We start from the raw sequence: 56754 nt of genomic DNA on the forward strand, positions 1-56754 counted from the left end.
GGCCTATTCCGCACCGGCCGCCGCCGCGCCGCCACCACCGATGCCCGCACCCCAGCAAGGAGCGCTGCCGATGCAGAGCGAACTGTTCGCCCCCAGCCACGCCGAGGTCACCGGCGCGGGCATCCAGAAGCAGGGCGGCAAGATGATCAAGGTGGCCGTGAACGGTGAGGTCATGGCCCGCGCCGGATCGATGGTCGCCTATCAGGGCGAGCTGCATTTCCAGGCGCTCGGTGCGGGCGGGATCGGCCGGGCCATCCAGCAGCGGCTGACCGGTGAGGGCGTTCCGCTGATGAAGGTGTCCGGGCGCGGCGACCTCTTCGTCGCCAGCGGCGCCGCCGACGTGCACACCATCGACCTGGACGGCACCGACGGCCTGACCATCAACGGCGCCAACGTGCTCGCCTTCGACTCCTCGCTGCGCTACGACATCCGAATGGTGCAGGGCGCCGCCGGATTCGCCAGCAACGCCGGTTTGTTCAACTGCGTCTTCACCGGCCGCGGCCGCATCGCCATCACCACGCACGGCACGCCGGTGGTGCTCAATGTCGACCAGCCGACCTACGCCGACCCGCAGGCCGCGGTGGCCTGGTCGTCGAGCCTGCAAACCGGCATCAAACGCAACGATTCCTTCGGGCTCGGCCGGCTGATGGGCCGCAGCACCGGCGAGGGGATGACGCTGTCGTTCTCCGGACGCGGATTCGTCATCGTGCAGCCGTCGGAGCTGCCGCCGGGCGGCTTCCTCGGGGGCACCGGCGGCGGACAGGAAGCCGGCCAGAGCGGTGGCGTGCTGGGCGGGCTGTTCGGATAACGCGCGGATGCGCGCCTCCCGGCCTCGCACGAGGTGATGCCGGGCCGGGAGGCGCGGTCAAGCCTGTAGCGAGGCGAGTTCTACGACGGTGATGTCCGACGGTGCGCCCACCCGCACCGGCGGACCCCACGCCCCGGCTCCCCTGGACACGTACAGCTGGGTGTCGCCGTACCGCTCCAGCCCGGCGACGGTCGGATTCGCCAGGGCGGCAAGGTAATTGCCCGGCCAGATCTGGCCGCCGTGGGTGTGGCCGGACAGCTGGAGATCCACGCCGTGGGCCACCGCGTCCTCGATCAGCACCGGCTGGTGCGCCAGCAGCACGGCCGTGCGGGACCGGTCGCGGTCACCGAGCGCCTTGCCGAAGTCCGGGCCGTGGCCGGTTCGTTCGCCCTGCACGTCGTTCACGCCCGCCAGATCGAATCCCGGCAGTTCGGTGCGGGCATTGGCGAGCAGGTGCATGCCGAGCTCCTGGACGTGCTCGACCCACTGCTCGGCCCCGGAGAAGTACTCGTGATTGCCGGTCACGAAGAACGTGCCGTGCCGCGCGCGCAGCCGGGCCAGCGGCTCGACGGCCGAGCGGAGGTGCTCGACGCTGCCGTCCACCAGGTCGCCGACGACCGCGATCAGGTCGGGCTGGGTGTCGTTCACCGTCCGGACCACCCGCTCGGCGAAACCGCGCCCCAGGATCGGGCCCAGGTGGACGTCGCTGACCACCGCGATGCGGAAGCCGTCGGCCCCGCGCGGCAATTTCGCCAGCGGCACGGTGACGTGTTTGACGGTGGGCCCGTTGAGGACGCCGTAGGCGCCGAGGCCGACCGTGGTCGCCGCGGCGGCGACGGCGGCCCCGCCCACCACGCGGGAAACGAAGACGCGGCGCGGCAGCGGAGTGGTCTCGACCTGCGCCTGCTCGACCGTCTCGTCCTTCTCCGGCACGGGTTCCGCCGCAGCAGAACCCGCGGCCGCGGGTTCAAGCACGGGGCGGGCGCGATCGATGCGGCGCAGTACCAGGCGCCGGATCGGTTCGCCGACCAGCAGCGCCAGCAGCAGGTACACGAACAACGCGCCCCACAGATAACCGGGCCAGGCGATGATCCGCACCACCGCGAACGGAGCGGACAGCAGTTCGGCCACCGTCGCGCCGAGCAGCAGCACCGGCCCGGTCACCACGACAGCGGTGCCGATTCGACGCGCGCGGGACCCCGCGACGGTCGTGTCCCGCACCAGCCGCCGCCATACGTACCAGTGGGCGCCGACCAGCGTGAGGACGACCAGCGCGACGACAACGAGCACGACGATTCCGACGAGAACACTCTCAACGACCACGGCGGCACTCTCTGTGAACATTTCGGATGCGCCGGATCAACTTACGTCACGACGCGGACCCGGCCCACGTTTCGGCTTCCCGGTGCCGGTCATCTCGTCCGCTCGACCACCCCGCGCAAGAACGCGGCTTGCCCGGCGTGCTGCAGATCGTCGGAGATCACGCTGACCAGTCGCACACCCAGCGTCACCGGCGGGTCCCACCGGGTGTCGACGACGCGGTCCAGATCGCCGTCCCGGAGGGTCCGGAGCAACCGCAGCGTCCGCTCGTGCACCGCGTCGAAATAGCCGGTGAGCAACTCGGCGGGCGCGCGGATCAGCGCCACGTCGGCGGCGCCGTCGCCGTAGCCGGTCGCCGTCTTGTCGATGGGCAGGCCGAACCGGTCGTACCACCCCTGTTCGGTCCAGACCTGCTCGGTACCGGCCGCGTCCGCGATGTGATCGTCCTGCACCCGGGTCAGGTGCCAGATCAGCCACGCGATCGAGTTGGCGTCCGGATCGACGCGGTGGACGAGGGCGTCGTCCGGCAATCCGTCGACGGCTTCGTGCACCACTTCCTTGATCCGCTGGTAAGCGTCGGTCAGCACATCGGCACTGGTAGCCATGAGTCGACGGTACCGGGGACGAGCGGTGCCGGGCCTGGGCGATTTCTCGCACTATCGCACCACATTGAACGTACCGTTATTCAACGGTACAATATGTGATGGTGAACTTAGGTCGATGGCCTCGGAATCGGTCACCGACCGGACGCAGACGTACCCGAAGTGAGGAAGTACCGATGATCCACGATGTCGAGACCGGCCGCGCCCGGCGAGCCGTTGTCCGCGTGGCGATGGTCGCCGCGCTCGCACTGACACCAGTCGCCGCCGTCGCGGCGCCCGCGATGGCGCAGCAGCCGACCGGCGCGCAGACGAGTCAGGCCGAGGAGATCCACGGCGGCTGGCACCGCCACGGCGGCTGGGGCCGGCACGGCTACGGCGGCTGGGGTGGTTACGGCGGCTACGGCCTCTGGGGCAATCCGTACGGCTTCTGGGGCAGCCCGTTCGGCATGTGGCCCGGCATCGTCTGGCTGCGGCCCGGCACCGGAAGCGCGTTCTGAGGACGAGCGCTCCCGCACAGGTGATTTCCGGCTCCGCGCCACGGCGCGCGTCGTCGCACGAGCGCGGATCCGGATTCACCTGCCACCGCCCCGAGCCGCCACCGGCGAGAACGGACAACTCACCCGCCGACCGCGACTCCGCAACATCCTGGCGGCCGCGAATTGCGCTGCCACACCACGAGCGGAACACCTCCGCCCCTTTCGCCCCGCCGAGCTGCGAAAAATCGCAGCGCCTTCGCAGCACTCCGTCGACGCACTCGCCGCTCCTCGATTTCACGCGCGGGCGTTTCGGAGTATTTGTCGGTTCACACGGCCGAATTCCGCAGCGCCGCTGACCGAATCAGCACACCTACTGCAAACTGATCACAGCTGCGGCGAATCAGACTTTCCCCGAGCATATTTCGCCTGCGGCCGAGTCGCGAACCGGCCACCGATTTTCCGTGAAATTCGCAGAACGATTGCTTCGGGAAAGCCCTGCGGCCAGAATGGGTGGGGCCGAGAACCGGCATCTTGGGGATTCGTCGGCACTCGTGGCCGACACGACTATGTGGGGAAATACGATGAGAGTCAACAGATTCGCCGCCACCGCCCTCCTCGCGGTCGGAGCCACCGGAATCGCGACGGGCGTCGCGCACGCCCAGCCGGCCACGCCCGCGCAGGTCAGCGTGCACGGCGTCGAGCAGGGCATCGGCTTCACCTCGGCGCCCGCCGCCGACGGCACCGGGGTGGTCACCACCCTCGACGCGGGCACCTTCGCGTTGACCGCCGACGCCGGCGCGGTCGAGATGCGCAACGGCGCGGGACAGGTCGTCGCGACCCTCCCCCTGAGGTTCCAGGCCGCCGGCGCGACACACGGGCTGGCGCCCGCGATCACCGACGCCGGGCGCACCCTCACGGTGACGCCGGTGAACGCGCCCGCCGCGACCGAGCGCCTCACCCAGTTCGTCGCCGAGGACGAGACGCTCGCGCGCAAGCAGTACAACGCGGGCATCGGCGCGCTCATCGGCGCGGGGATCGGCGCCGTGATCGGCTTCTTCCTCGGTGGGGTCGGTGCGCTGGTCACCATCCCGATCGGAGCGGGCATCGGTGCGCTGATCGGTTTCTCCACGCCGTAATCGGCCGGTCCGGTGTGCGGCCGTCGACGGACGACCGCACACCGATCGCCGGTCGCGTCGCCGGGATCCCCTGGGCGCGCATACGCGGCCGAGGGGGACGCGGCGATCCGACCGTCGGCTCCATCCAGAGTCGTCCAGCCCCGTGGACAGCAGGCCGAAACGGACTGCCCGGCCGTGCGCTGGGGCATGATGGGGAGGCACGAAGACGATCGGAGCGAAGACACAGGATCCGCGAGATGGCACAGCGCAGTTCCCTCTCGCAGCAACGCGCTGCGCTGGAACAAGAGTGGTCCCGGTGGATACCCGCCGGAGCGCCGCAGGGTGACTCCACGCTGCGCAGCGAGGTCGCGCAATCGTGGCTGCGGTCGCTGCGCACCGTCGATCCGGCGCGCGAGCACGCGCCGCTGGCCGAAGCCGATGTCGCCGCCCGCTGGGCCGAATCCCCCTTGCGCACACCGGTATCCGAGCTGACCGATCAGTTGCGCGATATCACCGAGGGCGCGGGCTACGTCGCGGCGATCACCGACGAGACCGGAACCATTCTGTGGTCCCACGGTGGTCCGGTGATGCGTCGGCGTGCCGAACAGGTGAACTTCGCGCCCGGCGGACGCTGGGACGAGGCCCACATGGGCACGAACGCGCTGTCGCTGGCGCTGCGCACCGAACGGCCGCACACCGTCTTCTCGGCCGAACACCTGGTCGCCGCCTTGCACGGCTGGGTCTGCTACTGCGCGCCGATCCGCGCGGCGGACGGCCGTCAACTCGGCGTGCTGGACCTGTCCACCACCTGGGATCGCGCCCACCCGCTGGCCATGTCCACCGCCCGCACCCTGGTCACCGCCATCGAAGCCAAACTGCACCACCGCATGGCAACGCCGGGCGTCCGGCTCACCTGTCTCGGCGCTGCCCGCCTGATCCGCGACGGCGCACCCGTGCGCTTGCGCCCCAGGCAGCTGGAGATACTGGCCCTGTTGGCGCTCGAGCCAGCGGGTTTCACCCATGAACGCCTGCACTTCGCGGTGTACGGTGACCGGCCGGTCGGCGCCAGCACGCTCAAATCGGAGATGTCCCACCTGCGCCGCGCCACCGGCGGCGATATCACCAGCCGGGTCTACCAGCTGGTGAGCCCACTGTCCTGCGACGCCGTGGACGTGCTCGCCGCGCTCGAGGCGGGCGACACCGCCACGGCGGTCGAGCTGTATCGCGGGCCGCTGCTACCGGACTCGGACACGCCGGGCATCGTGCAGTGGCGCGAATATCTGGCAGTCGGTGTGCGTACCGCCGTGCTCACCAGCGGAAACGTCGAGCACGCGCTGCGCTACGGCGAGCGCGCCCCGCACGACGTCGAGATCCACGAACACGCGCTGCGCCTGCTCCCCGCGGGCGACGCTCGTCGTGCGCTGGCCGCTGCCCGGCTGCACGGCGCGCTGCGCGACTGAGTTCCGCCTCGGGGCGCCGGGCGGGCGCCGCGCGCCTCAACGTTTCCTCAACCCTCGCGCGGCATAGTGACCCGCGTCACGGCCGACCCGCCGTGCGCATCACGTCCGCAACCAGCGAGGAGTTACCCGCCATGAGCTACGCGAAGCCGGGAACCGAGGGCAGCGTCGTCGAATACGCCGCGCGCTACGACAATTTCATCGGCGGTGAGTGGACCGCCCCGGTCGAGGGCCGCTATTTCGAGAATCCCTCCCCGGTGGACGGGCAGACCTTCTGCGAGGTGGCGCGCTCGTCGGCCGCCGACATCGAACTCGCCTTGGACGCCGCGCACCGAGCCGCCGACGCGTGGGGCGCCACCTCGGCGGCCGAGCGGGCGAACATCCTCAACAAGATCGCCGATCGGATCGAGGACAACCTCGAGGCGCTGGCCGTGGCCGAAACCTGGGAGAACGGTAAACCGGTCCGGGAAACGCTGGCCGCCGACCTGCCGCTGGCGGTGGATCACTTCCGCTACTTCGCCGGCGCGGTCCGCGCCCAGGAGGGCGGCATCAGCGAAATCGACGCCGACACCATCGCCTACCACTTCCACGAACCGCTCGGCGTCGTCGGGCAGATCATCCCCTGGAACTTCCCGATCCTGATGGCCACCTGGAAACTCGCGCCCGCGCTGGCCGCCGGAAACGCGGTGGTGCTCAAGCCCGCCGAGCAGACCCCGGCGTCGATCCTGAAGGTCGTCGAGCTGATCGCCGACCTGCTGCCGCCCGGAGTGGTGAACGTGGTCAACGGCTTCGGCGTCGAGGCGGGCAAGCCACTGGCCGCGAGCCCGCGCGTGGCCAAAGTCGCCTTCACCGGCGAGACGACCACCGGCAGGCTGATCATGCAGTACGCCAGCGAGAACATCATCCCGGTCACCCTGGAACTGGGCGGCAAGAGCCCGAACATCTTCCTGCCCGACATCATGGCCGCCGACGACGCCTTCCTCGACAAGGCCGTGGAGGGCTTCGTGATGTTCGCGCTCAACCAGGGCGAGGTCTGCACCTGTCCGTCCCGCGCGCTGATCCACTCCTCGATCTACGACGAGTTCATCGCCCGGTGCATCGAACGCACCAAAGCCATCCGCGGCGGTAACCCGCTCGACGACGCCACCATGATCGGCGCGCAGGCCAGCAACGACCAGTACGAGAAGATCCTGTCCTACCTCGACATCGGCCGCCAGGAAGGCGCCGAGGTGCTCACCGGCGGCGGTCCGCGCAAGGTCGAGGAGTTCCCCGACGGCTTCTACGTCGAGCCGACGATCTTCTCCGGCCGCAACGACATGCGCATCTTCCAAGAGGAGATCTTCGGGCCGGTCGTGTCGGTGACCACTTTCGACTCGATCGACGAAGCGCTGAAAATCGCCAACGACACCCTCTACGGGCTCGGTGCCGGAGTGTGGACCCGCGACATCAACGCCGCCTACCGATTGGGCCGCCGGATCAAGGCGGGCCGGGTCTGGACCAACTGCTACCACGCCTACCCCGCGCACGCGGCGTTCGGCGGCTACAAGAAGTCCGGCATCGGGCGCGAGAACCACCGCATGATGCTCGACCACTACCAGCAGACCAAGAACTTGCTGGTCAGCTACTCGCCGGACAAGCTCGGGTTCTTCTGATGGGCGATCCGGTCCATCGTGTCGAGCTCACCGCGGCAGCGCGGACACTGCTGCGGCAGCTGATCGCCCAGCATGGCCCGGTCATGTTCCACCAGTCCGGCGGCTGCTGCGACGGCAGCTCACCGATGTGCTATCCGCGCGGCGAATTCCGGGTCGGCGGGTCGGACGTGCTGCTCGGGCACCTGGCGGCGGACACGCCGTTCTGGATGAGCGCCGACCAGTACGACTACTGGCGCCACACCCACCTCACCGTCGACGTGGTGCCCGGTCGAGGCAGTGGATTCTCCCTGGAAGCACCCGAAGGCGTGCGCTTCCTCATCCGCTCCCGGCTGCTCACCGACGAGGAACTCGCCGTTCTCGAGGCACAGCCGCCACCCACCGGGGCGGATCCGCCCCACTGACCCGGGGCACCGGCGACTGCGGGATACGGCAGCGCCGGTGCGCCGCCGGGGCCGCTCACCCGACCGCGCCTCGGGTGAGCGGCCCCCTCTTGCCCGGATCGCGCTGGGAAATCACGGTGCGGGAATAGTCGCGGAGCGGATACCGTCGTTCGAGGTGGTTAGACAAGCGAACGAGAGGGGCCGCGGTGGCGACGGAGACTGCGACGGCGGCGATCGGGCTGCGCTCCGAGCGCGGCGCCGTGCTCGGAGCGCTGATGCTGGCCACCGGGCTGGTCGCGCTCGATTCCACGGTCATCGCCACGGCGGTGCTCACCATCACCCACAGTCTCGGCGGCTTCGCGCAATTCCCTTGGTTGTTCTCCATCTATCTGCTGGCGCAAGCGGTGACGGTGCCGATCTACGGCAAGCTCGCCGACACCGTGGGCCGCAAACCGGTGCTCCTGTTCGGGATCGCGACGTTCGCGCTGGGTTCGCTGCTGTGCGGCGCGGCGACCAGCATGCTCGGACTGATCGTCTTCCGCGCCGTGCAGGGCATCGGCGCCGGAGCGATCCAGCCGATGACGATGACCATCGCGGGCGATTTGTACACGCTGTCGGAGCGCGCTCGGGTGCAGGGCTATCTGGCCAGTGTGTGGGCCATGTCGAGTGTGGCGGGCCCGCTGCTGGGCGGCCTGTTCGCCGACTACGTGGGCTGGCGCTGGATCTTCCTGATCAACCTTCCGCTCTGCGCGCTCGCCGGATGGATGCTGGTCCGCAATTTCGCCGAGAGCGCCCCCCGGCGGCGACAGAGTGTCGACTACCTGGGTGCGGCGCTGCTGGCGGTCGGGGCGGGCGCGTTGATCCTCGGGCTGCTCGAGGGCGGCCAGGCGTGGGCTTGGTCCTCGCCCCTCAGCATCGGGATCTTCACCGGCGGCGCGGTCCTGCTCGCGCTGTTCGGGCTGGTCGAGCGCAGGGCGCGGAATCCGATCCTGCCGCTGTGGGTGTTCACTCGCCGTGTGGTGATCGCCAGCAGCCTGGTGTCGGTGCTGATCGGCGCGATCCTGGTGGGAGCGACCTCCTATGTGCCGACCTTCACCCAGGGTGTGCTCGGCACCGGCGCGCTGGTCGCCGGCCTGACGGTCGGCGCGCTCACGCTGGGCTGGCCGCTGGCCGCGTCCCAAGCGGGGAAACTGTATCTGCGCTTCGGTTTCCGGACGACCGCTCTGCTCGGCAGCGGTTCGGCGGCGCTCGGCGCCGCGAGCACGCTGCTGATCACCCAGCACTCGGCGTTGTGGCAGGTCGCCATGTCGTGCTTCGTGATAGGCATCGGCATGGGCTGGGTCGCGACCCCGACCCTGATCGCGGCGCAGACCAGCGCCGAATGGACCGAGCGGGGCGTGGTCACCTCCGCCAACATGTTCGCGCGCTCGATCGGCAGCGCGGTGGGCATCGCGGTGTTCGGGGCGGTCGTGAACGCGCGGGTCGGTCACTCCGATCACCCGCCGCCGGAGACGCTGGCCGCGGCGATACACCTGGTCTTCGTCGCGATCGCGGCGATGGCCGCGGTCATGGTCGTCGCCGCGGCCATGATGCCCCCGCGTGCGGCGACCGACTGACCTGCGTCCACCCGAACCGGCCCGAAACCGGCGCATTCACGCTGGTCGGAGATGGAATTCCCGCCGGACCGCCGTGGCAAGGCCGCGGGGCCGCGCGGATGCCGATCCGACGACACGACCCGACGCAGCGGGTTTTCGGAAGCGTTCGCTGCCGGGCCTGGCGCAAGCTGGGCTTTCCAACCGAACCGGAACTCGGAGGTCGTAGTGGCACAGGCGGTATGCGGAATCGTCGGCGTGTTCTTCCTGGGCATGGGTGTTTACGCGCTCGCGTCGCCGGTCGCGCTGATCAGGCCCTTCGGCATCCGGCTCGCGGAGCCGAGCGCCCGATACGAAGTGCGCGCCGTCTACGGCGGTTTCGGTCTGGCGATGGCCGCCGTGCTCGCGGTGGCCGCTCTCGACCTCGGATCCCTGCGCGGCGGGATCATGGTCGCCATCGGCGCCGCGCTGGCGGGCATGGCCCTCGGCCGGGTGGTGTCCGCCGTGCTCGACGAGCGAACGGCTTTCTACCCCACCTGGTTCTACGGCGTGGTGGAGGCGATCGGCGCGGCCGCGCTCTTCCTCGCGGCCTAGCGGAAAATCGCGCGTCAGCTGGTGTGCACGGACTCGGTCGGCGTAGCGGGCCTGCCGAGTTTGCGCAGCGTGAAGTATCCGGCCGACACCAGCACCGCCCACACCGCACCGACCGCGATGGCCGTGCGCCCGCTGTCGGTGAACAACAGCAGCACGACCACCAGGCCGAGGAATGCCAGCGCGAGCACGGTGGTGTACGGCGCGGCGGGCAGCCGGTAGTCGCTGGCGGGCAGCTCACCACGGGCGACCTTGGCGCGGTAGAGCAGGTGGCACACCAGGATGACGCCCCAGACGAAGATGATGCCGATGGTCGACACCGAGGTGATGTAGGCGAAGGCCTTGTCCGGGGAGATGACGTTGACGACCACGCCGATCACCATCGCCGCCGCCGACGCGCTGATCCCGACCCAGGGCACCGCGTTCGCGCTCAGCTGGTTCAGCCGGGCGGGCGCCTCGCCGCGCAGCGACAGGGTGCGCAGCATCCGGCCGGTCGAGTAGATACCGGAGTTGCACGACGACAGCGCCGCGGTGAGCAGCACGAAATTCACGATGCCGGCCGCACCGGGGATGCCGATCTGCTGGAAGACCTCCACGAACGGGCTCTTGCCCGCGTGGAAGTCGCGCCAACTGGACACCGACATGATCACCACGAGCGCGCCGACGTAGAACAGGCCGATCCGGAACGGCAGCGTGTTGATCGCCTTGCGCAAGGTGGTGCGCGGCTCACGCGCCTCCCCGGCGGTGACGCCCACCAATTCCACGCCCACGTAGGCGAACAGCACGATCTGCAGCACGAGCAGCGATTGGCCGAGACCGTTGGGGAACACGCCGCCGTCGGCCCACAGGTTGGTGACGGTGGGATTCGGGGCGTTTCCGAAGCCGATCAGCAGCACGCCGATGCCGAGCAGGATCATGCCGACGATCGCGGTCACCTTGATGGCGGAGAACCAGAACTCGCCCTCGCCGAACAGCCGCACCGAGATCAGGTTGGCGCCGAACATCACCGCCAGCACGACCAGCGCGGTGATCCACGGCGGGATGTCGAACCAGTACTGCACGTACTTGCCCGCCACGGTGATCTCGGCCATGCAGGTGGTCACCCACACCGCCCAGTACGACCAGCCGGTCACGAAACCGGCGAAGCGGCCGAGGAATTCGTGGGCGTACTCGGCGAAACTCCCCGAGATCGGCCGGTAGGTCAGCAGTTCGCCGAGCGCCCGCATGATCACGAAGATGGCCAGGCCCGCCGCCAGGTAGGCCAGGATGAGGCCGGGACCCGCTTGCTCGATCGCACCGCCCGCGCCGTAGAACAGGCCGGTGCCGATCGCGCCGCCGATGGCGATCATCTGAATGGTGCGCGGGCTCAGGCTCCTGGCATAGCCTTCCGAGTCGCCGCTGTCCGCCGGAGCCGACGGTCCGGCGTCCTGAACGTGACGGTCGGAGGCTGTCATACTGCGGTCCTTCCCCTCGCTGGGCGGCGACGCCGGTCACCGGCCGGTGCGCCGAGCACACGACGTCGGATCATCGCATGGTCGGCCTCGATCGAGTCGTCACGCTACCGCCCCGCCCGTGCGCGTCGTTTCCGGGCCGACCGCCGAAGCCGTCCGGCCCTACCGGACCGGCGCCGGACATGCCATCATCGGGTCCCCTACCGATCGGCTCCCGTCATGACCGAACCGCCGCACCGGCGCGCCCGACCCGGCCGCTACGCGCTGCGTGCCGTCCTCGTCCTGCTCGCCGCCGTCGCCGTCCTGGTCGGCGCGGCGTTCGTCACCACGCCGGTGCTGCGCATACCGTCGCCGCCGACGCTGGTGCGGCTGATGACCGACCCGCCCTCCGCCCAAGGCGCACTGTTCGAGAGCCGGACGGTGTCCGCCTCGCTCACTGCGCGTCCCCTGCCGAACGCACCGCGGCCGCTGCCCGAGCGGGTGCCGTGGCGCGGATCGCACCGCTCGATCACCGATTTCCTCGACACCACGCACACCAATTCGTTCCTCGTCCTGCGCGGCGGCGCCGTCACCCACGAGTGGTACCGCGACGGCGTCACGGCGACCACCCGTCAGTCGTCGTGGTCGGTGGTGAAATCCATCGTGTCGCTGCTGACCGGCCGGGCCGTCGCCGCGGGGAAGCTCGCCGAGGACGACCGCCTGGTGCGGATCCTGCCCGAGCTGACCACGGGCGGCGCCTACGACACCGTCACCATCCGCGACCTGCTGGACATGGCCTCCGGCGTGGACGTCTCGGAGAACTACAACAAGTACATGCCGCTGACCGGCACCGCCCGGATGTACCTCACCGAGGACCTCGCCGGATTCGTCCGCGATCACCGCGGCCTGCGGTTCCCGGCGGGCAGCGCGGGCGAGTACCGCAGTGTGGACACCCAACTGCTCGGCATGGCGCTGGCGCGGGTCGAGGGCCTGCCGCTGGCGGACCTGCTGGAGCGCGACATCTGGGCTCCGATCGGCGCCCAGGACGACGCGCTGTGGAACCTCGATCGCGCGGGCGGCCAGGAGAAGGCGTTCTGCTGTCTCAACGCGACGGCCCGCGACTTCGCCAAGATCGGGCAGCTGGTGCTGGACGGCGGGCGCGTGGGCGACGCGCAGATCGTGCCGCCCCAATGGATCGACCGCATCCGCACCCCGGCCCCGCACCGGGTGGGCGACTGGCCCTACGGCGCGCAGTGGTGGCACCCGACCGGCGGGGACGGGGCCGATCTCACCGCGGTCGGCGTCTACGGCCAGTACGTCTACGTCGACCCGCCCAGCGGCACCGTCATCGTCAAACTCAGCGACCACGGGACCACCCAGGACGAGCAGGAGACCATCGAGGTGTTCCGCGCGATAGCGCGCGGCTGAGGCGGCCGGCGAAATACACCGGGAGCGCCGCGCGTTGGGATGGAGATCGCACCCTGGAGGAGACAGATGATCGACGTCCCGCTGTCCGTACTGGATCTGGCGCCGGTGCAGTCCGGCCGCACCGTCGGCGAGGGGCTCGACGCGACCACCGAATTGGCCCGGCGCACCGAGGCTTTGGGCTATCACCGCTTCTGGGTGGCCGAACACCACAACATGCCGGGCATCGCGAGTTCGGCGCCGAGCGTGCTGCTGGCCCACCTGGCCGCCGCCACCTCCACCATCCGGGTCGGCTCCGGCGGGGTGATGCTGCCCAACCACGCTCCGCTCGTGGTCGCCGAGCAATTCGGCACCCTGCACGCGCTGCATCCCGGACGGATCGACCTGGGCATCGGACGCGCGCCCGGCACCGACCAGGCGACCGCCCGCGCCCTGCGGCGTACCGCGGACGGCCTGTCGGCGGAGTCGTTCCCCCAGGAGCTGGCCGCGCTGCTCGGCTACTTCCGCGGGTCCGATCCCGGCGGCATCGCCGCGACGCCGGGCCGCGGCGAGGAGCCGGAGATCTGGCTGCTGGGTTCCAGCGGCTACAGCGCCCAGGTCGCCGCGGTGCTCGGGCTGCCGTTCGCCTTCGCCCATCACATCAGCCCGGACAACACCGAGCCCGCGCTGGCGCTCTACCGCGAGCACTTCCGGCCCTCCGAGCTCCTGTCGCGCCCGCACGCGATGGTCGCGGTCGCGGCGATCTGCGCGGACACCGACGAGCGCGCCGAGACGCTCGCAGGCCCGCGCGACCTGGCCTTCCTCAATCTGGTGCGCGGCACGCCGCGGGCGCTGGCCACGCCGGAGGAAGCGGCCGCGTTCCGCCCGTCCGAACACGAGCGCGCCTTCATCCGGCAGCGCAGGGCCGGGCAGTTGCTCGGCTCGCCGGAAACGGTGCGCGGTCAGCTCGCCGACCTGCTGCACCGCACCCAGGCCGACGAGCTGATGATCAACACCCTGGTCTACGACATCGACGACCGCGCCCGATCGTTCGAACTGCTCACCGAGAAGGTCGCGGCCTGAGGCGGCGGGTCAGTGCAATCGGAAGCCGTGGTTGGTGAGCGACTCGCGCAGTCGGTGCCTGCCGCTCAGCGCCGCCGCCGAAGCCAGCCGGGCCAGCACCCGCTCGGTCCAGGAATGCGCGAGCTGCTGCTCGGCATAGAATTCCGCGATCCGGGTCTCGTACTCGGCCACGTGTCCCCGCTGCGCGTCCAGATCGTAGGTCTCGTGGTGCAGGACGGCTTCCTGCGGCAGGCGCGGCTTCACCCGCGCGTCCTCGGCGGGGTCGGGGTGGCCGACCACCAAGCCGAAGACGGCGAACACCTGCGGCGGCAGGCCGAGTTCGGCGGCGACGTCTTCCGGCTTGTTGCGCAGCGCCCCGATGTAGACGGTGCCGAGCCCGAGCGATTCGGCGGCCACGACCGCGTTCTGCGCCGCGAGCGCGGCGTCGATGAATCCGACGTAGCTCGACTCGAGATAGTCCGCGCCCTCCAGCGGCGCGCTCCGGTCCGCGGCGAGTTGGCGCAGGCGGGCGAAATCGGCCGTCCAGACCAGCAGCACCGGCGCCTGGACGATGTGCGCCTGGTCACCCGCCAGCGCGGCCAGCCGCGCCTTGCGCCGCGGGTCACGGACCGCGATAACGCTCCAGACCTGCAAATTAGACGACGTCGGCGCGGACTGCGCCGCGGAGATCAGCAGACGCAGTGTGGCGTCGGGCACCGGGTCCGGCAGGTAGCGGCGCACCGAGCGGTGTTCGTGCAGCACCTGCAGGACTTGGTTCCACTGCGCGGGTTCGACCGGTTGCGGGTGGCGGTAGCGCTGCTGCACGGCGTGGGCCGGTGTCGGCACGGACTGCGTCATGGTGATCATCTTCACGCCTCGGCGGCGCGCCGTCAGCGGTTGCCCGCAGCTCGAGCCGAACGCGGGTAGGGTAAGTAAGGTAAGCCTAATTATTCTCATCGGAGGTTCTCTTGGCACGTCCTCGCACCACCCTCACGGTGCAGCGCACCGAATGGCTGACCCCGCATCTGATCCGGGTGCACCTGGGCGGCCCCGGCTTCGCCGCGTTCCGGCCCAGCGAGTTCACCGACTCGTATGTGAAGTTCATTTTCCCGCAGGACGGCAACGAGGTGCTGCGCACCTACACCGTCCGGTCGGTGGACCCGGTCGCCGGTGAGATCGCGGTGGACTTCGTCTTCCACGGTGCCGAAGGCATCGCGGGACCGTGGGCGGCGGAGGTCCGGCCGGGTGCGACCATCGACCTGTACGGCCCCGGCGGCGCCTACACCCCGCGCCCCGACGCCGACTGGCATCTGCTGGCCGGTGACGAGGCGGCGCTGCCCGCTATCGCCGCCGCGCTCGAGGCGATGCCCGCCGAAGCGACCGGGCTGGCGTTCGTCGAAGTCGCCGGTCCGGACGACGAGCTGCCGCTCAAGCAGCCGGACGGCATCGAGCTGACCTGGCTGCACCGCGGCGTCCGGCCCCCGGGCGAGTTGCTCGCCGCAACCGTCCGCGCGGCGCCGTGGGCGCCCGGTCAGGTCCAAGTGTTCATCCACGGCGAAGCCGAGGCGGTCATGAAGGATCTGCGCCGCTATGTCCGCAAGGACCGGGGCGTCACCGCCGAGTGGGCGGCCTCGATCTCCGGGTATTGGCGTCGCGGCCGCACCGAGGAAGGCTTCCGGGAATGGAAAGCCGATCTGCGGGCCGCCGAGGAAGCCGGCGGCTGAGCCGTCAGTCGCCCCAGGCGCTCATCGCCAGGATCCCGTCCCAGGTGAGCGTCGGCAGTTCGGGATGGCGATCGCGCAGGAGCACGTCGGCCATGCTCCCCGGCGGCGCCTTCCGGGGGTTCGCCAGGGCTTGGGCTTCGATCGCCGCGCCCAGCGCGCGGCTGCCGCCCAATCGCGGGTACGCGGCGTGCACCAGATCGGCGTACCCGGGCGGCAGGTCGGTCGGGGCGCCGCCCACGTCGAGGCCGATTCCGTCTACCGCGATCCACGTCTCCGGCGGCCTGCGGCGGCGCCAGACCGGCGAGTCGGTGAAACCGGAGGTGTGCGCGGCGATGGCGTCCCAGATCGTGTCCACCCTGGCGTCGGTGACGCCGTTGTCCTCGAGGAATCGCGCGGCGCGATCGGCGCCGTCGATCTCGAATCTCTGGTCGTCGCCCGCGCCATCGGCCAGGCCGAGGTCGTGCAGTACGCAGATGAGATACATGGTCTCCTCGTCGTAGTCCGCGCCGGGCCGCAAGCCTTGCCGCTCGGCGATCGCACGCCCGAAGAAGAAGCCCCGCACGCTGTGGTTGCGCAGCGCCGGGGGGAGTTGGGCGGTGACGAGTTCGTTCGCTCTGCCGGCCAACGAGGTCGGCGGGTGTTGCAACGTGAAGTGCTGTGCGGCGGCGGTTTTCGCAGCGACAGCGAACGCACTTGCGGCGATGCCCGCGCCCAGCGCGGCACGACGAGACAAGGACATGGTCGAACTCCTGGTGAGTGAAGGGTGCGATCAGCGCGCGGGCGCGCGAAAGCGCCTGCGGTAGTCGCTCGGCGCGGTGCCGAGCAGGTCGAGAAAGGTGCGGCGCATCGTCTCCTCGGAGCCGAACCCGCTGCGCCGGGCGACCGCCGTCATCGGCTCGTCGCCGGATTCGAGCAGCGCCTGGGCGGCTTCCAAGCGGGCCTGCTTGACGTAACGCCCTGGCGTCATGCCGATCTCCTGCCGGAACAGGCGGCTGAGATGGCGTTCGCTCAGCGCGGCGCGGGCGGCCATGGCCGCCAGGCTGTGGTCGGCGCACAGGTCGGCGATCACCGCGTCGACCACCTGGCGCAGACCGTCGGTGCGCGGCGTCGGAATGCTCGTGCGCACGCTGAACTGCGACTGGCCGCCGGGCCGGTGCAGGAACACCACGAGATGTTTCGCCAGCGAGCGCGCGAGTTCGGCGCCGTGCTCCTCCTCCACCAGCGCCAGTGCCATATCGATGCCCGCGGTGACGCCCGCGGACGTGACGATCGGCCCGTCGCGCAGATAGATGGCGTCGGCGTCGACCCGCACGCGCGGAAACCGCTGCGCCAGTGCGGCACAGGCCAGCCAATGCGTGGTGGCGCGCCGCCCGTCCAGCAATCCGGCCTCGGCCAGCACGAACGCGCCGGTGCACACCGAGGCCACCCGCCGCGCCGCGCCGCCGACCGCGCGCACCGCGTCCACCAGCGCCGCCGGAACGTCGTCCTGCGGCGGGTATCCCGGCACCAGCAGCAGGTCCACCGGTGCGCTCAGCTCGCCCAGCACACCGTCGACGCCGAGCGGTACACCGACATCGGTGCGCACCGGAGCGCCGTCGGGCGAGGCGAAGCGAATCCGGCGCCCGGCCCAGTGCAGCACCTGCACCGGTCCGGCGACGTCGAGCATCAGCACCCCGTCCGATACCGCGACCACGACGTCACCGCTTGCCTCCATGAGCCCAGTCTCGAGCCGCCGAGCCGAGTCCGCAAGGACACGCAACCCACAGATACGGACAGACGGACGCGATCTGAGCGCCGCGCTCTAGCTCAGGAGGCCGACGATGGTGGCGGACAGGAAGCTGACCAAGGTCGCGCCGTAGAGCAGGCGTAGTCCGTTGCGGGCGATGACGGTGCCCTGTTGCGCGCTGAGACTGCGGACGGCGCCGGTGACGATGGCGATGGTGGCGAAGTTCGCGAACGACACCAGGTAGGTGGACACGATCGCGACGGTGCGCTCGGACAGTCCGGCCTTGTCGCTGTTCAGTTCGTGCATGGCGACCACCTCGTTGGAGACCAGCTTGGTGCCCATGAATCGGCCCGCGGCCGCCGCCTCGTCCCAGGGGATGCCGGTCAGCCAGGCGAAAGGCGCGAAAACGTGCCCCATCACGTCCTGGAACGTGGTGCCGTGGAACACGGCGGCGAAGACGCCGTTGACCATGGCCAGCAGGGCGATGAAGCCGATCAGCATGGCCGCCACGGTGAAGGCGACCTTGAAGCCGACGAGGATGTAGTCGGTGAGCATCTCGAAGAACGACTGCCGCTTGCGACTGTCGGCGATCTCCTTCCCGAGCAGCTCGTCGTCGTCGGCGGCCGTGACCGGGTAGGGGTTGATCAGCGCGCACACCACGAACGCGCCGAGCATGTTCAGCATGATCGCCGCGATCACGAACTTCGGGTCGATGAGCTGCATGTAGGCGCCGAGGATGGCCGCCGAGACCGTCGACATCGCCGAGGCGGCCAGGGTGTACATCCGCTGCGGCGGGATGTCGTCGAGCATGGCCCGCAGCGAGATGAACACCTCGGACTGACCGAGGATGACGGCGGCGACGGCGTTGAACGATTCGACCTTGCCGAAGCCGCTCACCCACGACAGCAGCAACCCGAGGTACTTGATGATCAGCGGCAGTACCCGCACGTGTTGCAGGATGCCGATCAGCGCGGAGACGAGCACGATCGGCATCAGGACCGCGAAGAGGAACGCGGGCCCGCCGCTGCCCACGGTCGGAAGGTCGCCGAACACGAACGCCGTGCCCTGTGCCGCGTAGCCGAGTATGCGGTCGAAAGTGTCGCTGATCGCGCGGATAACGCTGCCCCCGATGCCGGTTTTCAGCAGCAGGAAACCGAGTGCGATCTGCAGGATCAGCAGGACCGCTATCCGCGGCAGCCGACGGCCCGCGGCGCGGCGGTCGGAACTGGGTAGCCATGCCAGCAGCAGGAAGCACACCAGCCCGCCGACCCCGATCAGATGATGCACGCGCACCTCGGTTGCGATGGCGTACAGCAGCTATTGGGAGCACCTCTCATGTCGGTCTATGGTGCGGTGTCTCCACACCTGAGAAGCCCTATGTAAACCCCTCCCGACGAGCGTGCCTTCGCGTCGAGCCCCACAGCAGGTGCACGCGCGATGACCCGGCCGGGCCGCGCACCGACTGCCACCCGGCCACGAGCCGCCCGGACCATCAGATTTCCGGGCGGCTCGGGCATCATCGCGACGGCTCGGGCGCTACTGTCGCGGCGCGCGCGACGGACCGCAGGGCCGGGCGAAGTTCGTGGCGTCGGTGACCTCGGCCGGGACGCGCTCGGTTACCGAGTTCGTACCGTGCGGCTGCTGGTCGACAAGGACGACCCCGGTGATCCCTGGTGTAGTCGCCCCGCGGCGGTAGCGTCGGGGCATGAGCATCCTCGAAGTCGCCGTGCTCGGCTACGGCTTGGCCGGAGCGGTTTTCCACGCTCCGCTGATCGCCGCGCAGCCTCGGATGCGGGTGGCGGTGGTGGTGACATCCTCGGCGGAACGCGCCGAGCGCGCTCGCGCCGAACATCGGGGCGTGCGCGTGGTGTCGGATGCCGATGAGCTGTTCGCCGCACCGGCCGGGATAGACCTGGCGGTGATCGCGACACCGAACCACACGCACGCGCCGCTGGCCCGGCAGGCGCTCGCGGCCGGTCTGCCGGTGGTGGTCGACAAGCCGTTCGCGGTCTCAGTGGACGACGCCGAGGACCTCATGGCCCGCGCGGAGCGCTCGGGCCTCGCGCTGTCGGTCTTCCAGAACCGGCGCTGGGACGGCGACTTCCGGACCGTGCGGGAGCTGGTCGAGGCCGGGAAGCTGGGCCGGGTACGGCGTTTCGAGTCCCGGTTCGAGCGCTGGCGTCCGGTGCCGAAAGGCGGCTGGCGGGAGGTCGGCACGGAGGCGGAGGGCGCGGGCATTCTGCTCGACCTCGGCAGTCACCTGGTGGACCAAGCCGTGACCCTGTTCGGCCCGGTGGCTTCGGTGTATTGCGAGCTGGACCGGCGGCGCGAGGGGATCACAACCGACGACGACGCGTTCGTCGCGCTCACGCACTCCGGCGGTGTGCGCTCCCACCTCTGGATGAGCGCCGTCGCCCCGCAGCTCGGACCACGTTTCCGGGTACTCGGATCGGAAGCCGCGTATGTCACCTACGGGTTGGACCCGCAGGAGGAAGCGTTACGGGCCGGTCGCCGCCCGGACGACCAATTGCCCTGGGGCACAGTTGATGCCGAGCGCTGGGGCGTGCTCGGCGCGGAACCCGACTTCGCCCCCGTGCCCACCGCGCCCGGCGCGTACCCCGCGTTCTACTCCGCGATGGCCGCCGCGCTACTCGACGGGACGCCCGTTCCCGTCGACCCTCGCGACGCCGTCACCACCCTGCGCCTGCTGGCGAAAGCGCGGGAGTCGGCGGCACGGGGTGTGACCGTCACCGTCTGACCTGGGCTGGCCACCTGCGCCGCGAGTCGATAACGTCGGTCCCCGGGATCGGCCGGTCCGGCCGCTCGGCGGAGAGGAGACCCCATGGGCGCAACGGTTTTCGCGGTACTGCTGCCGCTGGCGCTGGCCTTGGTGATGTTCGGGCTCGGGCTGACCTTGACCACAGCGGATTTCGCCCGCGTGCTGCGGTACCCGAAAGCGGCGGTGATCGCGCTGGCGTGCCAGATGCTTCTGCTTCCCGCGCTGTGCCTGGGCATGATCTACCTGTTCGGACTCGAAGGCGCGCTGGCCGCGGGCATGCTGCTGCTCGCGGCGTCGCCGGGCGGAGCGTCGGCGAACCTGTTCAGTCACATCGCCGGAGGCAATGTGGCGCTGAACATCACGCTCACCGCGATCAATTCGGTGCTGGCGGTGTTCACGATGCCGGTGGTGGTGGCGCTGTCCTACGCCTTGTTCCTGGAGGACGAAGCTTCGGTGGGCCTGCGGCCGGAGAAGTTCGCGCAGGTGTTCGCCATAGTGCTGGTGCCGGTGGCGCTCGGCATGGTGGTGCACCGGCGGTTCCCGGAGTGGTCGCTCCGGATGCGCGGCGCGGTGAAGATCCTCTCCGTCGTGGTCCTCGCGCTGGTGATCGCGGCCGGGGTGGGCGCGAATCTGGACACGCTGACCGAGCACATCGGGAAGCTGGCCTCGATCTGCCTGTCGTTCGCCGTGCTCAGTCTGGCCATCGGCTACTTCCTGCCCAGGCTGTTGCGGGTGGAGACCGGTCAGGCGATCGCATCGGCCATGGAGATCGGCGTGCACAACGCGGCGCTGGCGATCGCCGTGGCCGCGTCGGTGCTGCACAACGAGACCATGGCCGTTCCCGGGGCGGTGTACGGCGTACTGATGAACATCCCCGCGGCAGCCGCGGCGTATCTGCTGGCCAGGCGGGCGCGGCGGGAGCAACCGGCTCCCGCGCCGAGCATGGCGCGGTAGCGGGCAACAGGCTGCCCGGACAAGGGCGTCCGCGATGAGTAGCCTCTCGGAAGATCGACGCCCATTCGAAGGGAGCCAGCTGCGCCATGCAACCGCTCGGCACGAACGATCCGGCGCGGATCGGTGACTACCGTCTGCTCGGCGTGCTCGGCGCGGGCGGCATGGGCCGGGTCTATCTCGGACGGAACGCGGGCGGGCGCACCGTCGCGGTCAAGGTCATCCGCCCGGACATGATCGACGCGGAATTCCGCCAGCGTTTCCGGCGCGAGGTGGCCGCCGCGCGCCGGGTCGGCGGACAATTCACCGCACCGGTGCTCGACGCCGACGTGGACGCCGATCCGCCGTGGCTGGCCACCGGTTACGTGGCCGGATTCTCGCTGGCCGACGCCGTCGACCGGTACGGGCCGTTCACGGAGAACGCGCTGCTCGTGCTGGCGCACGGGCTGATCGAGGCATTGGTGGCGGTGCACGGAGCCGGGGTGGTGCATCGCGACCTCAAGCCGTCCAATGTCCTGCTGGCCCTCGACGGTCCCAAAGTGATCGATTTCGGCATCGCCCGCGCTGTCGACGACAGCAAGCTCACCACGACCGGAAAGGTCATCGGCTCACCGGGATTCATGTGCCCGGAGCAGGTGACCGGCGATCCGGCCGGCCCGCCCGTGGACGTCTTCGCCTTGGGCGGCGTGCTCGTGTTCGCCTCGACCGGCCACGGACCGTTCGGCGTCGGCGACGCGGTGCAGATGCTGTGGCGGGTGGTGTACGAGGAGCCGCGACTCGACGACGTACCCGAACGACTGCGCCCACTGGTGGCGGCCTGCCTGACCAAGGACGCCGCGGCCCGCCCCACTCCGGACCAGCTGCTCGCCCAGCTCACCGCGCTCGGCATCCCCGATCGCGGCGGCTGGTTGCCCGCGCCGGTAATCGAGGAGGTCAGCCGCCGCGCGGTCGAGTTGCTGAATTTGGACTCCGGCCCGTTCCACCGTCAAGAGGTTCCGGCGCTCCCTGATCCGGTGCGCACCGCCGACACGATGGTCCGTCCTCCCGCACCGCCGGATCCGCACAGCGACCACGGCCGATCGGCGCCCACGCAGCTACGGCTACCAGGCTCGCCACAGCTGTCTCCCGCGTTCCTCGCACACCAGACCCATCCGTCCGCGCACCACGGTTCGCCCCGGCTCGGTTCGATTCCCGCCGCCGCACCCGCACCGCGCCGCCCCGGACGCGCCCTGCTCATCGCGGGCACGCTCGTCGTCTGCGTCGCCGTCGCCGTAGCGGCGTTCGTGGTGGGTGCCCAGCTACGAAAGGACAATTCGAACGATTCGATCGCCCAGAGCGGCACCCGTACTTCTGCGGCTACCGCCACCCAAGCTGTCGACACGAAGCCGACCAGCAGCAGCCCTTCCGACACGAGTATTCCGGATGCTTTCGTCGGCGAGTGGAAAGGCGTCGCGAAAGACCTTCTCGGCAGTTATGACATCGTACTGACAATCAATCCAGGACACATCGGCGAACAAATCGGAGAATCGACCAACACCGGCCGGATCGTGGGCTTGCAATGCGGGCGCGCCGAAACCCTGAATTCTGCCGCCGCGAACACCGTGACACTCACCGCAAAACTTATCCGAGACCCCGGTGGATGCAACGACGACGGCGCGACCTCCCGTTTGGAGTTGCGTCCGGACGGGAGGATTTCTTACCGAACTCAGGGCGTGGCCGGCGATATGACCGGAATACTCGATCGAATCGCGTAATTCGTCACATCTGGGGTTCTGCCCACAACCTCGAGATCGATGAGTCGTCTTACGGTCGGCAGATTGCGCCCCAGCGCCTTACCACATCCGGACTTCGCCCCAGCTGTCCCGTGACATACAGCTCGCAGCAGTAGTTTGCATATTCCGGTATGTTGATATCGACCGGTGACATGCAATACTCCGCTGGCGTTTCCGCCGACGCAGGACCGATTTTACCGCCGGCTCCGAATGTGGACGTTGCTACGGCCAACCCGAGGACAACCACAGTTATCACTCGCTTCATGAGTCTTTCCTCCCCTTGAACCACAGTGGCCGAATTGTGCATCCCGAGCGCGACCTCAGGGAACACCGGAAAAATGACCACCATTCGTCAACTTACACGTGAGCTCGTATCCGGTGCAACGCTTTCAACGTTGCGCGTGGTCAGGCTCATGGTTGAGCAGAGCGTGTGCACTGAGGACATGCCGCTCGGAGTGCCGGGAGCGGGAACGCATGCCCCGAGCGCGGGCGGCGGCGGGCGGTTAAGGTGCGGCGGTGGACAGAGCGGAATTCTTCGAGCGGGGCGCTTCCATCGCCGACCGTCTGACGACGACTCAGGCGCAACCGCCGTGGTGGCTGGTGGCGGCGGCCGCGGTGGCGGCGCTCGTGCTGGTGGGTTACACCCCCATCTGGCGGTTCACCCGGAATATCGTCACCATCGCGCACGAAGGCGGCCACGCCGGGGTCGCGCTGCTCACCGGCCGCAAGCTCAACAGCATCCGATTGCATTCGGACACTTCGGGACTCACCGTGTCGAGCGGGAAACCCTACGGGCTCGGGATGATCCTCACCACCATGGCGGGTTACCCCGCACCGGCGCTGCTCGGGCTCGGGTTCGCCGCCCTGCTCGGCGCGAGCCGGATCACCCTCATGCTCTGGACCGCCATCGCCCTGCTCGCCGCGCTGATGATCAAGATCAGGAATATCTACGGCGCCATCACCGTGCTCGGTCTCGGCGCGGTCGTCTTCGTCGTCTCCTGGTTCGGGACCGACACGCTGCAAGCCGGATTCGCGTATCTGGGCGCGTGGTTCCTGCTGTTCGCCGGGACGCGTCCGGTGATCGAGCTGCAAAGGGGTCGTTCCCGCCAGCAGCGCGCCCGCTATCACGACGTCGACTCCGACGCCGATCAGCTCGCTCGGCTCACCCGCCTGCCCGGCCTGCTGTGGGTGCTGGTGTTCGGCACGATCGCCGTGGGTTCGCTGGCGGTCGGGGCGTGGCTGCTGGTCTCCGCCATCGCCGAGGTGTGCCTGCCCGGCGCGCCGTCCGGCTCCTGCTTCGCCACCCGCTGACCGCCAGGGCCGCGCTGCGGCGGGCGATCGGCTCGGTTACGCTCGAATCCCACTGTGTGCGAATGCCTTACCCACGGCAGTGGCACATCGCCGGACGCATCCACGTCGGCCACAGCGGTAACGCGATCCCACGACCTCCGGAGCCAGCATGGCAGTCATCCTCGCGCGGACCACGCCTGCGCGGCCTCTCCTCTCGGCGCTGACGCTGGTCGTCGCGATTTTCCTCGCCGTTATCCCCGCCGGGGCGGCGACCGCTTCCGCCACGCCCTGCGGCACAGCGTTGACCCCGGCCGAGGAAGCCACGATCACGCAGCTGTCCGACACCGGTTCGCTGACCGGTTCGTCGCTGCGTCGGCTGGAGCAGGCCGTCGACCGGCACCGGCGGATCACCGAGATCCTGGTCCGCCACCGCGACCTGCGCGGCGTGTTCGGCCTGGGGCTGGACGCGGTCGAACGAGCCGCCGTGCTGCCGCTCCAGCGCGACCCCGCGGCGTTCGACGACCCGGAATGGGCGCATCGGATCAGTCTCGAACTGCTGTCGCGATTCCTGCGCACGATGCACGCCGAATTCACCGGCGCACCCACCGAGCCGCACTGGGCGCACTACTTCGGCCTGAGCCGCCGCTGCGAACTGTCCCCCGCGCGGATCGCGATGGCCGGATACAACGCGCATCTGACCGTCGACCTGGCGTATTCCGTCGCGGCGGTCGGCAGCACCGCCGCCAACGCGGCCGACTATTTCCGCATCGTCGACGCGATCGCCCAGCAGGGCGCGCTGATCGTCGAGCGGACCAAGGCGGTCTACGGCGGCGACCTCGGGCCGCTGTGGCGGTTCTACTTCCTCGGCGAGGGCTTGGACGCGGCCCTCGGCCCTGGCGCCGCGACCGGTCCACTGCTGCGCCTGGCCGACGCAGGCGCCAACGTCGTCATCTTCGGCAACGGCTTGGCCCTGCAAGATCCGGCCCAGGCGCCCGCGGTCACCGCCGAGATCGACACGCTGTGGCGCGGTATCGATCTCGCCTTCGAAGCCCTGTCCGGCCTCGGCGGCCTCTAGCCCTACCCGCGGCGCTTGCGACTCAGTGCCGGAACTCGCCTGACAACTCACCTCTCCAGCGCCGCCACGGCTTCCCGGACCAGGTCGTCGGGGGATCGTGTCCCGTCGACGGTGCTGCCGTTCTCGTCGGGCTCGAGCGGCTCCAGGGTGGCCAGTTGCGAATCGAGCAGGCTCGGCGGCATGAAGTGCCCGCGCCGGGCGGCCAGGCGGCGCTCCAGTTCGCCGCGCGGCAGGTCAAGGTGCAGGAAGAACGCGTCGGGAGCGGACGCGCGCAGCCGATCGCGATAGATCCGCTTCAGGGCGGAGCAGGTGAGCACGGCTCCCCGACCCGAACGCTCGGCCAGCCATCCGGCCAGGGCGTCGAGCCAGGGCTCGCGATCGACGTCCTCCAGCGGCGTCCCCGCCGTCATCTTCGTGACGTTAGCGGCCGGATGGAAGTCGTCGCCTTCGGCGTAGTCGACGCCGAGCACGTCGGCCAGACGGGTGCCCACCGTCGTCTTCCCCGACCCTGATACCCCCATCACGACGATCGGTACCTGGTGCACTCGAACCTTCTTCCCATTCGGCCGCCTCACCGGCTCGGACACCGCCCTTCCGTCCGTGTTCCACCGACTGCGCGCGGCGCTCATCGCTCGCACCTACGACGAGGCGCGATCCGCACCCGCCGAACGGCTAGGGTCGGAAGACATGGAACTACGCATCTTCACCGAGCCGCAGCAGGGCGCGAGCTACGACACCCTGCTCACCGTTGCCAAGGCCGCCGAGGACTTGGGATTCGACGCGTTCTTCCGCAGCGACCACTATTTGAGCATGGGCGGCGCCGACGGGCTGCCCGGCCCGACCGACGCCTGGATCACCCTCGCCGGACTGGCCAGGGAGACGAAGCGGATCCGCCTGGGCACCCTGGTCACCGCCGCCACCTTCCGGCTGCCCGGCCCGCTGGCGATCCAGGTCGCGCAGGTGGACCAGATGTCCGGGGGCCGAGTGGAATTCGGATTGGGCAGCGGTTGGTTCGCCGAGGAGCACGCCGCGTACGGCATCCCGTTCCCCGCCGACAAGTTCGCCCGGCTGGAAGAGCAGCTGGCCGTCATCACCGGGCTCTGGGCCACCAAGCCCGGCGACACCTTCAGCTACGACGGCGAGCACTACCAGCTCACCGACTCCCCAGCCCTGCCCAAACCGGTGCAGGACCCGATACCGGTGCTGATCGGCGGGCAGGGCGCCACCCGCACCCCGCGGCTGGCCGCGCGGTACGCGAGCGAGTTCAACATGCCGTTTTCCTCGATCGAGGACAGCGCGCGGCAGTTCGGCCGGGTGCGCGCCGCCGCGGAGGCCTACGGCCGCCCGGCCGACGACCTGGTCTACTCCAACGCGCTGGTGGTCTGCGTCGGCGCGAACGACGCCGAGGTGGCGCGCCGAGCCGCGGCCATCGGACGCGAGGTGGACGAGCTGAAGGCCAACGGCCTGGCCGGTTCGCCCGCCGAGGTGGTGGACAAGATCGGCCGATACACCGAGATCGGCACCGGGCGCATCTACCTGCAAGTGCTCGACCTCAGCGATCTCGCCCACCTCGAGCTGATCTCCGCGCAGGTGCAGTCGCAGTTGTGAGGGCCGGGTTCAGCCCAGCGGACGGTTCGTCGGCACGATGGCGAAGCTCGGCGCCGACGGATCCAGTTCGAGGTGCTGCGGCCGCAATGCGGTGTTGTTGAGCATGGGCCGGAAGGCCAGCGCCTTCGGCGAGTTACCGGCGAAGACGTCGATCCGCAGCCGATGACCCGGCCGCAGCACCGCCTGCGTCGGAATGACCGCGATGTCCAACGCCACCGGCTCCCCGGGGACGACCGGCTGCACACTGTCCAGCGTGATCGGATTGAACGGTTCGGTCAGGTCGCCGGTCGGAGTGCGGCTGCTCTTCTGCTCGTCGACGGCGCGCAGCGAGGCGGTCAGCTGTCCGGTGGTCAGCACCTTCGAGGTTCCGTCGGGCCCCACGTCGTTGACCGTGACGTTCCAGTACCCGTCCGTGGCCTCGTGCACGGTGTTCAGATGCACGTTGATCGGGCCGGAGATGACCGTCGGCTCGGTCATCGGCGCACTGGTGAAGGTCAGCGCGTTGCGCTCGGCGATGCGCGAGTCTTTCGCGCACACGTCCACCACGGCGGCCATGCCGGCCGAACCCTGCGCGGTGTCGCGGGAACACGCCACGGCGAGGCCGGGTGACACCGTCAAGGTCTGCCGCTCGTCGGGCACGGTCATCGTCAGCGATCCGTCGTGCACCGCCTTCCCTGCGGTGCCGCTCGGCGCGGCCGACAGATACACGCGACGATGGTTGAGGTCCTTCTGCGGGAACTGCCCGAGGGTGATCCAGCCGCCGCCCTGTTCCCACACGGTGATCGGCCCGAAGTCGCCCAAGCCGTGGTCCACGTCCTTCAACCACTTGTCGAACCACACCCGTTGCAGCACGTCGAGCCGTGGCGGTGCACCGGGAACGCCCGTTCCCGCACCGGGATTCGCGTGATAGGTGTCGCCGACGACCAGTTGCTTGTGCCCCGCGGGCAGCGGAATCGCGTTGTACAGCTTGGTCGCGCTGTTGGCGAAGATGTCGTGCCAGCCGCCGTAGACGAAGGTGGGCACCGTGACGCGCTCGGGATGCCCCTGGATGCCGCGGCGGAAGTAACTGTCCTCGTCCAGCGCGTCGGCCAGCGCGGGCGGCACGTGGTCGAGCGAGGGGGTGAGCAGCGCCTGGGCCAGCAGATCGACGTTGCTGGCCGGATCGGACATCCGCTCGTGCAGCCACGCCCAATCGAAGGTGCCGTTCAGCATCGACCGCACGTCGGGAATCAGTTTCAACTGGTTGACCGTGTTGAGCCACATCGGAAGGAACGTCGTCCCCACGCCTCCGCCCGGCGCGACGACATCGCGCATGAGATCGCTGCCCGGCTCCACGGGGAAGATCGCGCGCAGCGGGGCAGGGGCGTTCTCGGCGGCGCGCAGCTGGTTGATACCCGAGTACGAGCCGCCGCTCATCCCGACACGGCCGTTCGACCACGGCTGCGCGGCCGCCCACTCGATCACCTCGCGGGTGTCGAGCTGTTCGCGTTCACCGAGCGTGTCCCACGACCCCTGGGAGAAACCTGTCCCGCGTACGTCCGCGATGACCTGGGTGTATCCGGCACGGATCAGGTTGCGGTCCAGACCGAGCACCGTCTGCACGGTGCCGCCGTCGACCGCGTGCAGCAGATCGCCGAAACCACTGATCGGCGTGCGGGCGAGATTCACGCGGTTCACCAGCCGCACCGTCAGCGGTTGCAATCCGGGAGCCGCCAGCGCCGAGTCGATCAGATTGGTCATGAGCTTGGTGTAGGGCGTGAGGTTCACGATGGTGGGCAGCGGCTGCTGCTCCACCTCGCCGCCTCGCTTCACCGGCCGGTAGACGTTGGCCTTCAGCACCACGCCGTCGCTCATCCGGATCGGGACATCCCAGTCGATGTGCACGTCGGCATACGGCTGCGGACCGTCGTGCAACGCGGTCCACCGCACGCTGTGCGCGTCGGGGGACGGCTCCGCCGCGGCGGGCGCCGACCCGAACCCCACGGTCGCCAGTACCGCGGCCGCGGCCGCCACCCGGATCGCCCTGATCATCGCTAGTCCCACCACACGCCCCGATCCATTTCGCTCCCTCGGCCGGTAGCCGGACCGACCATCGATCGCCCGATCGAGCGCCAACGTAGCAACCATCCGGCGAATCTCACGGGAGGTCCGGTCGGGTCGGTTTGTCGCGTGCCAACAGCCGGTGAACGCCGCGCGCGGGGGGACGATCCGGCTTATCGTTGGGCTCATGACGCCGCTGCAGCGCTATATCGCGGAGGAGATCGCCACCGATCACGCCGACGGCATCCTCACCCGGCGAGAGGCACTGCGCAGGCTGGGTCTGCTCGGGCTCGGCGCCACCGCCGCGGCCGCCCTGCTGGCCGCCTGTGCCGACACCGGCACCGACACCGGGAGCACCGATTCGGCGCCATCCCCGGCCACTCCCTCGACGCCACCGGGTTCGGCCGCCGCGCTTCCGACGACCGCCGTCGCCTTCGCCGGACCGGGCGCGACGCCGTTGCAGGCCGCGTGGGCGGCGGCGCCGCAGCCACGGGGCGGGGTGCTGGTCGTCCATGAGAACAAAGGACTCACCGACCACATCCGTTCGGTGGCAGGACGATTCGCCGGCGCCGGATACTCCGCGCTCGCGGTCGACCTGCTCTCCGCGCACGGCGGCACCGGCGCGTTCACCGATCCGGCCGCGGCGACCGCGGAGCTGAGCCGTATTCCGCAGGAACAGCTCGTCGCCGACTTGCGCGCCGGGCTCGACGAACTGCGGCGCCGGGTGGAGGGAAAGAAGCTCGGCGCCACCGGCTTCTGCTTCGGTGGCGGCCTGACCTGGTTACTGCTCACCGCGGGCCCGGCACCGCTGGCCGCCGCGACCCCCTTCTACGGACCGTTCCCGGACAACGGCGATCTGGCCGCGTCGAAAGCCGCGGTGCTCGGCGTCTACGCGGCGAACGACGCCCGCGTGAACGCTTCCCGGCCCGCCGCGGAGGCGGCACTGGCCCGCTCGGGCAACCCGCACCAGATCTTCACCGCACCCGACTCCGAGCACGCCTTCTTCAACGACACCGGTCAGCGGTACAGCGCCACGGCGGCCACCGAAGCCTGGCGTCGCGTATTGGACTGGTACGGAACGTATCTCGGCTGATGCCTGGCGAACCCGGCCCCTCCCGCGCTGCGCGAGCGCCCCGCCGGGGCGCAGCTGACGAGCGGCGACCACGAGGCCGGGTCGCGAAGGTGATCGGGCGGTCGCCGCTCTCGCGCGCGGCACTGGCCTCGCTCCTCCTCGCGGCGGCACTGGCGGCATGCGGCGAGGACCCGGCTGGACCGACGAGCTCTCCGCCTACGGTGCCGGGCACCCTCGCGCCAAGCGATCCCACCGGGCGGCCCGACCTCGCTGCCGCCGAAGAGATCGCCGGGGACATCGACGTGCCGTGGGGCCTGGCCTTCCTGCCCGACGGCGCCGCGCTGGTCGCCGAACGGGACTCCGGACGGATATTGCGCGTCGCCGCGGGCCGCGCGCCCGAGCAGGTGTACCAGCTGCCCGGCGTCACCGCCCGGGGAGAAGGCGGGCTGCTCGGGCTCGCCGTCGCGCCGGACTACGCCGAAAGCCGTTATGTCTACGCCTATTTCACCGCGACGACGGACAACCGGATCGTCCGGTTCCGGCTCGACGGGCAACCGGAGGTGCTGGTCGCCGGAATCGCGAAGGCCGGTAACCACAACGGCGGGCGGATCGCGTTCGGGCCGGACGGCATGTTGTACGCCGGGACCGGCGATGCCGGGGAAGCCGAGCGGTCCCGGGATCCGGCCGATCTCAACGGGAAGATCCTCCGGTTGACTCCCGAAGGCCGCCCCGCGCCGGGCAATCCGTTCCCCGGCTCACCGGTCTACAGTCTCGGGCACCGCAACGTGCAGGGTCTGGCCTGGGACCGGGCCGGGCGATTGTTCGCGGCGGAGTTCGGGCAGAACCGATTCGACGAGATCAACCTGATCGAGCCCGGCCGCGATTACGGCTGGCCCGAGGTCGAGGGCGCGGGCGGCACCGACCGCGGTTTCACCGATCCGCTGCTGACCTGGACCACCGCCGAAGCCTCGCCCTCGGGCATCGCCATCGCCGGGGAGACCCTCTACGTCGCCGCGCTGCGCGGCGAGCGGCTCTGGACGGTGCCGCTCGAGAACGGCCGCGCGGGGGAGCCCCGCGCCGAGTTGCGCGACCGGTACGGCCGATTGCGCACCGTCGAGGTCGCGCCGGACGGAGCGTTGTGGCTCACCACTTCCAACACCGACGGCCGGGGTGACCCCGAGAGCGGCGACGACCGCGTACTCCGTTTCCCGGGGCGCTGAGCCGAGGCCGGTTCCCGCACTGCCCGCAACTGTGACGAGCACAACTCGGTAATTGGTTGTGCACAACCAAATTGACCACTACATTATTGCTCATGACCGATCACCTCTCCCTGGACGAGCAGCTGTGCTTCCCGCTCTACGCGGCGTCCCGGGCGATGACCGCGGTCTACCGCCCGAAGCTGGAACGGCTCGGGCTCACCTACCCGCAGTACCTGGTGATGCTGGCGCTGTGGGAACGCGACGAACGCAGCGTCGGCGATGTCTGCCATGCGCTCGATCTGGATTCCGGGACGCTTTCCCCGCTGCTCAAGCGGTTGGAGGCGGCGGGCTTGATCGAGCGGCGGCGTTCGTCGGCCGACGAACGCCGCGTCGACATCCGGCTCACCGAGCGGGGGCGCGCACTGCGCGCCGAGGCAGGCGACATCCCGGCCCAGATGGCCGAGGCCAGTGGCCTGTCCATGGACGATGTCGTCGCGTTGCGCGGCATCCTGCACCGCCTGACCGACGCGCTGAAGTCTCAGCTGAACGAAGGAGAATAGACATGCGGATCCTCTACACCGCCGAGGCACTGGCCAGCGGCGACGGACGCAACGGCCACGCGCGCAGCACCGACGGCAAGATCGACGTCGACCTGTCGGCGCCCAAGGAAATGGGCGGCGACGGCGCGGGGACCAACCCCGAGCAGCTGTTCGCCGCGGGCTACGCGGCGTGCTTCCATTCGGCGCTGCGCCTGGTCGGCAAGCAGGCCCAGGCGAACATCGATGACTCCGCCGTCGGCGCGAAGGTCGGCATCGGCCCGAACGACGCCGGCGGCTTCGGTCTCGCGGTTACCCTGGAGGTCTCGCTCCCCCATCTGTCCCGGGAGGACGCGCAGGCGCTCGCTGACAAAGCACACCAGGTGTGCCCGTATTCCAACGCGACCCGCGGCAACATCGACGTCCAGGTCCTTGTCGCAGACGACTGATCGTTGAGGAGCGATTATGCGTGCGGTAGTCATCGAACGATTCGGCGAACCGAAGGACGTGCTGGCCACCGCCGAACGGCCGGTGCCGGAACCCGGCCCCGGCCAGGTGCGGCTCGCGCTCATCCTCTCGCCGATCCACAATCACGATCTGGCGATCGTGCGCGGCGTGTACGGCTACCGCCCCGACCTGCCCGCCATCCCGGGCAGCGAGGCGGTCGCGCGGGTCGACGCGGTGGGTCCCGGGGTCACCGACATGTCGGTCGGACGGCGGGTGACGGTGTCCGGCGCGCAGAACGTCTGGGCCGAGTATTTCGTGGTCCCGGCTCGCCAGGTCATCCCGCTGCCCGACACGATCTCCGACGAGACCGCGGCCCAGCTGCTTGCCATGCCGCTGAGCGCGCTGATGCTGATCGAAGACCTCGAGCTGCGCTCCGGTGAGTGGCTGGCGATCAACGCGGCCAACGGTGCGGTCGGCAGGCTCGTCAACGTCTTCGCCCGGCAGCGCGGCCTGAACGTGCTGAATCTGGTGCGCGGCCCGGCCTCGGTCACGGCGCTGCGCGAACTCGGCTACGAGCCGGTACTCGACACCTCCAGCGAGGGCTGGCGCGACCAGGTCGAAGCGGCGACATCGGGCGCTCCGATCGTCCGGGCCGTCGATCAGATCGGTGGACGCGCGGCGGCCGACGAGCTGGCTTTGCTCGCGCCGGGCGGTCAGCTGATCTCCTTCGGCGCGCTCTCGGGTCAGCCGCTGGCGCTCGATCCGGGCCGTCTCATCTTCGGGCAGACCGTGGTGAAAGGATTCTGGGGCGCCAAGCGGATCGAGGAGATCGAGGCCGAGCACCGCGGACAGCTCATCAGCGAATTGATCGACCTCGCGGCCCGCGGCGTGCTGCGACTGGACATCGAGGCCGCCTATCCGCTGGAAGCGGCCGCCGAAGCCGCGGTCGCCACCGAGACGCCGGGCCGCGCCGCCAAGATCGCGCTGCGCGCTCAGCCCGCCTGACCGGCGTCGAGCACGGCCATCGCGGCGTTGTGCCCGGGGATGCCGCTCACCCCACCGCCCCGGATCGCGCCCGCACCGCACAGGTACACGTTGCGGTGGCCGGTCGCCACGCCCCACCGGACGGCGGGGTCGGCCCGGTCGGCGTCCTCGGGGAGATAAGGGAAGGCGAGGTCCCGGTGGAAGATGTGTCCGCCGGGTAGACCGATCTCGCGTTCGAGTTCGAGGGGCGTCTTCGCTTCCAGGCAAGGCGCGTCGTTCTCGTCTGTCGCCAGGCAGTCCGCGATCGGTTCGGCCAGCACCGAATCCAGTTGCGCCAGTGTGGCTCGCACGATCTCGTCCTTTGCCGCCTGGGGGTCGGCGGCGAAGAGTCGGGCACGAGCGTGCAGGCCGAACAGCGTGAGGGTGTGTGTCCCCCGCGCGGCCAGTTCCGGTGCCAGGATCGTCGGATCGGTCAAGGTATGGCAATAGATTTCGGCAGGCGGCGCGGACGGGATACGACCGATCGCGGCCTCGCCGTAGGCTCGGTCGAGTTGGGCGTACGACTCGCCGACGTGGAAAGTACCGGCGAATGCCGCGCGCGGATCGACTTCGGCGTCGCGCAATCGCGGCAGACGGCGCAGCAGCATGTTCATCTTCAGCTGTGCGCCTTCGGGTTTCGGCGGCGGGGGCTCGCCGAGCAGCCCGGCGAGGGTATACGGGGCGACGTTCGCGAGGACGTGGCGGGCGCCGACTTTTCCGTCCGGGTAGTGGACTTCCGCCGCGTCGCCATCGGTGTCGATGCCCGTCACCGCACAGCCGGTGCGGATCTCCGCTCCCGCCGAGCGCGCGGCCTCGGCCAGCGCGTCGGTGAGCGCGCCCATGCCGCCGATCGGCACGTCCCAGTCGCCGGTGCCCCCGCCGATCACGTGATAGAGGAAGCAGCGATTCTGCCGCAGCGACGGATCGTGCGCGTGGGTGAAAGTGCCGATCAGCGCGTCGGTGAGCACCACGCCGCGCACGACGTCGTCGTCGAAGGTCGACTCGATCGTCTCGCCGAGCGGCCGCTCGAACAGCGCCTCCCAGGTGGCCGCGTCGTCCACGATGTGCCGCAGCGCCTCTTCGGACGGCAGCGGCATGGTCAGCGTGGGAAAAATACGTCGCGCCAATTGGTTCGTGGTCGCGTAGAACCGCTGCCAAGCACGGAATTCCCGATCCGAGCCGGTCAGCCGCGCGAAACTCGCCGCCGTCGGCGTCTGCTGGGACGAGACGAGCAGACCGCCGTCGCCGACCGGCGTGTAGGACGAGACCGACCGCCGCCGCGTCTCGAACCGCAGGCCCAGATCCTGCACGATCGAGCGCGGCAGCAGGCTCACCAGATACGAGTAGCGCGACAGCCGCGCGTCGACGCCCGCGAAAACCCGCGCCGACACCGCCGCGCCCCCGGTATGCGGCTGCCGTTCCAGAACCAGCACCGACCGCCCGGCCCGCGCCAGATACGCGGCGGCCACCAAACCGTTGTGACCACCGCCGACGATCACGACATCGTAGGAGGAGCGCGTCGGCGTCATCCGTTCTCGATAGCACGATCGGGCGCTGGACGACAGCGACACCGCCGACAACGGGGAAGAATCCATCTGAACCGATCCCGGGTCGTTCCGGGGCTCGACGACTACTCAGGTTCGGTCACTCGCCGCGAGCAATCCGAGCCACCCGAGACTTGCTGCTCGGCTCATGTTCGGTCGAGGGACGCGTGGGCACGCAGTACCGCGACGGCGGAAATCGGGTCCTCGGCGAAGTAGCGGAAGGTGCGGGCCTCTGCCTGCTTGCCCAACGGGCGGGTGAATGCGATCGGTTCGGTGAGTTCCACGGTGACCGACGTCTGGCCGGCCACGGCGAGGTCCGCGCCCGCGTTGCCGTCCACGGCCGCCAGCGCAGTGTCGGGGTATCGGCGTTGGACGCGGGCGGATGCTATGCGGTGGGCGGGGATTCGGATGTCGAGCAGCGCGCCGTAGCGCAGCCGCAGCGAGCCGTCAGCGCCGATCACGTGTGGACGTACGACACAGGAGGCATGCAGAGCGATGATGAAGAACGCTCCCCAGACGTCGAGGGCGAGGACGATCGTGTGCACCACGGCCCATGGGATGAGGTACGCGAGAGCCACCGTCTCCACGACACAGACGACAAGGAAGCCGTACATGACGGCCGCCTGCCCGGAGGCGTACGGCACCGCCGTGTCGCCCTCGCGCACACCGTGCGGCCCACGGCGAGCCACCCAGCGCAGAAAGCTGGTGAGAAGACTCGACTCGTGCACGATGAGCCTGCGCACGACCACCGGAATCGAATCCGCCACGGCGGCGGAGACGGCATGGCGCCGGGTCAGGGCGGCGCGCCGGTGACGGCGATAGTCGAGAGCCAGGAGGACAGCCGCGGCCGTCGTCACGGCGAACACCGCCAGTTCCACGGCCGTGCGCACGAGCGGTGGGATGCGTACCCCCGACACCAGGCAAACCAGCAGCACCAATTCGCCGGGCACCACTGCCGCGCACGACCACCGCACTGCCCTGCGCAGTGCCCGTAGCCGCTTCACCGGGCCGGCTCTTGCAGCAGCTGGATGGCGCGGCGGATCGCCCCGGCCTGTGCGGGCGTGAAATCGGCGAAGAACGCCTGCGCGAAGCCGCTTTCGCCCATCTCATTCAAGTGCGGGCCGCCCGGGACACCCATCGCCTCGAGCAGCCCCTCCGGCATGCTGTCGACAATGGCACGGGCGGCCGTCTCCACCCGGGGATCGCTCTCCGGCGCCCCCGACAGTTCATCGAGCTGGGCATAGACCTCGTACGCCCGCGCGATAGTCTTCGGATCGGACTTCAGCGCGTGCGTCAGCGCGTCGAGCCTGCTACGGTCACCGCCCGCGGCGCTGGACTCCAGTAGCGCCAACAGCTCGCGGTCCTTGACCGCCATCGCGGGCTCGGGGCCGGGATGCTGGGCACGGGCGCGCGCCATGTCCTCGAACAACGCGGCGAGCGCTGGAGAGACCGGCGCATCGACGGACAGCCTGCCGCCTTCCTCCGCCTGCCGCAGCAGCTGCGCCAGGCGGGCGCGCCGCTGCCGAATGGACTCTTCCTGGCGAGCCATATCCGCGTCGAGCTCGGCGAGCACCTCGGCCAAGTCCTTGCCCGCGTCCTCGGCCAGGACATCGCGGACCTCGTCCAGGCTCAATCCCAGTTCGGTGAGACGGCGGATGCGGGCCAGCTCGACAGCGTCGCGCAGCGAGTACCGACGGTAACCGTTGGCCTGACGCGGGGGTTCGGGCAGCAGCCCGATGCGATGGTAATGCCGCACGGCGCGTGTGGTGATGCCCACGACATCAGCCAGTTCTCTGATCCGCATGACACCAGTGAAAACGTTGTCGCCGCGACAATGTCAAGCGCGGGTCTTCGCCGCCGCCACGCGGGAGGCGCCTTCCGCCCATGTGCAGAGCGATGATGATTCCGGTTCAGGCATCCCACGATCGCGACGCCCCGGCTGCGAGCCGCCCCTAGTGGGGTCCACCGCTGTACACCATTTTCGTCCGGTACCCGAACGTGGAAGACCCCGCCCGGCGCTGAAACCGGACGGGGTCGGGTGTCCCCCAACGAACGAGGCGTCGGGTTCTTCTCCACTACCTACTTCGCCGGGGCCGGCGGAGGCTGGTTGATAGTGGTGAAGTACTGGATGGCGGCGCCGATGGCGACCGGGGCGGTGACCAGGATCTGGCCCGCGATGGTGCCCAGGGCGCCGATCGCGATGATGCCGCCGAGGCAGCCGATGGCCGCCGCCGGGATGAACGCGCCGAACAGGCCGACGATCGCGGCCGACGCGACGGTCGCACCGGCGATGCCGCCGAGCACGCAACCGACGGCGCCGCCGCCGATGCCGCCGACCAGGGTGCCGATGGTGGCGCCCATGGCGATGGTGCTGGTCATGCGCGACCAGGCGGCCTGTTCACGGTCGTATTCGTTCTTCCACGGCGCCTTGTCCTCGAACGGCAGGGCGACCGGCTTGTAGGCCGCGTGCGCCATGTCGAACTGGGGGGTCAGCGTGGCGGTGCGACCGGCGATATCGGCCACGATCGGGAACTCGAACTCGTCGACCCGGAACTTCAACGGCATGCCGGTGAGCACGGTGCCGTTGGCGGCCTTGACCTTGAAGACACCCTCTTCGACCACCATCGAACCGGCGTCGGTGGTGACAATGGACTGGGTGTCGGTGGCGTAGGCGGTGAAGTCGACGGCGTCGTCGCTGTCGGGCTGCGCACCGGCGGAGCCGGAGACGATCCCGACTGCGGCGACCAGCCCTGCGGCCACCGCAACGATTTTCCTCATCCTTTTTTCTTTCTTCTCGGTTTTCTCAGGGAAGCGGCGACGACGAGCGCGCCGCACGCCTGCCGCGGTCGCGGCGGGCAGATCAGAGGTCGAGGACGAGCGGGCCGGACCTGGCCCGGGAGACGCACAACATCATCGTGTCGCCCCGCGCCCGCTCCTCGTCGGTGAGCAGTTCGTCCCGGTGCTCGATGTCGCCGCCCAGTACCGCGGTTTCGCAACTGCCGCAGGTGCCTTCGCGGCACGAGGTGACGATGCCGATTCCGGCGGACTCCAGGACGTCGGCGATGGACTGGTTCGCCCCGATCCGGAAGGTCTTGCCACTGGCCGCCAAGCGCACCTCGAACGGTTCGTTCGGGGCGAACTGCAACTTTCGCGGGACGAAACGCTCCACGTGCACCGGCACTTCGCGGCGCGCGCCTTCGGCCTCCGCCGCGGCCAGCAGCGGTTCCGGCCCGCAGCAGTACACGGCGGTCTCGCCGAGGCCGGTGAAGATCTCTTCCAGCGGCAGCAGCCCGTGCTCGTCCTGCGGCAGCAGTTTCGCCCGCGGATAGCGCTCGGCGATGGCGTCGGCGAACGCCATGTGCCCCTTGGTGCGCCCGCCGTAATACAGCGACCAGCGCGCACCGGCGGCTGCCGCAGCGGCCACCATGGGCAGGATCGGCGTGATCCCGATTCCTCCGGCGAGGAAGACGTACCTGTCACTGCCCACGAGTTCGAAGTTGTTGCGCGGTACGGATACTCGCAGCACCGAGCCGGGTTGTGCGGCGCGGTGCAGATAGGCCGAGCCACCGCGCCCGTTCGGTTCGTGCAGCACCGCTATCCGCCAGCGCCCCCGGTCGGCCGGGTCGCCACACAGTGAGTACTGCCGCACGCCCGCCGCACCCACCGCGACATCGATGTGGGCTCCCGGCGTCCACGACGGCAGTTCGCCGCCGTCGACCGGGGCCAGCTCGAGCGAGAACACGCCCTCGGCCTCGTCGCGGCGGCGCCAGACTCGCACCGCTATGTCAGTCATATCGTCCCCTAGCCCGGCAACGTCTCCGCGATCACCGTCGCCGAGACGAGCCGCCCCCGCAGCAGACGAATGGGCAGTCGATTCGCACAATCGACGTTGACTATCGCCCCCTCCCCCGGCCGCGAGCCGCCCCGAGACTGACGCCATGACCACTGTGGCGCAATTGGTGGACAAGACCACCCAGTTCATTCGGGACCAGGTCGTTCCGGTGGAACGCGAGGTCGTCGTGGACGGGCGGGTGATGGACGACGCACTGCGGCTGGAGCTGCAGAAGAAGGCCAAAGAGGCCGGCGTCTTCGGCCCGCTGTCGGATCCGCGGTACGGCGGGCTCGGCCTGGACACCCGCGCCCAAGCGCAGGTGCTCGAAGCCGCGGGCGCCAGCCTGCTCGGCCCGATCGCCCTCAACGCGTGGGCGCCCGACGACGGCAACATCCACCTGCTCGCGCATGTGGCGAACGAAGAGCAGAAACAGCGCTATCTCGCGCCGCTGGCCGCGGGCGACGTCCGTTCCGCGATCGCGATGACCGAACCGGCCCCCGGCGCCGGCTCCGACCCCGGCATGCTGCAGACCATCGCCGAGGAGACCGACTCCGGCTGGGTCATCAACGGCGCCAAGCATTTCACCACGGGCGCGCAGGGCGCGGCGTTCACCATCTGCGTGGCGCGCACCGGCGACGGCCCGACGATGTTCCTGGTCGACCAGGACAACCCCGGGATGCGCGTGGGCCGCCGCATGCCGACCCTCGACCACACCAGCGCGCCGGGCGGCCACTGCGAGGTGACCTTCGCCGACTGCGAGGTGCCCGAATCCGCCGTGATCGGCCAGGTCGGCCAGGGTCTGGCGCTCGCGCAGGTCCGGCTCGCGCCCTCGCGCCTGGTGTTCTGCATGAACTGGCTCGGGCTCGCGGTGCGGGCGCACCGGTTGACCATCGAGCACATCGGGACGCGCACGTCGTTCGGCGTCCCGATCGCCGAGCACGGCATGGCCCAGGGCCTCATCGCCGACAACGAGATCGACATCGCCGCCGCGCGCGGCGTGATCCGCACCGCCGCCGAGACCATCGACGCGCAGGGGCCGACCTCCTCGCAGGCGCGGCACGAAGCGTCGATCGCCAAGACGTTCGTCTCCGAGGCGGTCTGGCGGGTCCTCGACCGGGCGGTCCAGCTGCACGGCGGGCTCGGCGTCTGCGAGGACCACCTGGTCGCCCGATTCCTCGTGGAGGCCAGGGCCTTCCGGATCTACGAGGGGCCTTCGGAGGTCCTGCGCTGGTCCATCGCCCGCCGCGCCCTGCGCACCAAACGCTGAAGGAGAGACCATGACCACGCGTGAGATCGCCGGCTTCGCCGCCGCCTATCCCGAACTCGACTGCGACGCCGTCGATTACGAGTATCTGCGGGCGGTGTCGCAGGAGATGGTGCCGTTCGGGCGCCACGTCGGCACGCTCATCACCGAGATCGGGCCCGACCGCGCCGTCGTCGAGATCCCCGCCGTCGGCGAGGTCCGCAACCACATGGGCACCGTGCACGCCGGAGCGCTGTTCACCGCCGCCGACATCGGCGGAGCGGCCGCGTTCGTCGGCGCGGCGGCCACCCGTCTGCGCACCGTCGAGCGGCTGGTGCTGCGCGGCGGCAGCGCCTCCTACCGCAAGCCCGCCATCGGCCGGATCCGCGCCGTCGCGACCGTCGACCAGCGCGAGCTCGCCGACGTGCTCGCCGCGACGGCCTCGCAGCGTTTCGAACTGACCGGCAAGGCCAGCTTGCTCGATGACGGCGATGTCGTCGTCGCGAAGTTCACCTTCGACTACGTGTGTGACGTGACCATCGGGGAGGGCGACCGATGACCACCGCGGCACCCGAGAACCGTTCGGAGTTCACCGCTCTGGAGTCGACCACGGTCGACACCGCCGACGGTGTCACCTTCACCGTCCGCTTCCTGGCCTCGAAGAAGCCCGGCGCGCCCGTCGTGCTGATCCTGCCCGCGATGGCCATGAAGGCGAAGAACTACTTCGCGCTCGCGAAGGAATTGCACGCACAGGGCCTTTCGGTGGCGACCACCGACCTGCGCGCGCACGGCGAGGCCAAGCCCGAGCTGGGGCTGCACCGCGACTTCGGGTATCGCGAGATGCTCGAGACCGACCTGCCCGCGCTGGTCGCGGCGGTGCGGGCGCGCTTCCCCGAGGCGCCGATCCATCTGTTCGGGCACAGCCTGGGCGGACAGCTCGCGCTGCTGTTCGCCGCGGCCGAACCCGACCGGATCGCGGGCGTGACCGTCATCGGCACCGGCACCGTGTTCTGGTGGGCCTTCGGTGTGCGCCGCTGGTGGGAGGCGCTGAGCCAGATCCAGTGGATCGGCCTGGTCTCCCGGTGGAAGGGGCACTGGCCCGGCGGCGTGCTCATCCCGGCCCCGATGCCCGGCGGCGTCATGCGTGACTGGTCGATGCATTCGCTGACCAGCTACTACCGCCCGAAGGGCAGCACGCGCCGGTACAACACCCTGCTGCGCGAGCTGACCGCGCCGGTGCTGGTGATCTCGCTGTCCGACGACGTGCTCGGCCCGAAGTCGAACGTCGACTTCCTGGTCTCCCGGATGCCGAAAGCCCGGGTGACGCAGTGGCACATCGACGAGAACTCGCCGGTGCGGCACCGCGACCACTTCCTCTGGGTGAAGGACTCGCCCGCGATCGCGGCCAGGGTGGCGACCTGGATCGTCGCCGGCGAGCTGCCGGGCTGAGGGGCGACGGTGGCACGACTGCGAATCGAAGCGGTGTCGAAGCGGTTCGGCGCCGCCCACGCGGTGCGCGAGGTCAGCCTCGACATCGCCGACGGCGAATTCATGGTGCTGCTCGGCCCGAGCGGCTGTGGCAAATCCACGCTCCTGCGCATGATCGCCGGACTGGAGGATCCTTCCGACGGCCGAATCCTGCTGGACGACAGGGACATCACGCACCAGGCGCCGCAGCAGCGCGATCTGGCGATGGTGTTCCAGAGCTACGCGCTGTACCCGCACCTGACCGTCGCCAAGAACATCGGCTTCCCGCTGCGCGCCCGCCGCACGCCGCGGGCGAAGATCGCCGAGCGGGTGTCGGAGGTGGCCGCGGTACTCGGCCTGACCGAACTGCTGCGCCGCAGACCGTCCGCGCTGTCGGGCGGGCAGCGCCAGCGCGTCGCGCTGGCCCGCGCCATGGTGCGCGATCCCGGCGCGTTCCTGATGGACGAGCCACTGTCCAACCTGGACGCGAAGCTGCGCAGCGCCACCCGCGCCGAACTGATCGGACTGCATCAGCGTCTCGGCGCGACCTTCCTGTACGTGACCCACGACCAGGTCGAGGCGATGACCATGGCCGATCGGATCGCGCTGCTCAACGAGGGGCAGGTGGAGCAGGTGGGCACGCCGACCGAGCTCTACGACCGGCCCCGGTCGACCTTCGTCGCCGGTTTCCTCGGCGCACCGCCGATGAACCTGTTCCCGGCCGTCGTCACCGAGCGGGATGGCTCGCTGCGCGTGGTGGCCGACGGCATCGACACCGAGTTGGCCATCGGCGTCCGTGATTTCGGCGACGACCTGGAAGTGGTCGCCGGGATCCGCCCGGAACAACTGCGCCTGGATCCGACCGGCGCCGACATCCGCGGCCGGGTGACGATGGTGGAGAACCTCGGCAGCGAGGAACTGATCCACTTCACCACCGGCGATCGGGTCCTCTGCGCCCGAGCGCCCCGGCCCGCGGGCGTCACGGTCGACGACAGCATCGCGCTGCGGGCCGACCCGGCGCACATCCACCTCTTCCATGCCGCCTCCGGCCTGCGCCTGACCTGGCAGCAGACGCGGCAGGACGCCCGAATCGACAGCGCGGGCGAGCCCGTCGCCGTCGCCTGAACCCCGAACACCCCCAACTCGATGAGGAGAACACCGTGAAACGCACCGCGCCCATTCTGGGCCTGGTGTTCGCAACCACCGTCGCGCTCAGCGCTTGCGGCGGACTCGGGAGCACCAACACCGACTCGAACGCCGACAGTGCGCAGATCCCGGAGCTGAAGTCCGACCAGCAGGTGTCGATCGTGTTCGAGTCCTACAACTACGGACTCGCCGGCGCCTGGACCGACACCTTCAATTCCCTGATCGCCGATTTCCGCACGAAGTTCCCGAACATCACGGTGACCGCGCAGAAGCCGCAGGGCAACAGCCCGAACCCGGCCACCGACACCATCTCCAGCATCCAGAACCAGATGGTCGCGGGCAACCCGCCGGACGTCGCCCAGCTGGGCTTCAGCGACCTGGACTTCACCATCCACCAGCTCGGCGCCAAGCCGCTGGACACCCTGGTCGGCAAGCAGGACGTGCAGCGCAACTTCGACGGGGCGAAGCATCCCTTCGCGCCGAAGGCCCGCACGCTGGCCGATTGGGACGGCCACACCTACGGTGTGCCGTTCGTGTTCTCCACGCCCGTGCTCTATTACAACGCCTCGCTGTTCGCCGAGGCGGGCCTGGATCCCGCGCAACCGCCGGCCACCTGGCAGCAGGTCGCCGAGGCCGCCACGGCGATCACCGGGAAGACCGGTAAGGGCGGGGTCTACATCGACTGCCTGACCAAGGCCGCCAAGGACTGGTGCTTCCAGTCGCTGGTGCGCTCCAACGGCGGCCGGGTGATCTCCGAGGACCGCACGAAGCTCACCTTCGCCGACGCTCCCGCGGTCGAGGTCACGGCGATGAGCCAGCAGCTGGTCAACTCCGGCGGCATGCCGAAGCTCAACCAGAAGCAGGGCTACGAGGCGTTCGCGCGCGGTGAGATCGGCATGATCCTGGAGACCAGCGCGATCCAGGGCACCTTCGTCACCGGCGCCAAGGACAAGTGGGATCTGCGCTCCGCGCCGATGCCGAGTTTCGCGGGCAAGCCGACCGTGCCGACCAATTCCGGCGCTTCGCTGCACATCCTGTCCAACGACCCGGCCAAGCAGCGCGCCGCGTGGGAGCTGATCAAGTTCCTGACCAGTGAGTCGGCCTACACCAAGATTTCCCAAGGCATCGGCTACTTGCCGCTGCGCACCGGCCTGATGGACGACCCGGCCGGATTGCAGGCCTGGTCGAAGCAGAATCCGCTGCTGGCGCCCAACGTCGCCCAGCTGGCGAACATGGAACCGTGGATCTCCATGCCGGGCAACAACTATCTGCAGATCCGCGACGGCATGATGGACGCGGTCGAGGCCATCGTGTTCCAGGGCAAGGATCCGCAATCCACCCTCACCGCCGCCCGCGATCAGGGCGCCAAACTGCTGCCCGCGTCATGAGCGAGGTGACGATCGTCCAGCTCACCGACACCCACATCCGGCCCGCCGGTGAATGGGTGCACGGCATGGTGGACACCTACGCCAACCTCACCCTCGCGTTGCAGCAGCTGCGGGCCTCCCAGCGGCGCGTCGACGCGCTGGTGCTCTCGGGCGATCTGACCGATACCGGGTCGCCCGAGGCCTACCAGCGGTTGCGCGGCGCGGTCGAACCGGTGGCCGCCGAACTCGGCGCGCAGACCGTGTACGTCATGGGCAACCACGACGAGCGCACCGCCTTCGCCACCGAGCTGCTCGGAGCCGATCCCGCCGACGTCGATCCCGACACCACGCACGACCAGGTGGTCGACGTGGCGGGTCTGCGGGTGATCGCGCTGGACAGCACGACCCCGCGACGGCACGACGGCCGGCTCGAGCAGCGGCAGCTGGACTGGCTGGCCGAGCAACTGCGCGAACCGGCGCCGCGCGGCACGCTGCTGGTGCTGCACCATCCGCCGATCCCCTCGCCGGTCGCGGCCACCGAGTACCTGCGGCTGGAACGGCCCGAACTGCTCGGCGAGGTGCTGGCGGGCTCGGATGTGGGGCTGATCGTCTGCGGTCACAACCACCTCACGGGCGCGGCGGCGCTGGCGGGCATCCCGGTCTGGATCGGGCCCGCGCTGGCCTACCGGATCGACACGATCGCCCCGTCCGGACGGCACCGGGGATTGATCGGATACGGCTACAGCCGCATCGATCTGCTCGGCTCGACGCTGGTCGCCACGGCGATCGAGGCGACGCCCGCCGAGACCCTCTACGACCGGCCCGAGCAGGACGTGCTCGACCAGCTCGCCGCGCTGGCCGCGGAGGCCGGGTAACTCGATGTTCGTCGTGGAATCACCCCTCGCGACCACGGAACCGGCCGAAACGGTCGCACCCTCGCATCGCCCCGCCCGGTTTCGCCGGGCGGGGCGGTTCGCCGCGCCCTACCTGTATCTGGCGCCCGCGCTGGTGTTGCTCGTGGTGTGGATCTACCGGCCGCTCGTCCAGGCGGTCGAGCTGTCCACCTATTCGTGGAACCTGTTGCCGACCTCGCCGATGAAGCCGGTCGGCACCGGCAATTACGAACGGCTGCTGGATCTTCCGGCCTTCTGGGATTCAGTCGGCCGCACCGGAGTGCTGATTGCGGGCATGCTGCCGTTCACGGTCGTGCTCCCGCTGCTCATCGCGCTGGCCAGCCGACGGGTGCACGGCCGGGCGCGGACGGTGTACCACGCGTTCGTCTTCGTGCCGTTCCTCGTCGCGCCCGTCGCGGCGGCGGCGGTGTGGCGCTGGTTGCTGCATCCGGGCAGCGGCTTCGTCGATCAGGTCCTGCGCTCGGACCGCAACTGGGTCTACGACGTGGGCACCGCGCACGGGGTGATCATCGTGATCACCGGATGGCAGTTGCTCGGGTTCGCCGTGCTGGTGATCTGGGCGGGGCTGGCGGGCATCAGCGGCGATTACGACGAGGCCGCCCAAGTGGACGGCGCGAGCGCCCGGCAGATCCGCCGGTGGATCACCTTGCCCCTGCTGTCCCCCACGCTGCTGTTCCTGGTGCTGACCACGGTGCTGCTCAGTCCGACCCTGACCTTCCCGCTCATCGACTCGATGACGCAGGGCGGTCCGGCGCAGGCGACCACCAACATCTACTACCTGTTGTGGGACTACGCCTTCCACAGCTTCGACGCGGGGCTCAGCGCCGCCGCCGGTGTCCTGCTGTTCGCCGGGTTCGGAGTGATCGCCGGCATTCTGGTGTGGGTCTCGGAAAAGGTTGCCTTCCATGATGATTGACCGATTGCGCACCGCGGGCAGCCATCTGCTGCTCGCCGTGACCGCCCTGCTGTGCGCGTTCCCGATCTACTGGCTGTTCGCCACGTCGCTGCGGCGGCCCGAAGACGTCACCTCGCTGTCGCCGATCCCCTGGCCGATGTCGCTGGCCAACTACGGCGACGCGGCCGACAAGGTCGACGTGGTGGGCCTCATCGGCAACACCTTCTTCGTCGCGGCGCTCTCGGCGGCGGGGCAGCTGCTGATCGCGCTGCTGGCCTCCTACGCGTTCGCGATGTACACCTTCCCGTTCCAGAAAATGCTGTACCTGGCGTTCGTCGGCACCTGGCTGGTGCCGTTCCAAGTGACGATGCTGCCCAACTACGTCCTGCTCACCAAGCTCGGGCTGATCAATTCGCTGATCGGGGTGGTGCTTCCGACGCTGTGCTCGGCGCTGGCGGTCCTGCTGCTGCGCCAGCACATGGCGAGCTTCCCCAAGGAGCTCGTGGCGGCGGCCAAGATCGACGGCCGTTCCTCCTGGTCGATCCTGTGGACCGTGGTGGTGCCGAACCTGCGCCCCGCCTTGGCGGCGCTGGGGATCCTGCTGTTCATCAACGCGTGGAACGAATACTTCTGGCCCGCAGTGGTGCTGCGCCAGTCCAACAGCGTGCTCCAACTGGGCCTGCGCAGTTTCATGGGCACCGAGGGTGACCAGTGGGGGCCGATGATGGCGGTGGCCAGCCTCGCCTGCCTGCCGGTGTTGCTGATGTACCTGCTGCTGCAACGTCACATCGTCAACGCGTTCGTGCGGTCGGGGTTGAAGTAGGGCGGCTCCACGCGGCCCTACTCGCCTCGCTCGCACTGCTGACGTACTCGCTTCCGCCGAACCCTCATGGTCTACGCGTGTTCCCGCGCGGTTCGGCTCGAACTCGATACCGACTGATTCGCCGGTCAGAGTACCTCGAAAACGCGGTAGGCGATGCCGCCCTCGACCGGGTAGCCCGATCCCACGCAGACGATGTCGTTGAGCCACAAGTACTTCGGCGCGCCGGTTTCGAACACCGGCGACGTGCGGAAGTAGTAGCGCGCCGGGTCGACGAGGTGGCGGGTGGCCGGATCGCCGATCCGGTCACGCACCTCATCCGGGATCACCCACCGCCCGCCGTAGGTCATCAGCACCAGCGCGCCGTCGTCGGTGCGCAGGGTGAGCCGGACATCGAGCGTCATGGTTCCATCTGGCCGGAACAGCGCCCAGTCACCCCCGCCCGGCACCACCTCGCCGCGTAATCGGGACCCCTCGAACGACCCGCCCGCGGCTCCGAATAGCACCCGCCCGTTCCCGATGTGCAACGGCGGCGCCAGATCCACTACGACATCGAACAGTTGGCCGGTCTCGATCGCGGCGACATCCTTGACCCGTGCGTCCATGATTCAGCTCCTCGCAAACAGTTTCTGACGTACCGCGTCGGTGGAGACGCCGGATTGAGCGCACAGCTCGGACAAGTCAAAATGGAAGTACTCCCCCGCGATCAGCCCGTCCGCGAACGCGAAACGGATGAACACCGGCAGCTCGGCCCGCACACCGTTCGGCTCGACCCCGAACCGGGCTCCCGTCATCGTCATTCGCGCCGTACCCCAGCAGATCAGCCTCTCGCCCGCCGCCGCATGGCCGCTCAGCTCGACGGCATAGTCCGGAAACGACGCGAAGAAAGCCCGCAGCGCGAGTTCGTTCGCGCCCAGCCCGCGCGCCACCGACCCGAAAGCCGGTGTCTCCAAGAGCATCTCGTCGTGCATGAGCCGCAACGCCGCAGACACATCCTGCCGGCTCTTGACCACGGCGAGTTCCGCCGCCAGGTCCATCATCCAGCCATCACTCATGGGGTGAACTATACGGTCGACCGTATTTATTGTCTACCCACACCTTGCGGCGCGCACTATGCCGCAGAGACCACGAAGGCCCGATCCCTGCGGACCGGGCCCTCGTGGGCGATCGGGGTGCGCCGCCATCGGACGCGGGCCGTCACCGCGTCCGATGGCGGCGTCTTCATGAGGCGACGCGCGACACCGTGGTGAGGGTCCCGATGAGGGCGGTGTCGTGGTCCGCGGCGCGGAAGCGGGGGTGGTCGAGGATGTCGTGCAGGAATTCGGTGGTGGTGGCGATGCCTCTGCCACGGATCCGGGTCTCGGCCAGCGCCCTGCGCATGCGCGCGATGGCCGTGCGCCGGTCGGGCGCCCAGACGATGATCTTGGCGAGCAGCGAATCGTAGTGCGGCGGAATGGCGTAGCCGGGAGCGACGTGGGTGTCGATCCGGACGAACGGCCCACCCGGAAGCGCGCACTCGGTGAGTGTGCCGGGAGCCGGCGCGAATTCGCGTTGCGGGTCCTCGGCGTTGATCCGGCATTCGATGGACACTCCGCGCGGGGTCGCGGCATCGTCGGGCAGCGCCAGCGGCAGGCCCGAGGCGATGCGCAACTGCTCGGCGACGAGATCGATGCCGGTGACCATCTCGGTGACCGGATGCTCGACCTGCAAACGGCAGTTGACCTCCATGAAGTAGAAGCGCCCCTGCTGGTCCAGGAGGAATTCGAAGGTGCCGGCCCCGACGTAGCCGACGGCCTCGGCACCCCGCACGGCGGCCGCGCCGATCCGGGCCACGAGTTCCTCGGACAGTCCCGGGGCGGGCGACTCCTCGACCAGCTTCTGGTGCCGCCGCTGCAAAGAGCAGTCCCTGGCGCCGAGATGCCGCACCGTGCCGTGGCGATCGGCGAGGATCTGGACTTCGATATGCCGCGCCGAGTCGAGGTAGCGCTCGACGTAGAGGCGGCCGTCCCCGAACACCGCGGTGGCATTCGCGCGAGTCTGCTGCCAGGCGGCGGAGAAATCGGCGGAGTCCCGCACGACCCGCATCCCGCGGCCGCCACCGCCCGCCACCGCTTTGATGATCACCGGATAACCGATGTCGTCGGCGAGGGCGTGCGCCTCGTCCACCGTCTCGAGCGGATCGCGGCTGCCAGGCAGCAGCGGCAGGCCGGCCGCGGCCATCAGCGACCGCGCCGTCGACTTGTCGCCGAGATCGGCCATGATCGCCGCGGGCGTGCCGACGAACACGAAGCCCTCCGCTTCGCACACTTCGGCGAAATCGGGGTTCTCGGACAGGAATCCGTATCCGGGGTGGATCGCGTCGGCGCCGGTGGCCCGAGCGGCCTCGATGACCGCCGGAATGTAGGAGTAACTGCGCTTGGCGGGACCCGGACCGATCCGGAACGCTTGGTCGGCCAGCCGTACCGCGGCCGAATCGGCGTCGGCCGCGGAATACACCGCGACGGTGGCGATTCCGAGTTCGGCGCAGGTCCGGATGACCCGCACGGCGATCTCGCCGCGGTTGGCGACGAGCACCTTGCGGATCGGCCGCGTGGTCATCGCACCACCTCGAGCACCAGCAGCGGTGCGCCGTGCTCGACCGCCTCCCCGTTCTCCACGAGGAATTCCGCCACCCGGCCCTCCCTGGTCGCGGTCACCGGGATCATCAGCTTCATCGCCTCGACGATGCCCACCTGCTGACCGGCCCGCACCGGGTCGCCCTCGGCGACGAACGGCGCGGCTCCCGGCTCCGGCGCGCGATAGAACACGCCGACGGTCTCCGCGGTGAGGGTGAAAGTGTTCGCGTCCGAGGGACTCTCGACGGACGCCGATTCGGTGACAGGCACCGCGGGCGCGGCGTCGGTGGGTGTGACGGCCCGGGGCGTGGTCGGCCCGTTGTGCCCGTCCCAGCTGATCCGCAGCACGAGCGGGCCATTGGCGACGGTCACCGAGGTCGGCCCGGTCTCGGCCCGCACGGACAGCGCATGACGGGACAGCACGGCCAGCGCCTGGTCGGCGTCGACCGGATTCAGCGCCCGGCCGGTCGGCTCGGTGGTGACGGACTCGGTCATCACTTCTCCTGATCGTTCGTGGACAGTCCGAAGACACGGAAACGGTGGTGGCGGCGGTCGAGCAGTTCCGCGACCCGCAACCGCGCCGAGTCGGCGACCGCGTGGCGCAGCGCCTGGCGCAGGGCGGCGGCGGCCGCGGCGGGATCGCGGTGCGCGCCGCCCTGCGGCTCGGGCAGCACGCCGTCGGCGACGCCGAGTTCGAGCAGGGAGGTCGAGTCCACCCGCAGTGCGGCGGCGGCGCGCGGGGCGGCGGCCGCATCCTTCCACAGGATCGAGGCGCACCCCTCCGGGCTGATCACCGAGTAGACGGCGTTCTCGCAGACGATCACCTGATCGGCCACGGCCAGCGCGAGCGCTCCGCCGCTACCGCCCTCGCCGGTGATCACGGTGATCACCGGCACGGGCAGCCCGGCGAGCAGTTTGAGCGATTCCGCGATGGCGACGGCCTGTCCCTGTTCCTCGGCGGTCACGCCCGGGTAGGCGCCTGCGGTGTCGACCAGGGTGATCACCGGAATGCCCAGCTTGGCGGCCAAGCGCAGCGCGCGGGCCGACTTCCGGTATCCGGCCGGAGTCGGCATACCGTAGTTGCGCTGCGCCAACTCGGTCGCCGTATGACCTTTCTGCGTGCCGATCACGATGACGGGCGCGTCGTCGAGACGGGCCAGCGCGGTGATCATGGCCGGGCAGTCCGCCGACATCCGGTCGCCGTGCAGCTCGACGAATTCGTCGAAGGACGCGGCCAGATAGTCCAGCGTGGTCGGACGGCCCAGTTCGCGGGCGGCCCGCACGCTCTGCCAGGCGTCGCGCGGCGCGAGCCGGGTCACGTCCGAGCAGACCGGGTTCGCCTCGTCCGGCAGCTCGACGCGGCGCGCGCTGTCGGCGGCCAGCGCGAGCAGGCGGGCCAGCCGGTCCCGCAGGGCCGAACGGTGGCAGATCATGTCCACGATGCCGTGCTCGAGCAGGAACTCCGCGGTCTGGAAGCCGGCGGGCAACGTCTCGCCGATGGTCTGCTGGATCACCCGCGGTCCGGCGAAGCCGAGCCGCGCGCCCGGTTCGGCGATGATGATGTCGGTGGAGGTGGCGTAGGAGGCCGCGACGCCGCCGTAGGTGGGATCGGTGATCACCGAGATGGTCAGCACGCCCGCGTCGTCCAGCTCCCGTAGCGCCTGGCTGGTCTTGGCCATCTGCATCAGCGCGAGGATGCCCTCCTGCATGCGCGCGCCGCCGGACGCGGTGACCAGCACGAGCGGCACGCGCGCCGCCAGCGCCGTCTCGGCCGCGACGGTGACCGCTTCACCCACCGCGGCGCCGAGACTGCCGCCGAGGAACCGGAAGTCCATCACCGCCAGCACCACCGGCGCGCCGCCGATGGCGCCGCGCACGCACCGGATGGCGTCGGTCAGCCCGGTGCGGCGGGTCGCCTCGGCATGTCGCTCCGGATAGGGCCGCGAGTCGCTGAAACCGAGCGGATCGGCCGCGGTGGCGGGCGGCTCGATGTACCGCGCCGAGCCCGGATCCAGCAGCGCCTCGATGCGCTGGTCCGCGGTCAGCATGCCGTGCCCGTCGCAGTCCGGGCAGACCCGGCCGGACCGCTCGTAGCGTTTGGCGTAGAGCATGGCGGCGCAGGACGGGCACACCATCCAGGAGGTCCGGGTATCCGGACCGCTCTCCAGCGTGGTCATCGTTCCTCCCTCGGTCGGGGCACGAATCGGGCGCAGTCGGCGGGTAACCGCACGCCCGCGGTACGCAACTGGGCGACCCGGGTCAGATAGGCCGCCCCCAGCATCATCTGGTCGGCGATGTCGGCGACGTGCCGGTTGCGCAGCGCCGCAAGGTAGCTTCCGGCCACCCAGTTGTTGAACCCGCCCATCGCGGGCCCGCACCAGATCTGGTAATCGGCGGCGCGACCGGCCTCGCCGCGAATGCTCCACCCCGACGACAACCCCAGATACCACCGGAACACCAGGGCCATCTTGCGTTTCGGGTCCGCCTCGGCGCCTGCGAGCTGGGCCGGATCGCGCTCGGTGAAGTAGGTGACGCAGTCCTCCCACACGGCGTCCAGCGGCCGCTGGAACAGCGTGGTCTCCAGATCGCGGCGCAGCTCGGCCGGGATTGCGTCGATGCCGTCGTAGGCGCGGTAGGCGTCGTAGAGCCGCTGCGCGCGGGCGGCGAACATGGTGCCCCTGCGCAGCACCTGCACCTGGACGCCGAGCTCGAACATGTCCGAGGACGGCGCCATGGTGCAGTCGGCGAAATCCGCCTGGGTGAGCAGCTGTTTGGTGGTGTCGCACTGGGCCGCTTCCCCGGTGGCCTGGTTCACCGACCCGGTCACCACGTAGGCGGCGCCCAGCGCGAAGGCCGCGGCCGCGGCGGCGGGGGTGCCGATGCCGCCCGCCGCGCCGACCCGGACCGCCGCGGCGGCGGGCACGGTGCGGGCCAGCCGGTCCCTGGCCGCGATCAGCTCGGGCAGCAGCACCAGCAACGGCCTGCGGTCGGTGTGACCGCCGGAGTCGGCTTCGGCCGTGATGTCGTCGGCCATCGGCACCTGTTCGGCGAGGCGAGCCTGCTCCGGCGTGAGGTCACCGGATTCGACCAACCGGCGCAGCAGCCGCGTGGGCGGCGGGCGCAGGAACGGCTCGGCCACCTCGACCCGGGACACTTTCGCGATCAGGCGATTGCGCACCTCCACGCGTCCCTGCCGGTCGACGGCCAGCCCCGCCGCCCGGTAGCGCACGACCTCCCCGGTGAGGTCCATGAACGCCGACGCCTCCACGCAGCGCACCTGGTGGCGCAGGCACGCGTCGACGATCGCGCGCTCCAGCGCGGGCTCGGAAGGACTGTGGATCAGGTTGCACGCGAACGGCTTTCCGGTCAGCGTGCGGCTCAGCTCGGCCAGTGCCGCGTCCACCGCGGCAGGCGCGACGCCCGCCGCGCCGTAGGAGGCGAGATACCCGGCCCGAGCCATCGCCGAAACCAGGGCGGGCGAGGCGATCCCGTTCGCCATCGCGCCCGCCGCGTACGCCGCGCGCACGCCGTGGGCGGCGGCGAACCGCCGATCACCCAACCGCTCTGGCGGCAGCGGGGCCACCGCCGCGAGGATCTCGGCGTGTGCCGCGGTGCGCTCGTCGGTCGTCGCGCCCACCCGGCCCTCGTGGCGCACGATCCAGCACGGGCGGGCCAGATCGGACAGGACGGCGGTGATGCCGTCGGCGGTGTCCGCGAGGACACCGGCCGCGGAGGTGGCCATCAGCGTTCCTCCCGCTCGGCGAGTTCGACCGCGAGGTCGGTCAGCTCGTAGATGCGCAGCCCCGGCTTCCACAGCGAGCCATCGGCGACGACGGTGACGCCCCGAGGTCCCCGATGGATCGCCTTGATGTGGGCTTCGAGTTCGACCGTGCCGTCGGTGGGCAGGAACTGCCCGCGGTAGCGCCAGCTGAACGGCCGCTCGGCGGGGATGCGGAAGACCGGATCGGCGATCGGATCGGCGAAGCCGGCGTCGAGCATCCACTCCTGGATCGCGTGGATCACCGATTCCACACCGAGCGACCCCGGGATCACCGGGTCGAGGTGGAAGTGGCGCGCGAAATACCAGTCGGCCGGGTCGATCTCGCGCAGCGAATGCAGATACCCGGCGTCGTATCGGCCGCCGCCGTCGACCACGTCGACCTGGTCGATCAGCGCCAGGGTGCGCCGGGCGCACAGCGGGGCTCGCGGGTCGGCGCGGCGGGCGGCGACGTCGATGGCGCGCACGTTCGCACCGGGGTTCTGCGCGAGCCAGGTCGGTGCGGGGCGGCCCGCGTCCAGGCCGGTCTGGTTGGCGAGAGCCTCGTCGCTGAAGTAACCGAACATGGTCTCGCCGGTGTAGAACGGTTCGCCGTCCACGCTGAGGGTGTAGTCGAAGGTCTGCAGTGACGACCCGGGCAGGATGGTGGTGGACAGCAGCCGGGAGGACTGGCTGATCGTCTTGTCCCGCAGGTCGATCTGCCGCAGCACGGTGGCGGTGCCGCCGAGGTTGCGCAGGCTCAACGTGGTGCCGGGCTGGGTGAGCGTCGGGCCCGCGTAATAGCCCATCAGCAGCGCGGCCTGCAACGAGGTCTCCATGTAGACGAAGTGCGGCATGGAGTCGTTCGCGGTGTCGCCGTAGTACCAGGAGTCGGCCGGGGAGTCGTACTCGGTGGTGTAGGACGCGCCGTCCAGGTTTCCGCGCGTGCCGTCGAAGTCGAGCACCCGGTCCACCAGCAGCAGGCCGCCGGTCGGCAATCGGGTCGCCCGCACGCCGGTGTACTGCGCGAATTCCGGTCCCATCGCGATGCCTTGGTCACCGCGGGACAGATGCGTCATGTGGAACTCGTTGAGCAGCAGGCTGTCGGAGACCTGACCGGGGCCGACGCCGCCGCCCGGGCGTTCCACGACCGTGACCGTGACGTCGAGCGCGCCTTCCGCTCCCGCGATGCTCGCCGTACCGGTCACGTGCGGGCGGGGCACCAGGTCGAGCGCGGTCACCGTCAGCGTGATCGTGCCGGACGTGACCCCGGCGACCGTACCCGCGCATTCGGCGACGAGAGAGCTGCCCGACAGCACCAGCGGCATGCCGAGGTACAGCGCGAACACCTCCGCGATCTGCGTGGCCGCCGCGCGCGGGTCGCCGTCGAACCGGGCCTCGGCACTGCCGTTGCCCGAGCCGCCGTACAACTCGATGGCGGTCACCTCGGTGAGCACGAGCGGGGCCGACCCGGCCAGCCGGGCCGCCGCTTCGATGCCGGAGCGCCGGTGGGCCGCACCGAAGACGCCGCCGAGGTCGCCCTCGGTGAGGCGCACCAGGGCCGCTCGATCCAGCCGGGTGCGCCCGGTGCGCGCCAACGGCTTGAACGCCGACTCGGCGGCGATGGTGCCTGCCGGGGTTCCGGCGGCCTCGCTCGTCGTCCCGGCGTCGAGGCCGCTGGGGCGAGGATCACCCAGCGATGAACCGGACGCGGCACCCGTCTCGGGCGCTCCCCGGCGCAGCGCTCGCTGCCACACCGCCCGCTGCATGGCCAGTTGCGCGCTCAGCGCCGCCCGATGCGCGGCGACCACACCGGAGCGGATCTCGGCGAGCGGGCCGGCCCCATGCGGGGAACCGCCGTCGGTCCGTGGTGTCGGCGCGAACGCGGCGGGCCGAGACCCGGCGCCCGCGTGATCATCCGTCACACTGCCGCTCGGGACATCGTCCCGGCGCGTGACCGGCGTGCCCGCGGCATCCGGCCGCCGGGATGGCGCCTCGTCCACGCCCCGCTGGGTCTGCGCGGCGAGCGCGGTCACCGGATCGAACGGTATACCGTCGAATTCCAGGGTTGTCATGCCATCCACCGCCTCACCGAGGTCTGGAACTTCTCCGTCAGATCGGGTGTCGTCACCACCGTGACGTCCGAGAACCGTTGCAGCACCGTGCCGTCCGCCGTGGTGGCGGTGGCGTCGATCCGCGCGTCGAGCCGCCCCGCGCGCGGGTTGTCCACGGTGAGCAGGAACGACTCGCCCGCGGGCAACGGCAGGAAGTAGTCGATCCGCCCCACGCCGAGCGGCAGGCAGGCGCTGCCGAGCAGCCGGTGGCCCAGCACCGGCGGGCCCTGCAGGATCAGGTCGGCGAGGACCGGATCGTGCAGCCGTCCCGCGTAGGCGCCGCCCGCCACGGTGGCGGCGGGCAGAGCGCACTCGAAGACGATCGCCTCGTCCGACACCGCCCGCACCGAGCGCAATCCCTGCAACGCGGGCCCGTGGAACTGGATGGCGTCGCGGTAGATGGTCGCCTCGGCGGCCGGACCACCGGGCACCGGCTTGTGCGGGGGACGATCGGCCGCGTCGGCGAGCACGAGGGTCGCCCGGAAGTGCACGGCGTTCGCACCGCGCACGGTCGTGCGCACCGTCGACGCGTCATCGTCCGGCACGAGCTCGAGTTCCACTTCGTCGAGCGGACGGTCGAAGACGATTCCTTTGAGTACTTCGAACTCCCGGACGCCGACGACGGTGCGGCCCGGCAGGGCGCGTTCGGCGCAGGCCACCATCGCGCCCAGACCGAAGGTGGCGGGCAGTACCACGTGTTCACCGATCCGGTGCGCCGCGATGATCGGGTCCTCGGTGATCCCGGTGATCGTTCGCCGCGCCCGTACCGCGCCCGCGGCGGCCGCCGTGTCCGACAGCGACTTCGCCGGTCCGACGAGCACGACCGTGTCCTCGGCGCGCGCCTCGGTGAACTGCTCGGTGAACGCCGCCGCGCCCATCCGCGGGTCGAGCAGGTCGACTCCGCGCGTCCGGAAGTGCTCCCGCAAGGCGGGCGTCACCATGCCGCCGTCCCACGCACCCCAGTCGATCGCCGTGACATGGCAGCCCGGCTGGTGGGTTCGCAGGCTCACCGCGAATCGCGCGAGTGCTTCGTTGGCGGCCGCGTAGTCGGCCTGGCCCGCGTTGCCGAAGAGCCCGGCGACGGAGGTGAACAGCACCAGGTGCCGCAGTTCGCCGAGTGCGCCGAGGACCGCGGCGAGCCCGGCGATCTTGGGATCGAGCACCCGGGCGACGGATTCGGCGGTCTTGTCGGTGATCACCGAGTCGGCCAGCACTCCGGCCCCGTGCACGACGCCGGTGATCGAGTCCCGCCAGGGCGCGAGGGCGGCGGCGACCGCCCGCGCGTCCGTGGCGTCGACGGCCAGGTAGTCGGCACGGGAACCGAGGGCGGCCAGCGTTTGGAGGATCTCGCGCGTGGCGCGGACACCGGACACGGCACGCTCGATATCCCGAGGCGTGACCCCGGCGCCGGCCAGCGCCCGTACCGCGGCGGGCTTGAGCTCCGCATCGGGGACCCCGGCCGCCCACTCGGGCTCGGTGGTCGGCGCGGAGCGCCCGAGCAGGAGGAAGCGCGCCTCGCTGCGCGCGGCCAGCGCCAGCACGCAGGTGGCCGTGACGCCGCGCGCGCCGCCGGTGACCAGCAGGACATCGTCGGCGGTGAGCACCGTGGCCTCCTGCTCGTCGACCGGACGCACCGGAGTCACCGTCCGCGCGGGTGCGTGCCCGCTCGGCACCGGGGTACGACGTTCGCCCGCCGCGGCGATGCCGACCTCGAGGGTGTCCCTGGCGGCGTCGAACAGCTCGGCGGTCACGAACTCGGCCAGCTGCCGTGCCGGGCAGGCCGGGTCGATGTCCAGTGCCCGGCAGAACAGGCTGGGTTGTTCGGCCGCGAGGGTTTTCACCACACCGCCGATGCCGCCGAGCAACGCGTGCTCCGGTCGCGCGGTGCCGAGGAAGCCCAGCGCGCCGT

General features: G+C 70.1%; 52 protein-coding genes (1 of these 52 only partly in view). 30 read left to right on the forward strand and 22 right to left on the reverse strand.

Annotated features, from left to right (window positions below):
- Positions 1-808 (forward strand): AIM24 family protein (locus tag HOV91_RS16515; RefSeq protein ID WP_174186286.1); only part of this gene is annotated, 808 nt, incomplete at its 5' end.
- 57 nt (positions 809-865) lie between these two features.
- Here HOV91_RS16515 and HOV91_RS16520 read toward each other — a convergent pair.
- Complete coding sequence (locus tag HOV91_RS16520; protein ID WP_312884653.1) at positions 866-2131, reverse strand: metallophosphoesterase; 1266 nt, start codon at positions 2129-2131, stop codon at positions 866-868.
- Between the two features lie 89 nt (positions 2132-2220).
- Positions 2221-2733 (reverse strand): mycothiol transferase, encoded by a 513-nt coding sequence (locus HOV91_RS16525; protein WP_174186288.1) that lies wholly within the window; start codon positions 2731-2733, stop codon positions 2221-2223.
- A gap of 173 nt (positions 2734-2906) precedes the next feature.
- Between HOV91_RS16525 and HOV91_RS39475 the strand changes: the two genes are divergently transcribed.
- The 7 genes from HOV91_RS39475 (at position 2907) to HOV91_RS39885 (ending at position 9996) form a co-directional block, all read left to right on the forward strand.
- Positions 2907-3227 carry a hypothetical protein gene (locus HOV91_RS39475; protein WP_217440575.1) on the forward strand — a complete coding sequence of 107 codons (321 nt, stop codon included), beginning with the start codon at positions 2907-2909 and terminating at the stop codon, positions 3225-3227.
- Between the two features lie 560 nt (positions 3228-3787).
- Positions 3788-4342: a DUF8020 domain-containing protein gene (locus tag HOV91_RS16535; RefSeq protein ID WP_174186289.1), complete on the forward strand. Its 555-nt coding sequence runs from the start codon at positions 3788-3790 to the stop codon at positions 4340-4342.
- A gap of 236 nt (positions 4343-4578) precedes the next feature.
- Complete coding sequence (locus HOV91_RS16540) at positions 4579-5781, forward strand: sigma-54-dependent transcriptional regulator family protein (protein WP_174186290.1); 1203 nt, start codon at positions 4579-4581, stop codon at positions 5779-5781.
- Positions 5782-5912: 131 nt separating this feature from the next.
- A complete protein-coding gene (gene exaC / locus HOV91_RS16545; RefSeq protein ID WP_174186291.1) occupies positions 5913-7430 on the forward strand; it encodes an acetaldehyde dehydrogenase ExaC in 1518 nt (505 codons plus the stop codon).
- On the forward strand, positions 7430-7831 hold the full coding sequence (locus HOV91_RS16550) for a DUF779 domain-containing protein (protein ID WP_174186292.1): 402 nt from the start codon (positions 7430-7432) through the stop codon (positions 7829-7831). The genes exaC and HOV91_RS16550 overlap by 1 nt, the downstream gene beginning before the upstream one ends.
- Before the next feature lie 185 nt (positions 7832-8016).
- Positions 8017-9426, forward strand: coding sequence for an MDR family MFS transporter (locus tag HOV91_RS16555; RefSeq protein ID WP_174186293.1), 1410 nt, complete (start codon positions 8017-8019; stop codon positions 9424-9426).
- A gap of 204 nt (positions 9427-9630) precedes the next feature.
- On the forward strand, positions 9631-9996 hold the full coding sequence (locus HOV91_RS39885) for a DUF4345 family protein (protein ID WP_312884654.1): 366 nt from the start codon (positions 9631-9633) through the stop codon (positions 9994-9996).
- 14 nt (positions 9997-10010) lie between these two features.
- On the opposite strand, the gene HOV91_RS16565 is transcribed toward HOV91_RS39885, so the two are convergent.
- Positions 10011-11447, reverse strand: a complete 1437-nt coding sequence (locus tag HOV91_RS16565; protein WP_174186295.1) for an amino acid permease — start codon at positions 11445-11447, stop codon at positions 10011-10013.
- A 216-nt stretch (positions 11448-11663) separates the two neighbouring features.
- Here HOV91_RS16565 and HOV91_RS16570 point away from each other — a divergent pair, with 216 nt between their 5' ends.
- Positions 11664-12851 (forward strand): serine hydrolase domain-containing protein, encoded by a 1188-nt coding sequence (locus HOV91_RS16570; RefSeq protein ID WP_174186296.1) that lies wholly within the window; start codon positions 11664-11666, stop codon positions 12849-12851.
- A 66-nt stretch (positions 12852-12917) separates the two neighbouring features.
- On the forward strand, positions 12918-13910 hold the full coding sequence (locus HOV91_RS16575) for an LLM class flavin-dependent oxidoreductase (protein ID WP_174186297.1): 993 nt from the start codon (positions 12918-12920) through the stop codon (positions 13908-13910).
- 9 nt (positions 13911-13919) lie between these two features.
- Here the strand turns inward: HOV91_RS16575 and HOV91_RS16580 are convergent, their stop codons facing one another.
- Positions 13920-14756 carry an NADPH-dependent oxidoreductase gene (locus HOV91_RS16580; protein WP_438822673.1) on the reverse strand — a complete coding sequence of 279 codons (837 nt, stop codon included), beginning with the start codon at positions 14754-14756 and terminating at the stop codon, positions 13920-13922.
- 101 nt (positions 14757-14857) lie between these two features.
- Between HOV91_RS16580 and HOV91_RS16585 the strand changes: the two genes are divergently transcribed.
- The gene (locus HOV91_RS16585; RefSeq protein WP_174186298.1) at positions 14858-15613 is read left to right on the forward strand and encodes a siderophore-interacting protein; all 756 of its coding nucleotides are present in this window, start codon (positions 14858-14860) and stop codon (positions 15611-15613) included.
- A 4-nt stretch (positions 15614-15617) separates the two neighbouring features.
- Here the strand turns inward: HOV91_RS16585 and HOV91_RS16590 are convergent, their stop codons facing one another.
- The 3 genes from HOV91_RS16590 to HOV91_RS16600 all read right to left on the reverse strand — a co-directional run bounded on the left by HOV91_RS16590 (position 15618) and on the right by HOV91_RS16600 (position 18626).
- The gene (locus tag HOV91_RS16590) at positions 15618-16352 is read right to left on the reverse strand and encodes an HD domain-containing protein (protein WP_174186299.1); all 735 of its coding nucleotides are present in this window, start codon (positions 16350-16352) and stop codon (positions 15618-15620) included.
- A 30-nt stretch (positions 16353-16382) separates the two neighbouring features.
- Positions 16383-17327: a GlxA family transcriptional regulator gene (locus tag HOV91_RS16595; RefSeq protein WP_174186300.1), complete on the reverse strand. Its 945-nt coding sequence runs from the start codon at positions 17325-17327 to the stop codon at positions 16383-16385.
- A gap of 87 nt (positions 17328-17414) precedes the next feature.
- Positions 17415-18626: a NupC/NupG family nucleoside CNT transporter gene (locus HOV91_RS16600; RefSeq protein ID WP_174186301.1), complete on the reverse strand. Its 1212-nt coding sequence runs from the start codon at positions 18624-18626 to the stop codon at positions 17415-17417.
- 418 nt (positions 18627-19044) lie between these two features.
- Here HOV91_RS16600 and HOV91_RS16605 point away from each other — a divergent pair, with 418 nt between their 5' ends.
- The 5 genes from HOV91_RS16605 to HOV91_RS16625 all read left to right on the forward strand — a co-directional run bounded on the left by HOV91_RS16605 (position 19045) and on the right by HOV91_RS16625 (position 25206).
- A complete protein-coding gene (locus tag HOV91_RS16605) occupies positions 19045-20097 on the forward strand; it encodes a Gfo/Idh/MocA family protein (protein WP_174186302.1) in 1053 nt (350 codons plus the stop codon).
- Positions 20098-20181: 84 nt separating this feature from the next.
- On the forward strand, positions 20182-21072 hold the full coding sequence (locus HOV91_RS16610) for a bile acid:sodium symporter family protein (protein WP_174186303.1): 891 nt from the start codon (positions 20182-20184) through the stop codon (positions 21070-21072).
- A gap of 86 nt (positions 21073-21158) precedes the next feature.
- Positions 21159-22823, forward strand: coding sequence for a serine/threonine-protein kinase (locus HOV91_RS16615; protein ID WP_174186304.1), 1665 nt, complete (start codon positions 21159-21161; stop codon positions 22821-22823).
- A gap of 534 nt (positions 22824-23357) precedes the next feature.
- The gene (locus HOV91_RS16620; RefSeq protein WP_174186305.1) at positions 23358-24152 is read left to right on the forward strand and encodes a M50 family metallopeptidase; all 795 of its coding nucleotides are present in this window, start codon (positions 23358-23360) and stop codon (positions 24150-24152) included.
- Between the two features lie 148 nt (positions 24153-24300).
- Positions 24301-25206 carry a DUF5995 family protein gene (locus tag HOV91_RS16625; RefSeq protein WP_174186306.1) on the forward strand — a complete coding sequence of 302 codons (906 nt, stop codon included), beginning with the start codon at positions 24301-24303 and terminating at the stop codon, positions 25204-25206.
- Positions 25207-25253: 47 nt separating this feature from the next.
- Here the strand turns inward: HOV91_RS16625 and HOV91_RS16630 are convergent, their stop codons facing one another.
- Positions 25254-25727 (reverse strand): gluconokinase, encoded by a 474-nt coding sequence (locus HOV91_RS16630; RefSeq protein WP_217440584.1) that lies wholly within the window; start codon positions 25725-25727, stop codon positions 25254-25256.
- 166 nt (positions 25728-25893) lie between these two features.
- Here HOV91_RS16630 and HOV91_RS16635 point away from each other — a divergent pair, with 166 nt between their 5' ends.
- On the forward strand, positions 25894-26814 hold the full coding sequence (locus tag HOV91_RS16635; RefSeq protein ID WP_174186308.1) for an LLM class F420-dependent oxidoreductase: 921 nt from the start codon (positions 25894-25896) through the stop codon (positions 26812-26814).
- 9 nt (positions 26815-26823) lie between these two features.
- Here the strand turns inward: HOV91_RS16635 and HOV91_RS16640 are convergent, their stop codons facing one another.
- Positions 26824-28845 (reverse strand): CocE/NonD family hydrolase, encoded by a 2022-nt coding sequence (locus tag HOV91_RS16640; RefSeq protein ID WP_174186309.1) that lies wholly within the window; start codon positions 28843-28845, stop codon positions 26824-26826.
- 196 nt (positions 28846-29041) lie between these two features.
- Here HOV91_RS16640 and HOV91_RS16645 point away from each other — a divergent pair, with 196 nt between their 5' ends.
- The 5 genes from HOV91_RS16645 (at position 29042) to HOV91_RS16665 (ending at position 33113) form a co-directional block, all read left to right on the forward strand.
- Positions 29042-29947 (forward strand): dienelactone hydrolase family protein, encoded by a 906-nt coding sequence (locus tag HOV91_RS16645; RefSeq protein WP_174186310.1) that lies wholly within the window; start codon positions 29042-29044, stop codon positions 29945-29947.
- 200 nt (positions 29948-30147) lie between these two features.
- On the forward strand, positions 30148-31146 hold the full coding sequence (locus HOV91_RS16650) for a PQQ-dependent sugar dehydrogenase (RefSeq protein WP_438822674.1): 999 nt from the start codon (positions 30148-30150) through the stop codon (positions 31144-31146).
- A gap of 92 nt (positions 31147-31238) precedes the next feature.
- A complete protein-coding gene (locus tag HOV91_RS16655; RefSeq protein WP_174186312.1) occupies positions 31239-31685 on the forward strand; it encodes a MarR family winged helix-turn-helix transcriptional regulator in 447 nt (148 codons plus the stop codon).
- A gap of 2 nt (positions 31686-31687) precedes the next feature.
- Positions 31688-32110: an organic hydroperoxide resistance protein gene (locus HOV91_RS16660; RefSeq protein WP_174186313.1), complete on the forward strand. Its 423-nt coding sequence runs from the start codon at positions 31688-31690 to the stop codon at positions 32108-32110.
- 16 nt (positions 32111-32126) lie between these two features.
- The gene (locus HOV91_RS16665) at positions 32127-33113 is read left to right on the forward strand and encodes a zinc-binding dehydrogenase (RefSeq protein WP_174186314.1); all 987 of its coding nucleotides are present in this window, start codon (positions 32127-32129) and stop codon (positions 33111-33113) included.
- On the opposite strand, the gene HOV91_RS16670 is transcribed toward HOV91_RS16665, so the two are convergent.
- The 5 genes from HOV91_RS16670 to HOV91_RS16690 form a co-directional block, all read right to left on the reverse strand.
- Positions 33101-34660: a phytoene desaturase family protein gene (locus tag HOV91_RS16670; RefSeq protein ID WP_174186315.1), complete on the reverse strand. Its 1560-nt coding sequence runs from the start codon at positions 34658-34660 to the stop codon at positions 33101-33103. The genes HOV91_RS16665 and HOV91_RS16670 overlap by 13 nt on opposite strands.
- A gap of 161 nt (positions 34661-34821) precedes the next feature.
- Positions 34822-35679 (reverse strand): hypothetical protein, encoded by an 858-nt coding sequence (locus HOV91_RS16675; protein WP_174186316.1) that lies wholly within the window; start codon positions 35677-35679, stop codon positions 34822-34824.
- Positions 35676-36479 (reverse strand): MerR family transcriptional regulator, encoded by an 804-nt coding sequence (locus HOV91_RS16680; RefSeq protein ID WP_174186317.1) that lies wholly within the window; start codon positions 36477-36479, stop codon positions 35676-35678. Before HOV91_RS16680 ends, HOV91_RS16675 begins: the two co-directional genes overlap by 4 nt.
- 275 nt (positions 36480-36754) lie before the next feature.
- The gene (locus tag HOV91_RS16685) at positions 36755-37453 is read right to left on the reverse strand and encodes a DUF8020 domain-containing protein (protein WP_174186318.1); all 699 of its coding nucleotides are present in this window, start codon (positions 37451-37453) and stop codon (positions 36755-36757) included.
- An 82-nt stretch (positions 37454-37535) separates the two neighbouring features.
- Complete coding sequence (locus HOV91_RS16690) at positions 37536-38468, reverse strand: PDR/VanB family oxidoreductase (RefSeq protein ID WP_174186319.1); 933 nt, start codon at positions 38466-38468, stop codon at positions 37536-37538.
- 145 nt (positions 38469-38613) lie between these two features.
- Between HOV91_RS16690 and HOV91_RS16695 the strand changes: the two genes are divergently transcribed.
- The 8 genes from HOV91_RS16695 to HOV91_RS16730 are packed head-to-tail and all read left to right on the forward strand — an operon-like array spanning position 38614 to position 46362.
- Positions 38614-39774, forward strand: coding sequence for an acyl-CoA dehydrogenase family protein (locus HOV91_RS16695; protein ID WP_174186320.1), 1161 nt, complete (start codon positions 38614-38616; stop codon positions 39772-39774).
- A 10-nt stretch (positions 39775-39784) separates the two neighbouring features.
- Positions 39785-40309, forward strand: a complete 525-nt coding sequence (locus tag HOV91_RS16700; protein WP_174186321.1) for a YiiD C-terminal domain-containing protein — start codon at positions 39785-39787, stop codon at positions 40307-40309.
- Positions 40306-41199 carry an alpha/beta hydrolase family protein gene (locus HOV91_RS16705; RefSeq protein WP_174186322.1) on the forward strand — a complete coding sequence of 298 codons (894 nt, stop codon included), beginning with the start codon at positions 40306-40308 and terminating at the stop codon, positions 41197-41199. Before HOV91_RS16700 ends, HOV91_RS16705 begins: the two co-directional genes overlap by 4 nt.
- Before the next feature lie 9 nt (positions 41200-41208).
- Positions 41209-42342: an ABC transporter ATP-binding protein gene (locus tag HOV91_RS16710; RefSeq protein ID WP_174186323.1), complete on the forward strand. Its 1134-nt coding sequence runs from the start codon at positions 41209-41211 to the stop codon at positions 42340-42342.
- 35 nt (positions 42343-42377) lie between these two features.
- Positions 42378-43751 carry an ABC transporter substrate-binding protein gene (locus HOV91_RS16715; RefSeq protein WP_174186324.1) on the forward strand — a complete coding sequence of 458 codons (1374 nt, stop codon included), beginning with the start codon at positions 42378-42380 and terminating at the stop codon, positions 43749-43751.
- Positions 43748-44605 carry a metallophosphoesterase gene (locus tag HOV91_RS16720; RefSeq protein ID WP_174186325.1) on the forward strand — a complete coding sequence of 286 codons (858 nt, stop codon included), beginning with the start codon at positions 43748-43750 and terminating at the stop codon, positions 44603-44605. The genes HOV91_RS16715 and HOV91_RS16720 overlap by 4 nt, the downstream gene beginning before the upstream one ends.
- Before the next feature lie 4 nt (positions 44606-44609).
- Positions 44610-45560 carry a carbohydrate ABC transporter permease gene (locus tag HOV91_RS16725; RefSeq protein ID WP_174186326.1) on the forward strand — a complete coding sequence of 317 codons (951 nt, stop codon included), beginning with the start codon at positions 44610-44612 and terminating at the stop codon, positions 45558-45560.
- A complete protein-coding gene (locus HOV91_RS16730) occupies positions 45550-46362 on the forward strand; it encodes a carbohydrate ABC transporter permease (RefSeq protein ID WP_174186327.1) in 813 nt (270 codons plus the stop codon). Before HOV91_RS16725 ends, HOV91_RS16730 begins: the two co-directional genes overlap by 11 nt.
- Positions 46363-46487: 125 nt before the next feature.
- Here HOV91_RS16730 and HOV91_RS16735 read toward each other — a convergent pair whose 3' ends face one another.
- The 8 genes from HOV91_RS16735 to HOV91_RS39890 form a co-directional block, all read right to left on the reverse strand.
- The gene (locus tag HOV91_RS16735) at positions 46488-46964 is read right to left on the reverse strand and encodes a DUF3237 domain-containing protein (RefSeq protein WP_174186328.1); all 477 of its coding nucleotides are present in this window, start codon (positions 46962-46964) and stop codon (positions 46488-46490) included.
- A gap of 3 nt (positions 46965-46967) precedes the next feature.
- Entirely contained in the window at positions 46968-47414 is a 447-nt protein-coding gene (locus HOV91_RS16740; RefSeq protein ID WP_217440577.1) for an ester cyclase, read from the reverse strand.
- A 166-nt stretch (positions 47415-47580) separates the two neighbouring features.
- Positions 47581-48957, reverse strand: coding sequence for an acetyl-CoA carboxylase biotin carboxylase subunit (locus HOV91_RS16745; RefSeq protein WP_174186329.1), 1377 nt, complete (start codon positions 48955-48957; stop codon positions 47581-47583).
- Complete coding sequence (locus HOV91_RS16750) at positions 48954-49469, reverse strand: acetyl-CoA carboxylase biotin carboxyl carrier protein (protein WP_174186330.1); 516 nt, start codon at positions 49467-49469, stop codon at positions 48954-48956. The genes HOV91_RS16745 and HOV91_RS16750 overlap by 4 nt, the downstream gene beginning before the upstream one ends.
- Positions 49469-51151 (reverse strand): acetyl-CoA carboxylase, carboxyltransferase subunit beta, encoded by a 1683-nt coding sequence (gene accD, locus HOV91_RS16755; protein WP_174186331.1) that lies wholly within the window; start codon positions 51149-51151, stop codon positions 49469-49471. Before accD ends, HOV91_RS16750 begins: the two co-directional genes overlap by 1 nt.
- Complete coding sequence (locus HOV91_RS16760; protein ID WP_174186332.1) at positions 51148-52716, reverse strand: PfaD family polyunsaturated fatty acid/polyketide biosynthesis protein; 1569 nt, start codon at positions 52714-52716, stop codon at positions 51148-51150. Before HOV91_RS16760 ends, accD begins: the two co-directional genes overlap by 4 nt.
- Positions 52716-54806 (reverse strand): beta-ketoacyl synthase, encoded by a 2091-nt coding sequence (locus tag HOV91_RS16765; protein ID WP_174186333.1) that lies wholly within the window; start codon positions 54804-54806, stop codon positions 52716-52718. Before HOV91_RS16765 ends, HOV91_RS16760 begins: the two co-directional genes overlap by 1 nt.
- On the reverse strand, positions 54803-56754 hold the final stretch of the coding sequence (locus HOV91_RS39890) for a polyketide synthase (RefSeq protein WP_312884655.1). Its footprint extends 4696 nt past the window's final position; 1952 of the gene's 6648 nt are visible here — the last part of the coding sequence; its start codon lies beyond the right edge, outside the window; the stop codon is at positions 54803-54805. Before HOV91_RS39890 ends, HOV91_RS16765 begins: the two co-directional genes overlap by 4 nt.

This window comes from Nocardia barduliensis, assembly GCF_013315795.1.
GTDB classification, from domain to species: domain Bacteria; phylum Actinomycetota; class Actinomycetes; order Mycobacteriales; family Mycobacteriaceae; genus Nocardia; species Nocardia barduliensis.

Excerpts from the sequence above, each read along its gene's own strand:
- HOV91_RS16525 (WP_174186288.1), bottom strand. The coding sequence starts at position 2,733 with ATGGCTACCAGTGCCGATGTGCTGACCGACGCTTACCAGCGGATCAAG.
- HOV91_RS39475 (WP_217440575.1), top strand. The coding sequence starts at position 2,907 with ATGATCCACGATGTCGAGACCGGCCGCGCCCGGCGAGCCGTTGTCCGC.
- HOV91_RS16535 (WP_174186289.1), top strand. The coding sequence starts at position 3,788 with ATGAGAGTCAACAGATTCGCCGCCACCGCCCTCCTCGCGGTCGGAGCC.
- HOV91_RS16540 (WP_174186290.1), top strand. The coding sequence starts at position 4,579 with ATGGCACAGCGCAGTTCCCTCTCGCAGCAACGCGCTGCGCTGGAACAA.
- exaC (WP_174186291.1), top strand. The coding sequence starts at position 5,913 with ATGAGCTACGCGAAGCCGGGAACCGAGGGCAGCGTCGTCGAATACGCC.
- HOV91_RS16550 (WP_174186292.1), top strand. The coding sequence starts at position 7,430 with ATGGGCGATCCGGTCCATCGTGTCGAGCTCACCGCGGCAGCGCGGACA.
- HOV91_RS16565 (WP_174186295.1), bottom strand. The coding sequence starts at position 11,447 with ATGACAGCCTCCGACCGTCACGTTCAGGACGCCGGACCGTCGGCTCCG.
- HOV91_RS16570 (WP_174186296.1), top strand. The coding sequence starts at position 11,664 with ATGACCGAACCGCCGCACCGGCGCGCCCGACCCGGCCGCTACGCGCTG.
- HOV91_RS16575 (WP_174186297.1), top strand. The coding sequence starts at position 12,918 with ATGATCGACGTCCCGCTGTCCGTACTGGATCTGGCGCCGGTGCAGTCC.
- HOV91_RS16580 (WP_438822673.1), bottom strand. The coding sequence starts at position 14,756 with ATGATCACCATGACGCAGTCCGTGCCGACACCGGCCCACGCCGTGCAG.
- HOV91_RS16590 (WP_174186299.1), bottom strand. The coding sequence starts at position 16,352 with ATGTCCTTGTCTCGTCGTGCCGCGCTGGGCGCGGGCATCGCCGCAAGT.
- HOV91_RS16595 (WP_174186300.1), bottom strand. The coding sequence starts at position 17,327 with ATGGAGGCAAGCGGTGACGTCGTGGTCGCGGTATCGGACGGGGTGCTG.
- HOV91_RS16605 (WP_174186302.1), top strand. The coding sequence starts at position 19,045 with ATGAGCATCCTCGAAGTCGCCGTGCTCGGCTACGGCTTGGCCGGAGCG.
- HOV91_RS16610 (WP_174186303.1), top strand. The coding sequence starts at position 20,182 with ATGGGCGCAACGGTTTTCGCGGTACTGCTGCCGCTGGCGCTGGCCTTG.
- HOV91_RS16615 (WP_174186304.1), top strand. The coding sequence starts at position 21,159 with ATGCAACCGCTCGGCACGAACGATCCGGCGCGGATCGGTGACTACCGT.
- HOV91_RS16625 (WP_174186306.1), top strand. The coding sequence starts at position 24,301 with ATGGCAGTCATCCTCGCGCGGACCACGCCTGCGCGGCCTCTCCTCTCG.
- HOV91_RS16630 (WP_217440584.1), bottom strand. The coding sequence starts at position 25,727 with ATGGGGGTATCAGGGTCGGGGAAGACGACGGTGGGCACCCGTCTGGCC.
- HOV91_RS16635 (WP_174186308.1), top strand. The coding sequence starts at position 25,894 with ATGGAACTACGCATCTTCACCGAGCCGCAGCAGGGCGCGAGCTACGAC.
- HOV91_RS16640 (WP_174186309.1), bottom strand. The coding sequence starts at position 28,845 with ATGATCAGGGCGATCCGGGTGGCGGCCGCGGCCGCGGTACTGGCGACC.
- HOV91_RS16645 (WP_174186310.1), top strand. The coding sequence starts at position 29,042 with ATGACGCCGCTGCAGCGCTATATCGCGGAGGAGATCGCCACCGATCAC.
- HOV91_RS16655 (WP_174186312.1), top strand. The coding sequence starts at position 31,239 with ATGACCGATCACCTCTCCCTGGACGAGCAGCTGTGCTTCCCGCTCTAC.
- HOV91_RS16660 (WP_174186313.1), top strand. The coding sequence starts at position 31,688 with ATGCGGATCCTCTACACCGCCGAGGCACTGGCCAGCGGCGACGGACGC.
- HOV91_RS16665 (WP_174186314.1), top strand. The coding sequence starts at position 32,127 with ATGCGTGCGGTAGTCATCGAACGATTCGGCGAACCGAAGGACGTGCTG.
- HOV91_RS16670 (WP_174186315.1), bottom strand. The coding sequence starts at position 34,660 with ATGACGCCGACGCGCTCCTCCTACGATGTCGTGATCGTCGGCGGTGGT.
- HOV91_RS16680 (WP_174186317.1), bottom strand. The coding sequence starts at position 36,479 with ATGCGGATCAGAGAACTGGCTGATGTCGTGGGCATCACCACACGCGCC.
- HOV91_RS16685 (WP_174186318.1), bottom strand. The coding sequence starts at position 37,453 with ATGAGGAAAATCGTTGCGGTGGCCGCAGGGCTGGTCGCCGCAGTCGGG.
- HOV91_RS16690 (WP_174186319.1), bottom strand. The coding sequence starts at position 38,468 with ATGACTGACATAGCGGTGCGAGTCTGGCGCCGCCGCGACGAGGCCGAG.
- HOV91_RS16695 (WP_174186320.1), top strand. The coding sequence starts at position 38,614 with ATGACCACTGTGGCGCAATTGGTGGACAAGACCACCCAGTTCATTCGG.
- HOV91_RS16700 (WP_174186321.1), top strand. The coding sequence starts at position 39,785 with ATGACCACGCGTGAGATCGCCGGCTTCGCCGCCGCCTATCCCGAACTC.
- HOV91_RS16705 (WP_174186322.1), top strand. The coding sequence starts at position 40,306 with ATGACCACCGCGGCACCCGAGAACCGTTCGGAGTTCACCGCTCTGGAG.
- HOV91_RS16720 (WP_174186325.1), top strand. The coding sequence starts at position 43,748 with ATGAGCGAGGTGACGATCGTCCAGCTCACCGACACCCACATCCGGCCC.
- HOV91_RS16725 (WP_174186326.1), top strand. The coding sequence starts at position 44,610 with ATGTTCGTCGTGGAATCACCCCTCGCGACCACGGAACCGGCCGAAACG.
- HOV91_RS16730 (WP_174186327.1), top strand. The coding sequence starts at position 45,550 with ATGATGATTGACCGATTGCGCACCGCGGGCAGCCATCTGCTGCTCGCC.
- HOV91_RS16735 (WP_174186328.1), bottom strand. The coding sequence starts at position 46,964 with ATGGACGCACGGGTCAAGGATGTCGCCGCGATCGAGACCGGCCAACTG.
- HOV91_RS16740 (WP_217440577.1), bottom strand. The coding sequence starts at position 47,414 with ATGAGTGATGGCTGGATGATGGACCTGGCGGCGGAACTCGCCGTGGTC.
- HOV91_RS16745 (WP_174186329.1), bottom strand. The coding sequence starts at position 48,957 with ATGACCACGCGGCCGATCCGCAAGGTGCTCGTCGCCAACCGCGGCGAG.
- HOV91_RS16750 (WP_174186330.1), bottom strand. The coding sequence starts at position 49,469 with ATGACCGAGTCCGTCACCACCGAGCCGACCGGCCGGGCGCTGAATCCG.
- accD (WP_174186331.1), bottom strand. The coding sequence starts at position 51,151 with ATGACCACGCTGGAGAGCGGTCCGGATACCCGGACCTCCTGGATGGTG.
- HOV91_RS16760 (WP_174186332.1), bottom strand. The coding sequence starts at position 52,716 with ATGGCCACCTCCGCGGCCGGTGTCCTCGCGGACACCGCCGACGGCATC.
- HOV91_RS16765 (WP_174186333.1), bottom strand. The coding sequence starts at position 54,806 with ATGACAACCCTGGAATTCGACGGTATACCGTTCGATCCGGTGACCGCG.